Genomic DNA, 55481 nt, shown 5'->3' with positions numbered 1-55481 from the left:
GTGTTCTGCGCCTCAGCGGCGCGGCGGCAGAGCGGTTGGTGACTGCGCTGTGCGCCCGGCTTGACGCCAATGCCACGCTCCCCCTCGCCCGGCACTTTAGTGTCGGTCCGGCCGACGGGTTCTCCAGCATCTGGGGCGAGGCGATGCACGGGGACACCCCGCTTGTCCGGATACGCCAGCCGGACCCGGAGGAGCGGCTGGTGCTGGATACATTGCGCAGGCCGCACAGCCTGGAACAGCTGACAGCGGCGCTGTCGGATGCTTTTCCGGAACACACGGTATCACATGCCGTCCGTCGATTGCGGGACGATGGCGTTGTGGTGCCGGCCCTGCGCCCCATTCCAACAGATCTGGATCTGACCGACTGGACAATCAGCACGCTTGACATGCATGCGCCCTCGGACCCGCTCGCGGCCAACATGCGCGCGATTGCGACGGCACTGGCCCGGATCAAGACGCCCGATGACGCCACGCTGCCCTCCGTCCTGCACATGGTTGAGGCGCTGCTGCCCGGCACTCCCGGCCCAAAGCCGCCCGTCACCTTTGATACAGCCCGGATTGGGCCGCTGCCGCAGGTCGCGCCAAAGGTTCTGCGGGATGTGCAAGCCTGCGTGGACACCATCCTGCACAATTTTGTCGGCCCCAACCCGGTCCACGCACATCTGCACCAGGCCATGCTCGCCCGATTTGACGAAGGGCGCCATTCCCTGCGCCGGATCATGGCCGCCCACTTTCCCAATGAACGCACGTTTGGTCAGGTTCAAACAGGGACGGGTGCAGATCGGTTTGTCGCGCGGCAGGCAGCAGAAAACCCCGGACAACCCATTGATCTCTCACCCTTCTGCCAAGGGCTGCCAAAGACGGACATGCCCGCGGGGGCTGACGGGGCCGCCTTGTTTCTCGCCGCGCAGTCGGTCGGCAAAGACGACATACCTCTGGCCGAGTTGCTGGGGCTCCGCCTGGGGTCGGCCGATGATTACGTGGCGCGGCTGACGGGTCCCCACGGCGCCCTCAACACCCTGATTGTGGGCGACAAGGTCGAAGGCAACGGCGATGATCTCACCGTTGACCTGCTCTACGAGCCATCGCAGTCCGCCCGCGACATCGTGCTGCGCCCGCGCGGGGCCGAGGCGTTCTTGTGCCTGAACGGCAGCGGCGCGCTCGACCGTCCCGGCGCCATTGCCATCGACGACATCGCGGTGATCGTGACCGAGGCCGCGATGTGGGCGGTCCATATGCCGACAAAACGGCGCATACGCTTCCGTCTTGCCACTGCACATGACTGGATGCACCCGCTGCAACCCCGCTACTACCGGCTGCTGGGGGCACTTGCCGCACCGCTCAGCCCGCGCTTGCCCTGTCTGCCGCAGGACGAAACCCGGCTTCACCACCCCGAACTGCGCCTGGGTCGGGTGATTGTCACACCCGAACGGTGGTGGCCATCCCCGGCGGAACGGCAACACCTGGCCAGCCTTGGGCGCGACACGCGTTTGACCTGTGTGCAGCGCATGACATCCGCGCGGGCCCTGCCCCGCCATGTCTTTGTCGGACGCGGCGACAGGCGCGTGCCGATGGACCTGGAATGCGACGGCGACATGGCCGCCCTCGCGGCCGAACTCGCCCAAACCGGCACCATCATCGAACGGCGCTATCCCGCGCTCGGCACGCTGTCCATGCCAGACGGCCATACCGTAACCGGCGCAGAGGTCATGGTGAGGTTCAGCGCAAGCCACACACCCGCCCCGGCAGCCAAAGCGGCACTGACAGAACCGCTGGACCCGACATACGAACCCGTTCTGGGCTCCATCCTCAGCCTCAAGATCTACGGGCGGCAGGATCGCCTGCTGGCCCTGCTCCTCGACGTGCTGGCGCCCACCCTCGCGCAACTGGAGACACGGGCGCTTCTCGCCCAGTGGTTCTTCATCCGCTATGCCGACCCCGACACACATTTCCGGCTGCGCCTCTTTGCGTCGCAGGCCGGGCAGGCAAACGATCTCTTGCGGCTCGTGGGTGCGGTCCTCGACCGGCTCATGCGCGACGATCAGATCGACCGTTGGACCGTCGATCCATACCGCCGGGAATGGGCACGCTATGGCGGACAGGCGGCCATGCCCCATGCCGAGACGCTCTTTTGCGCCGACAGCCAGCACGCCGTGAGGACAATCCGTGCGCTGGTGGCACAAGGGGGCTACACCCCCGACGCCGTGCGGCCCGCCGCGGTCGCCCTGCTCTTGGCCTGGCATCACGCCCTGGGGCTGGACAAGGCCGCCTCCCAAACCCTGCTCAAGCGCATGTGCGACCGTCTGCGCACCGCGACCGGGGCAGCGCGTGGCGCGCACCGGGCCGAAACCTCCGCCGTCATTGCCGCGCTGCGGTCAGGCGACATGGCGGGCGGCGCAACATTGGACGCCGGTGCCGCACGCCGCCTGGCCCATCTGGCGCAGACGGCGGACTTCACCACCACGATCCACGATATCGCCACATCGCTCATCCACATGTCGCTGAACCGGCTGCTGCCCAGCTGGTCGCGCGAGGAAGAGCACAGGATCTATCTGGCCGCCCACACCGCGCTTCACGCCTGCCCACAGCTCTGGGACCAGGTGGCACCGTCCGATCACAGCGGATCAAGGGCCCTGGCCGGATGAACCAAACCGCCACATATCCGCGCGCCATGCAGGTGCCAGCGGACCATGGGCTGCAGGTGGTCCAGGCCAGCGGGCAGCAGGCAGACATGCCAGATGCGGTACAGCTGTGGGCAGAGGAAAACGGCTTTACACTCGCCGCGCTTGACCGCTGTCTGCAATCGCCGCCCTTGCGGGCCTGTGCGCAAGCGGGCGTTGTCGCACCGCCAGCCATGGCGCTGGATCTGTCCATGGGTGACGCACAAAAGCGCGTCGCACGCGCGCTGCACGCTCTGCTGCCCGACGCGAGCGACCAGATCACCCGGTTGCACGGACCCAACGGATACCGGCTGTTCATCGAACCGGGCGTGCCTGCGCTGACGCTGCATGACGCACGGCCGGTGATCACGCTGCCGTCCCTCGACACCGTTGGCGACCTGATCCTGCTCGCGCATGAGGTTGGCCACGCCCTGCAATTGGCCCTGACGCCCGCGGCACCGCCGCCCGTGCTGCGCGAACTTGCGGCCTTCGTGGCCGAGCATGCCCTGACCCGTGACATTGCCGGATCTGAACCGGACCTTGCGACCGCGCTGTCCGACATCATGGCATCGGACGACACGCATTACTGCGCAGAGGGACGCACCGCCCTGTCCCGCGCGCTCTATTGCGGTGCCGCCCGCTACGATTACGGCTGGAACTACCCCCTGCCGCGCCTCGTCGCCGGGCGCGATGCCACACGCGCACAGGCCGAAGCGGTGTTTCGCGCCGACCGCAATGCGGTGGCACAGCTCTTTGACAGCGCCGGACTGTCCCTATGGTGAACAACTTCCCGCCCCTGTCGGCGCAGCAAAAGCACCAGCTGCCCCGGGACCCGGTTCTGTTCGCGGGCATCGACGCGGCGTTGCGGATGGCAGACGACGCCCCGGGCGCCATCGGCGACACCCACGCCTGCCTGACGGATCGCATCGCGCGCGGTTGCGCACTGCTGCTCCTGGACGCATCTGACCGCCCGTTCGCCTCGGTCTGCTGGACCCGCCGCGCGGGCCTTGGCCTGATCCTGTCCATCGTGGCCCCGTTCGGGGACCGCGCGCAGATCGTGGCGGCGGCGCGTGCTCACCTCGCCCCCGCCTCGGAACCGGGGTTTGTCTTTTGCCCGGGCAGCGCGACGGAGCTTCAGCAGTTATGGTGACCACAGATGTCTATCGCGCCATCGGCGTCGCTGAGCGGCTTTTGGCCCAGTCGGACTATCACCGCGTGCTGCCGCTTGCCAGCTACATGGAAGTCGAGATCATTCCCCCCGTGATGGCCGGTCAGTTCAAGATCTACAACGATGAGGACGGGATGCCCGAAGGCATGGTCACCTGGGCCTGGATCAACGAAACGGTCGAGGCCGGGCTGCATCAAACGGGCCGGTCCCTGCGCGCGGATGAGTGGCAGTCCGGCGACCGGCTGTTCTTCAATGACTGGCTTTCGCCGGAAACGGGCATGCGGCGCATGTTGCGGGACATGACCACACACCGGTTTCCCGATCACGTGGCCAGCGCCATCCGGCACAATCCCGACGGGACGGTACGGAAAATCAACCGCTTCATCGGCCGCAACGTCCCGCGCACCAGGCGTCGCGCCCCGGTTCGGAACGCAGCGAAAACCGCGCCGCGCCCGCAACCGCGGGCCGCGCCGCCAAAACCCAACATCGTGGCCCACGCGCTTGCCCAGCACCTGTGCGACCGGGCGGGTCCGCACCGGACCACGCCCTGCCGTCTGCGCCTTGCTGTCGAAGGCGCGGCACCGCTCGATCTGGTCTGGGCACAGGCGCTGACAATCGCCCATGACGCAGGCACGTCCCAGGCCGTGCTGTCCCTGCCTGCCCCTACCGCACTGCACCTCGCCCAATCCAAGGACGGCGTGGACGCGTGGAGCTTGGACAGCCTCTGCGCAACGTGCGACATCGCGGGCGATCGCGGCCTCGGGTTGCGGCTGCTCGACACGCTGTCGGCCCCCGACGCGCAGGCGGCGCGCGTCTTTGCAGCGCAACACAGCAACACCAGCCCGCCGCCGGACCCGATCATTCTGCCAGGGGCCCCGCACCAAACCCATATCCTGCACGCCCTGGCCGCTGGCCGGACGATCATCCAGGGCACCCCCACCACAGCCCCCGAAATCCTGACGCGCCTCTGGCCGGACGCTCTGGGCGACACCCGCATCCGGGTGCCGGGCGCCGCCTCGATCACAACCCTTGGTGCCGCCTGCGCGGCGCTGCGCTGCGGCACCGATCCCACGATGCTGAGCTTTGGACTGCCAGGCCGCCTGGCACGGGCACACCCGATGCCGGTGTTCGATCTGTCCCGCGCGCTGTCCCCGCGGGTGGTGCTGGCGCGCGACGGCACCGTGCATGGCCCGCAAAAAAGGGCACGGCACAGCCTCATCCACGTGCTGACGGGCGCCGTCGACCTCAGCCTCGCCGCCCCAGGCACACCCAGCACGGCCCCGATCCAAAGCGGCGGTCAGGCACTGAACACCCCGCTGCCCACACCCGGCCACGCGGGCGCACGCGTCACCGCCGGTCAAACCGCACTCATCCCCGCCGGAACCTACGCCCAGGCCACGCTTCACCACGGGCCCGTGGCATTGATCACAACCGATTTGCACAAGCTCTAATCCGCAGACGTTATCGCGCCCACACGCGCACAGGAGACAGGCTCATGCCGACAGACCCATCCCCACAGGCCGTCACACCGGCCCCCACCGTGGTCGCGCGCGGCACCGTCACCGATGCCGAGGCAAAACCCTTCCTCAGACGGTGCTTTGCCGCCGCCTACCCGGCCTTCGCAACGCCGGACATGCTGGCCCATGTCGAGGATGTGCAGACAACCGACATCCTCGCCAACGAGGTCGAGGACCGGATTCTGATCGCCGCCCGGCAAGAAGGGCGGCTCGTCGGCCTGGGCGTCGGGGTACTGCGGCACCGCACGCTTTACGCCTGGGGGCTTTACGTCGATCCCGCCCTGCACCGAAGCGGGCTGGGAACGCGGATCATGGCCGCGCTCTGCGCCGATCTGGCCGATGACATCATGGTCGAGGTGCAGGTCTACAGCGAAAGCAACGATGCGCGCGCCTTTTACACCGCGCTGGGTTTCCAGACGACCGATCACACGCAAGCGGAACTCTTTCCGGGGCACATCTGCACGCTGGCCATCCTGTCTGCCGAACGCAGCGCGCTGCGGATCTGACGCCGCGCACCCATGACGACACCCCCCGCACAGGCAGATGAACGGCGCGAGATCAGGATCGGCTGGTTCACACCGACGCTGGGCAAACACCTGCATCTTTATGTGGAACTGGTGATCCTGGCGATCTGCGTGCGGCTTGTCACGCTGGTCGAACCGTTCATCTTCCAGGTGGTCATCGACCGGATCCTGCCCTTCCAACGCGAGGCATCGCTGACGGTCGTCGCAATCGTCTTTCTGGCCGCCGCCGCCTTCCAGATCCTGTTCGAGGTGCTGGCCACGATCCTGGGCACCCTCGCGGCCATGCGTATCCTCAAGGAACTGGCGCACAAGCTCTACCACCACCTCTTCAGCCTGCCCTTTGCGTTCTTCCGCAAATGGCAGGTCGGCGAAACCATCGCCCGCACGCAAGAGATCAACACGATCCAGAACTTCCTGCTGGATTCCACCACATCACTGTTTCTCGATGTGCTGTTCATCTTCATCTACATCTTCGTGCTCTTCAGCCTGTCGCCCACGCTGACCATGGTCATCCTGCTGGCCCTCCCGGTGCAGATCGCGATCTACGCGATCTTTGGGCCGCTCCTGCGGCGGCGCTTGCGGGTGCAGTTCGACATGTCCGCACGCCACCAGTCGCGGCTGGTCGAAAGCCTGTCGGGCATCGCCGCATTCAAGGCGCTGGGCGCCGAACGCCACCTCACGGCAGAACTGGACCGCACGCTGGCGCACAAGCTGGCCGCCGCGTTCCGAGTGCAGATGCTCAGCCTCGCCAACGGCAAGATGCTGGTGGGGATCGAAAAGCTGATCACCATCCTGATTATCTACCTCGGCGCCGGGCTGGTGTTCGAGGGCGAGATGACGCTGGGCGAACTGGTGGCCTTTCACCTCTTGGCCGCGCGCGTGACCGGCCCGATTGAAAACTTTTCGGCCTTCTGGGAAGCCTGGCAAAACCTGCGCGTGTCGCGCTTGCGCCTCGGCGATATCGTCAATCAGGACACCGAACCCTTCGACCAGAACCCGGCCCTGCCCGCCGGGATCACACCCTCACTGCACTTCGACGACGTGCACTTTGCCTATGGCGACGGCGCGCCGGTGCTGGACGGGTTTTCGCTGGCGGTGGCACCCGGCTCCTTCGCGCTGATCACCGGCCCGTCCGGCAGCGGCAAAAGCACCTTTGGCCGCCTTGCCGCTGGGCTGGAAAAACCGACCGCGGGAACGATCCGGCTGGGTGGGCACGACATCGCCGACTTTGATCCCCATGATGTGCGCAAGCATGTCGCCTATGTGCCGCAGGAATCCTACCTGTTCTCGGGCACCTTGCGCGACAACCTTGTCATTTCGAACCCGGACGCCAGCGATGCCGCACTTTGGGAGGCGCTGGAGCGGGCCGATGCGGGCTTTGTGCGGCACCTGGCGGGGGGGCTCGACACCCCTGTCGAAGAGGGCGGCAAATCACTCTCGGGCGGGCAACGACAGCGCCTGACGCTGGCCCGCGCCTTTGTTGCCAATCCGAACGTGCTGATCCTGGACGAACCGACCAGCGCGCTTGATGACGTCGCACGCCGCAACGTGATTGCGGGGCTGAATGCGATGGCGGGCGACACCACGATCATCGTGATCACCCACGCGCCGGACACGTTCGACAGGGCCGATGCGGTCATCACCTTCGGCGACGCCGCATGACCGACCTGCCCCGCCCCATCCCGGACCGCTCGCCGACCCTGCAACTGACGGTCCTGGCCATGGTGTCACTGTTCGTGGCCTGTGTCGTCGGCGCCTATGTCTTTCGGGTCGAGGTCGTGGCCACGGGTGAAGGCCGCATTGTCCCCGCCACCCGCGTCCAGATCGTGCAGCCCGAATTCACCGGCATCATCGAGGCGCTGCTCGTGCGCAACGGCCAAACCGTGGCGCAGGGCGACCCGCTCGTGCGTTTCGACGCCACCGAGGCGCAGGCCCAGTTAAGCGGGCTGACCGCGCGCAAGGACCAGCTGGTGGTCGAGGCGGTCCGCCTCAACGCGCTGCTCGCGCTGTTCGAGATGCTGGGGACACACGCACAGGACATGACCGCACTGCGCGACCAGGCTCTGGCGACGTTCGATGGCGCTCCGGACGCACGGGACAACCCGCTCGCGGCGGTCGAGCGGCAGTTGCTGCGGGCCGAATTGGACCAGCTGACCAACGCAGAGGCCGAACATGCCGCCCGGATCGCCGCCTTTGACGCCGATCTCGAGGTGCTCGCGGCGCAGCTGGAAGGCGTTCGGGAGCGCATCGACATCCAGGAGCAACGCATGGTCGCCACCCAAGAGCTGGTGGACCGCGAGGCGGCCTCCCGCGCGCGGCTTCTGGACACCGAAGAGGATCTGGGCAGCCTGCGCAATGCGCAGGTGGTCCTGCAAAGGCAGCGCGCGGCAGCCATGCGCAACGCGCGCGTCGCGCAGCAGAGCTATCAAAGCGCCAACGCCACCCGCACCGCCGACATTGCAACCCGGCTGTCGGCCATCGCGGTCGAGACGGCAACCCTGGACGAAGACCTGCGCGCCGCGCGGCGCCGCGTGTCCACGACCACCCTGACCGCGCCCACCGACGGCATCGTCGACCGGCTCGAGGTCCACACCATCGGCGGCGTGGTCGAGGGCGGCGCGCCCCTGATGCGGATCGTCCCGACCGGCTCCGCGCTCGAAATCCAGGCGCGGTTTTCAAACCGCGACGTAGGGTTCATGGCTGTGGGCCAGCAGGCAAACATCCGGCTGCACCCGTATCCGTCCGAACGCTTCGGCGTGCTGGTGGGCACAGTCAGCGACATTTCCGCGGATTCGATCGAGTTTGCCACGGACGAATGGGGCTATCAGGCCATCATCGTGCCCGCCACACCCGACCTGATCCACGCCGGGCGCAGCTACGCCCTGCGTCCCGGCATGACCGCCTCCATCGACGTGACCACCAACGACAGACGCATCCTCAGCTATTTCTTCGCCCCGATCATCGCCACGCTGCAAGGTGCGCTGCGCGAGCGTTAACCCTCCCGGCTGGCCTTGATCAGCGCCTTGTAGGCCGCGCGCAGCCGCCGAAACACCGGCCCCGCCACACCGCCGCCAATCACCCGCCCGTCAATCTCGAACACCGGCGTCTGCGCCCCAAAGGTGCCGGTCAGAAACGCCTCGTCCGCCGCGTAGGTGTCGACCAGCGAAAAATTCCGCTCGAACACCGGGATCCCCTCGGCCCGGCACAGATCAATCACCTTCTGACGGGTGATCCCGTTCATGCAATAATCCCCGGTCGAGGTCCAAACCGCCCCCTTCTTCACCACAAAGAAGTTGCAGGCATTGGTCGTGTTCACAAATCCGAACGGGTCCAGCATCAGCGCCTCGTCCGCCCCGGCGCGCACGGCATGGTTCAGCGCGATGATGCAGTTCAGCTTGGAATGCGAGTTCAGCTTGGCATCCTGCGTCAGCGGGAGGCCGCGATGATGCGGCACCGTGTGCAACCTGATCCCACGCGCGACCACGCTGTCATCCGGTTTCGAATGCTCGGCAATGATGACGATGGTGGACCCCCACAGGCTCAGATGCGGGTGCTGGAACGGCTTGGCCTTGCGCCCCCGCGTCACCATCAGACGCACATGAACATCCGTTTCCATCCCATTGGCCTGCAACGTTTTCCACACCGCCGCCTTCAGCCCGTCGCGGTCCAGACCGATCTCAATCTCGGTATAGACCGCCGCCTCAAACAGCCGATCCAGATGGTCGTCAAAAAACGGGATATGCCCGTCATAAAGGCGCAAGCCCTCCCAGATCCCATCGCCCAGCATGAACCCGCTGTCATAGACCGATACGACCGCCTGCGCGCGCGGCACGATCTGGCCGTCCACATAGATCAGAATGTCCTCATTACGGTCGTCGGCCGCAGCATCATGGGTGGACACAGGGTGTTCGGTCATCAGGCGCTCCTTTGCGCACCGTGATGCCACCCCGCCGCAGACCCGCGCAAGGGGCGACAACCGCTTTGCACACCCCGGCACATCCGGCGTACACCTTGCGCCAACACCACCAACGGAGCGCGCAAAAATGATCACACGCGACGGCACAGTCGACGACGTCCCGCAAATGAGCGCATTCCTCAAGGACCTCACAGCCGCCGGAAAACGCATCAGCCCCGATGACCCGGATTTCGTGCGCGAAAACTACATTCTGGGCACGGACAAGATCCGCCTGACCGTCGCCGACGACAACGGCACGATCCTCGGCTTTCAATCCCTGAAACGGGCACAGCCCGGCAACACATGGGGGGTGGCGCCCGGTTGGGGCATCATCGGCACCCATATCCGCCCCTCGGCCGCCCGGCGCGGCGTCGGGCGCGCGCTCTTCGACGTCACACTTGAGGGCGCGCGCGCCGCGGGGCTCACGTCCATCGACGCCTCCATCGGCGCCACGAACCCCGAAGGACAGGCCTATTACGACGCGATGGGCTTTCGCACCTACCGCACGCCCGACGGCTTGGTCTGCAAACGTTACGACCTCTAGGCGCAGACCCGTTTGCACGGTCCCACGACCTGCGCCATGGTGCCCGCATGACCCAGACCTATACGATCAGGACCGACCGCCTGACAGCCACGTTCGACCCCGATGGCGCGCGCATGCGCAGCCTGTACCTTGATGGCGGGCCAAACCTGATCCTCGACGTGGATGATGCGGTCAGTGCCGCCCTGCGCGACGCCTATGGCGGCACCATCGTCGGACCGCTGGCCAACCGGGTGCGCGGCGGCAGGGTGCCTGTGGGTGACACGGTCCACCAGATGCGCTGCAACGAAAACGGGATCACGGCGCTGCACAGCGGACCCGACGGGTTGGACCGCGCGCAGTGGCGTGTCACTGGTCAGCACCCCGCCCGCCTGTGCCTGCAACACAGTTTGCCGCACGGCCATGGCGGCCTACCCGGCAACCGTGTGATCGACCTCGACTACGCCGTCGAGGACACGACGCTCACCACCAACATCCGGATGCGCACAGACGCGCCGACCCCGGCGTCGATCGCGCACCACCCCTATTGGCGCGTCGGCCCGGATCACCGTTTGCACATCCACGCCGATCACTACCTGCCCACCGATGACGCAAACCTGCCCACGGGCACCATCGCCCCGGTCGCGGACACCCCCTTCGACCACTGCACACCGCGCGCCATTGATCCGGGCACCGATCACAATTTCTGCGTGGCAGAGACAACGTCACCAAGCCCGCGGCCCATGGCGGTCTTGCACACCAACGGCCACATATTGCGCATCGCCAGCACCGAACCGGGGCTACAGGCCTATTCCGGCGCTTTCCTTCCCACGATCCCGCAGGCCCATATCGCGCCGCTGTCGGGCATCGCGCTGGAACCGCAGGGCTGGCCTGACGCGGTCAACCACCCGCATTTCCCCAGTGTGATTGTGACGCCCGATCACCCTTACGTGCAGATCACGACATATACGCTGCAATCTGCCACATAATTGCCACATTTCAGCCACGCCCTCGGCACAGACCCGTGCTGGGGTAATGGTGCCGCACCCCGACGCGGCCAATGTCAAATCGTAAGAGGTAACGAAATGTCGAGCACACCACGCCCCTCGGCGCCGCAACAACCGCCGCAACCGCAGCCCAGGAAAGAGGCCAAACCGGCCCCGATCATCACGGATTACGCCAGCATCTAAGCCCGCGTGACAGCACCAATTCGGCTGGATATGGTCGGCGCATGAGCGACCCGGTCTCCTCCATCCGCAACCTTGGCCCGGCCATGGATGCCGCCTGTGCCAAGGCTGGCATTCCAGACGCCGACACATTGCGCAGCCTCGGTGCGGACGAGGCCTACGCCCGCCTCCTGCGCTCCGGCATGCGCCCCCATTTCATCGGCTACTACGTGCTGGTCATGGGCCTTCAGGGGCGCCCCTGGAATGACTGCAAGGGCGAAGAGAAAAAGGCCCTGCGCAAGCGCTTCGATACGATCAAGGCGCAGGCCTTCGACAAGGACCTCAGCGCCTTCGAACGCACCCTGAACGAGATTGGCGTGATCGCCAAACCCTGATCCTTCGGGAACCTTTTCCGTCAAAGTCCCGTTCTTTCTGCAACTGCACCGCAACCGAAGGAACAAGAAAATGGACCTCATCCGCATCATCCTCGCCGTCATTCTGCCCCCGCTGGGCGTGTTCCTGCAGGTGGGCATCGGCAAACATTTCTGGATCAACATCCTGCTGACCCTGCTGGGCTACATCCCCGGCATCGTCCACGCCGTCTGGGTCATCGCCCGCACGCCCGAACATGCCTGATTGCACCGATCAGATTGAGCATCTCGACCGCATCGCCCGGACCATGGACCGGGCGGTGCGGTTGCCCATTGTCGGGGTCCATGTCGGCTGGGACAGCATCCTTGGCCTGATCCCCGGCATCGGCGACGCGCTGACCCTTGGCCCCGCAGGCTATATCGTGGTGCAGGCGCACAGGATGGGCACGCCCGGTGCCCTGAAGGCGCGGATGCTGGGCAACATCGGCATCGACGCCCTGATCGGGTCGATCCCGCTGGTCGGTGACCTCTTCGACATCGGCTGGAAGGCGAACACGCGCAACGTGGCGTTGCTGCGCAAGCATTTCGAGAGCGAGCAGGACGATGCACCGAACGGTGCAGTCACATCCTCTTAACGCTGCGCCTGCACTGTCTACACTCTACCGCATCTCGTATCGGCTGTTCTGAAACGACATAGGCCGGTGCACCGGGTGTGCACGCCCTGTGTACGGAGTGTGCACGCAAGTCACACCATGAAATAAACGTTAAAACCATTTCAAATCATTATGTTACGAAGCGCACCTCACGCAACGCGACACCAAAACCAAACCCCGTTGCCCGCACGCTCCGTTAACCACTCATAAACCAATAAAAAACCGGCGCACCCATGGGCACGCCGGTGTCTGTCATTTGCACGGAAAGTGCCGCAGGCTTAGCCCACCAGCTCCAGCCCCGAGAAGAAGTAAGCGATCTCAACCGCAGCCGTCTCCGGCGCGTCCGAACCGTGGACCGAATTCTCGCCCACGCTCTCCGCAAATTCGGCGCGGATCGTGCCGGGGGCGGCATCAGCCGGGTTGGTCGCACCCATCACTTCACGGTTCTTGGCAATGGCGCCCTCGCCTTCCAGAACCTGCGCCACGATCGGGGCCGACGCCATGAATTCGCACAGCTCGTCATAGAACGGACGCTCGGCATGCACGGCATAGAACACACCCGCTTGCGCCTTGGTCAGGTGGATGCGCTTTTGCGCAACGATGCGCAGGCCCGCCTCTTCGAACTTGGCGTTGATCGCGCCCGTCAGGTTGCGGCGTGTTGCATCGGGTTTGATGATGGAAAAGGTGCGCTCAAGGGCCATGGTATTCTCCTGTCGACAGCGCCCGGGACCGTCCCGTACGCGAAAATCTGCGCCCCCGTATCATGGGGTTTTCGGCTTGGAAAGCCCTGTCTCGCCCTGCTCCCACCGGGCTGCGGCAAGGGCTGCGCCAAGGGCCAGAACCAAGGTCACCAGCATGAGCATCAGAAGCCCTTCGGGTGTCGCCCGCCCGCCCAGCACAGCCGTTGTGAGCCAGCTCAGACCAGCGCCCAGACCCAGGCCCACCGCCCCGCTGACCCCCGACGCACTGCCCGCCAGATCCGGCCGCACCGACAGCGCGCCCGCATTGGCATTGGCCAGCGACAACCCATTGCCGATGCCGATGGTCACCGTACTCAGAAACAGCGGCCAGACCAGCGCGCCGCCGCCGGAATAGTAGGTCAAGGCCGCACCCAGCCCCGCAATCGGCACCATCCGCCCCAGCAGGATCAGGCGCATCGGCCCCACCCGCTCCACCAGCCGCGCGGACACCCCGGCCCCGACCAGAAAGCCTGCCGTGGTGGACCCAAGCCCGATCCCGATCTGCGCCGGGCTCAGCCCGAACACCCCCGCCGCGACGAAAGGCGCCCCGGTCAGGAACATGTAAAACGTCCCAACCCCAAGGGCTTGGAGGCCGACATAGGCCCAGAAGAGGCGCGATTGCAGCAGTGCGGCAAACTGCAACCGCTGGCCCTGCCGGGTGCCATGCGTCTCGCCCAGATCCCGCAGGCACCACAACAGCAACCCCGCGCCAAGAGCCGCATAAACCACGAACACCGACCGCCAGCCAAACGCCGTCTCAAGCAGCCCACCGACCATCGGCGCAAGCATTGGCGCCACCGCCATGGCCGACGCAATCAGCGACAGTTTGGCCGCCGCCACCCGCCCCTGATACATATCCCGCACCACGGCGGAGGCGAGGATGCCCCCGCCCACCGCAACCGCCTGCCCCGTCCGCGCAATCAGAAACAGCGTGATGTCCTGCGCCAGCAGACACAGCACCGACGCCAGCCCATAGACGACCAGAAGCCCCAGGATCACAGGCCGCCGCCCCACCCGGTCCGACAGCGGCCCGATCAGCACCTGCAACACGGCAGCCGCCAGCATGTAAAGCGAGATCGACCGCCCCATAACGGCTTCGGACACGCCAAAGGCTTCGCGCATCGCGGGCAGCGCAGGCAGGAACATGTTCAGCGTCAGCACACTCAGCGCTGTCAGCAAAACGAGGGTCACAAGATGGGGCGGGGCCTTGGTCATCCGCAGGGGCTAGCACGGGCAGCAACCCTCTGCTAGAGCGCGCCCATGCTGCGCATTTCTGACATCACCTACGCCATCGCGGGTCGCCCTCTGTTCGAAGGGGCGAGCGCCGTCATTCCCGAAGGCCACAAGGTCGGCCTCGTGGGCCGCAACGGCACGGGCAAGACCACGCTCTTTCGCTTGATCTATGGCGAACTGGCCCTGGAATCAGGCGACATCTCCCTGCCCTCCGGCGCGCGGATCGGCGGCGTGGCGCAAGAGGTTCCGGCCTCCGACACGTCCCTGCTCGACACGGTTCTGGCGGCGGACACCGAACGCGCAGAATTGCTTGCGGATCAAAGCCAGGACCCCGAACGCATTGCCGAAATCCAGACCCGCCTGGCCGATATCGACGCCTGGTCGGCCGAGGCGCGGGCCGCCACGATCCTCAAGGGCCTCGGGTTCGACGACGCCGACCAGCTCAAACCCTGCGCCGACTTCTCGGGCGGCTGGCGCATGCGCGTGGCCCTTGCCGCCGTGCTCTTTGCCCAGCCCGACCTGCTGCTGCTCGATGAGCCCACCAACTACCTCGACCTCGAAGGGGCGCTCTGGCTCGAATCCTACCTCGCAAAATACCCCCACACGGTCGTCATCATCAGCCACGACCGCGGCCTGTTGAACCGGGCGGTCGGCGCGATCCTGCACCTCGAAGACCGCAAGCTGACCTATTACCAGGGGCCCTACGACCAGTTCGCGCGCCAACGCGCCGAAAAGCTGGCCGTCGCCGCCGCCCAGGCCAAAAAGCAAGAGGCGCGCCGCGCCCACCTGCAATCCTATGTGGACCGCTTCCGCTACAAGGCGGACAAGGCGCGCCAGGCGCAATCCCGGCTCAAGGCGCTGTCGAAAATGCAGCCCATCACGACCCCGCAAGAGGCGGGGCTGAAACGGTTCGACTTTCCCAACCCCGAAGAACTGTCGCCGCCCATCATCCACCTCGACGGCTCCAGCACCGGCTATGGCGACACGACCGTGCTGTCCAAACTGAACCTGCGCATCGACCAGGACGACCGCATCGCGCTGCTGGGCAAGAACGGCCAGGGCAAGTCCACTCTGTCGAAGCTGCTGTCGGACCGCTTGCCCTCGATGACAGGCAAGATGACCAAATCCTCCAAGCTGCGCATCGGCTACTTCGCCCAGCACCAGGTGGATGAACTGCACGTGGACGAAACCCCGCTCGACCACCTGCGCCGCGAACGGCCCGGCGAAAGCCCCGCCAAATGGCGCGCGCGGCTGTCGGGCTTCGGGCTCATGGCGGACCAGGCGGACACGGTCGTGGGCAAACTCTCCGGCGGGCAAAAAGCGCGCCTGTCGCTCTTGCTGGCCACACTCGACGCCCCGCATATGCTGATCCTGGACGAGCCCACCAACCACCTCGATATTGAGTCCCGCGAGGCGCTTGTCGAAGCGCTCACCAACTACACCGGCGCCGTGATCCTTGTCAGCCACGACATGCACCTCCTGGAACTGGTGGCCGACCGGCTGTGGCTGGTGTCGCACGGCACGGTCAAGCCGTTCGAAGACGATCTCGAAGCCTACCGCAAACAGCTCCTGAGCGACGGCAAGCCGCCGAAGACCCGAAAACCCGATGCGCCCAAAGCAAAAAAACCCAGCCGCGATGCGATCCTGGCCTTGCGCTCCGAAGTGCGCAAGTCCGAGGCACGCGTGGAAAAGCTGAACCAGATGCGCGACAAGCTGGCGGGCAAACTCGCCGACCCCATGCTTTACGAAGATGAAAACATCTCGGAAATGGAGGTTTGGCAACGCAAATACGCCGAGGTCATGGACGCACTGGACCGGGCCGAAAGCCTCTGGATGCAAGACCTCGAAAAACTGGAAACCGCCGAACGGGCCTGACCTTCTTCTCTTTGGGAAATACGGCGGGGAGTTTGAGGGGTGGAACCCCTCATTCAAAAAGGAAATCGAACGCGCCAAGGGCGCTCAATATGGCAACAGAATGATCGACACCGCCTTCCTCATCACCGCCTTCGTGACCATGTTCGTGGTGATCGACCCCATTGGCCTCGCCCCCCTGTTCGTGGCTCTGACCCAAGGCGTACCCGAACGCCAGCGTCGGGCCATCGCGCTGCGGGCCTGCGCCATCGGCATGATGATCCTCATCGTCTTTGCACTCTTTGGCGAAGCGGTGCTGGGCTTCATCGGCATCTCCATGCCCGCCTTCCGCGTCGCAGGTGGTGTGCTCTTGTTCCTGACGGCGCTCGACATGCTCTTCGAGCGGCGCACCAAGCGGCGCGAAGATCGGTCCGAGGACACCGACCAGGACGACCCGTCCGTGTTTCCACTGGCCATCCCGCTCATCGCCGGACCGGGCGCCATCGCATCCGTCATCCTGCTCACGGGCCAGAAACCGGGGGTCGAGGGGCTGGCTCTCGTCCTCGCCATCACTGCCCTCGTGCTGGGGGTCTGCCTGATCCTGTTCCTCGCCTCAAGCCTGCTGGAACGCGCCTTGGGCAAGACCGGGATCACCGTCGTAACCCGCCTTCTCGGCATGCTGCTTGCGGCCCTGTCGGTACAGTTCGTTCTGGACGGTTTGCGCAATTTCGGACTGATGCCGGGCTGAAACCCATACGCAACCGACCTATATACACCTCATGAGCGGCGACAGCATTGCACAACTGATCTATCTGGGCACCTTTGCCCTGGTCCTCGGGGGCGGGTTTCTCCTGTCCACCAAGCTCAGGCTCAGCCAGACATTGCAGATGGCAGCCATCTGGGCGCTGATCTTCATCGGGGCCATCGGCGTCGTGGGGCTCTGGGGCGACATTCAGGACGATCTGCTGGCAAACCAGACCCGCTTTGACGACAGCGGCACCATCACCATCCCGCGCAGCTTTGACGGCCATTATTACCTGACGCTCGATATCAACGGGCAGCCCACCGATTTCATCGTGGACACGGGTGCGACAGACATCGTGCTGAACCGCGCCGATGCCGAAGCCGCTGGGCTGGACCCGGCCAACCTGACCTTCCTGGGCCGCGCCGCGACGGCGAACGGCGAGGTGCGCACCGCGCCCGTCCGTCTCGACACGGTCGCCATCGGCCCACACGAGGACACCAACGTGCCCGCCGTCGTGAACAACGGCGAGTTGGGCCAGTCCCTGCTGGGTATGGGCTATCTGCAACGCTGGGGCCGGATCGAAATCGCGGGCGGAGAGATGACACTCAGCCGCTAGGTCTCGGCCTTCTTCTCCCAGCGCCCGCTTTCCTCGGACCAGTATTGCGCCGAGGCACCCGCATCCTTCAGCGCCTTCCACTGCGCCCGCGCGACGTTCAAAGCGTCCGGGTCATTGCCGTCAAACAGCACGCAGACGCGGTCAAGCGCCGCCACCTCCTCCGCCGTGACCTCAGCCCCGTCGATGGTCATCACGCAGGTGGCATTGTTGGCCGCAGGCCCTGTCGTCAGCAAAACAGGCTGGTCCGCATCATGCGGACCACCCGCCATGCCGTGGGGCAAGAACCCCTCGTCCGCTCCAAGCCACAGCTTCTCATCCAGCCAGCCCAGACGACCCGCATCGGGGCCACGCACCGCCACACGCCAACCCGCTTGCAGCGCCTTGCCCAACAGCATGGTCAGCGTGTCCTCAAGCGGGCGACGCGTCAGGTGGTAGAAATAGGCAGCGCCCATGTCACTCCGTCTCGTATCCGTCAGCCACAAGGCGGTTGAGCGCCATCACGCCCCAGCCGGTGGCGCCCGCAGGGGCCAGCGCCGTGGCCGATTTGACCGACGCGACACCCGCGATATCCAGGTGGATCCAAGGCGTCTCGGGCTTCACAAAGCGTTGCAGGAACTGCGCCGCAGTCACCGACCCGGCAGGCCGACCGCCGATGTTCTTCATATCCGCGATCCGCGACTTCAGCAGATCGTCATAGGCCTGGCCCAGCGGCATCCGCCACGCGCCTTCGTTCTCCTTGGCGGCGGCCTTCAGGAACGCGTTGCAGAAGTCATCATTGTTGGAAAAGACACCCGCGTTCTCGTGGCCCAGACCGATGATGATTGCGCCCGTCAGCGTGGCCAAATCGACCATGCCCGCCGGTTCAAACCGGTCCTGCGCATACCACATCACGTCACACAGAACGAGCCGTCCCTCGGCGTCGGTGTTGATGATCTCGACCGTGTCACCCTTCATCGACGTGACGACATCGCCGGGCCGGGTCGCGTTGCCCGAGGGCATGTTTTCGACCAGACCGACCAGGCCCACGACATTCGCCTTGGCCTTGCGCTTGGCCAGTGCGCGCATCGTGCCTGCGACCACACCCGCACCGCCCATGTCCATGGTCATGTCTTCCATGCCTGCCGCCGGTTTTAGGCTGATGCCGCCAGTGTCGAACACCACGCCCTTGCCCACCAGCGCCAGCGGAGCCGCATCTTTCTCGCCCCCCTTCCACTGCATGACGACCACCTTGGAGGGGCTGTCAGATCCCTGCCCCACGGATAGAAGCGTGCGCATGCCCAGCTTTTCCAGCTCAGCCTCGTCCAGCACCTCGACCTCCAGCCCCAGTTCCGTCATCGCGACCAGCCGGTCGGCGAACTCGGTCGTGGTCAGCACGTTGGCCGGTTCATTGGTCAGATCGCGCGTCATGAACGCGCCCTCCGCTATGGCCATCAACGGTGCGGCGGCGGCTTCGGCCTCCTCCGGTTTCGAGCACATGATCGTGACGCCGGTGTCGCTGTCAGTGGCGTCGGTCTTGTGGGCGGAAAACTCATAGTCCCGCATGGCAACGCCAAAGGCGATCTCGGCCACGCGGCGCGCGCCGTCTGCGGCCAGCAGCACCGCCTTGCCGCCCCGCGCCTTGCCCAACGCAGCGCCCGCCTTGCGTGCCTCTTCAACCGAGTGGTTGCGCGGCAGGCAGATCACGTCGAGCGCTTCGACCGCCATGCCCACGGGCCAGGCAAAGGTTGTCACCTGCCCCGGCTTCACCTTCTCGAATGCGGCGCTGTCGACAAAGCGCTGCACCGCACCCTTGGTCAGCCGGTTTGCGCGACGCGCACTTTGCTCCAGCTTGCCCTCGGGCGTGACAATGACCGCGACGCGGCCCTCGTGCCCGGCAATGGCGTCAAGGTCGGTGGCTGTGAAGGTGACGGGGGTCAGGTCGGTCATTGGGTGCTCCGATTATGTCTTTGCACAAGTGGTAACGCGGCGCCGTCGGACTGACCAGCACCGTCAGGTCAGTTTTGGAGTTTTCCCCGCCGGTCCATTGGGGTAAGTTCACAGCACACGCTGCCGCGTTTAAAAAGACGAACACACCACAACCGGGGGGGGCATTGGTCCGATTTGACCGCTATATGTTGTCACAGCTCATGTGGCTCTTTGGCTTCTTCGCCCTCGTTCTGGTGTCCGTTTTCTGGATCAATCGCGCCGTGCAATTGTTCGACCGGTTGATCGGAGACGGCCAGACGGCACTGGTGTTTCTGGAGTTTTCTGCTCTGGGTCTGCCCCGTCTGATCACAACCGTTCTGCCCATCGCGACCTTCGCCGCCGCGGTCTATGTCACCAACCGGCTGAACAACGAAAGCGAGCTGACGGTGATGATGTCGACCGGCACGTCGCCCTGGCGGCTGGCGCGGCCCGTGGCGGTGTTCGGACTGATCTCTGCCCTGATGATGTCGGTGCTCAGCCATATCCTGGTGCCTGCGGCCAGTGAACAGCTGACCCAGCGCGAGGCTGAGATTTCGCGCAACGTCACATCGCGCCTGTTGACCGAGGGCACGTTCCTGAGCCCTACACCCGGCGTCACCTTCTACACCCGCGCCATCGACGAAGACGGCGTGCTGCAGGACGTGTTCCTCGCGGACCGCCGCACCCCGAACGAGCGGGTCATCTACACAGCCGCCGAAGCCTATCTTGTGCGCAACGCCGACGGCACGGCGCTGATCATGGTCGATGGGCTGGCGCAGCGGCTGGCCACGACCGACAACCGCCTGTCCACCGCCAAGTTTCAGGATTTTTCCTTCGACATCTCACCGCTGATGAATGGCGAGGATCAGATCGCACCCTCGCTGCCGTTCCTGCGCACGCACGCGCTGCTGCAGGGCTGGGACGACATCGCACGCGCGCTCGGGACAACGCCGGGCGCCGTTGCGGAAGAGGTTCACAGCCGTTTTGCCCGGGCGGCCTTCTGCCTTGTCACCGCCCTGATCGGCTTCGCCACCTTGCTGGTGGGCGGCTATTCCCGGTTCGGGGCCTGGCGCGAGGTCGTGATCGCGTTCCTGTTGCTCATCGCCTTGGACGGTATGCGCAGCGCCTTGTCCCCGCCCGTGCTGGCTGATGCGCGCATGTGGCCCATCCTTTACACGCCCTCGGTCCTTGGATTGGGTCTGACGGCGGGCCTTTTGTGGTTTGCCTCGGGCGGCAGCGCCCGATTGCGCCGTCTACGGGGGCGCACGGCATGATTCTGCACATGTATTTCGCCCGCCGGTTCGCGCTCGCCCTTCTGAGTATTGCGGCGGTGCTGACCGCACTCGTCGGCCTCGTCGATCTGATCGACCAGACGCGGAAATTTGCGCAATTCGGGGTGGGCTTCGCTCAGCGGATCGGGTTGACGCTGCTGAATGTGCCCGAAACGCTGAACCAGATCCTTCCCCTTATCATGATCCTGGCCACCGTCGCGCTCTTCGTGTCGCTGGCCCGGTCGTCAGAATTGGTGGTGACGCGAGCGGCAGGGCGCTCGGCCCTGCGGGCACTTGTGGGGCCCGTCGTCGTGTCGATCATCATCGGCATTCTGGCCACGACCACCCTTGGCCCCATGGTCGCCGCGACATCCAAGCGTTACGCCACCCTGGCCGAGACCTATCGCTCGGGCGGCGTGTCGGCGCTGTCCATCTCGGAAGAAGGGTTGTGGCTGCGCCAGGGCAGCGACACCGGACAAACGGTGATACGTGCGGCCCGGTCCAACGCGGATGCCTCCGTGCTTTATGGCGTGACCTTTGTCGCCTATGCGCCCAATGGCGGCCCCGTCCGCAGGATCGAGGCGGCAAGTGCCGCACTGCGCGACGGCGCCTGGTCGCTGCGCATGGCCAAGGCGTGGCCGCTGACCGTCGGGATCAACCCCGAGGCCAACGCGGTCGAGCACGAAATCCTTGAAATCCCCTCGACCCTGACGCTGGACAGCATTCGCGAACGTCTGGGCACACCGGCGGGCGTGTCGATCTGGGACATGCCCGAGTTCATCGAACAGTTGGAACAGGCCGGGTTTTCCGCCCGCAAGCACGTCGTCTGGATGCAGACGGAACTGGCGCGCCCGATCTTTCTGATGGGCATGGTTCTTGTTGCCGCGGCCTTCACGATGCGCCATACCCGGTTCGGGGGGACCGGCACGGCAGTGCTGGCTGCGGTGTTGCTGGGGTTTGGTTTGTACTTCATCCGAAGCTTTGCACAGATACTGGGCGAAAACGGCCAGATACCCGTGCTGCTGGCAGCATGGGCACCGCCCGTGGCGTCGATCCTGCTGGCCCTCGGGCTGCTCTTGCGGGCAGAGGACGGCTAGGGTGCGGCGCATCTTCCGACATATCACGGCGGCCTGCCTGCTGCTGACGGCAGTGACCGGCCACGCTATCGCGCAGACGCAACCGGATGCACCAGCGACCGAAGCACCAGCGGCCGTCTTGGTGGCAGACGACATCGAGGTGACCCGCGACCGCCGCCTGATCGCCCGCGGCAATGTCGAGGCATTCCAGGGCACCACACGGCTCAGCGCGCAGGCCATCGAATACAACCCCGACACCGGTGCGCTGACCATAACTGGCCCCATCGTGATCGAAGACGGCGAGAGTGTCCTGATCCTCGCCAGCCAGGCCGAACTGAGCGAAGACCTCGAAAACGGCCTTCTGACCGGCGCGCGCCTTGTGCTGAATGACCAGTTGCAGCTTGCGTCGGTGCAGATGAACCGCGTCGGCGGGCGCTACACTCAGCTTTACAAGACTGCCGTCACATCCTGCCGCATCTGCGAGGACGATCCCCGGCCCCCGCTGTGGCAGATCCGGGCCAAGCGCGTTGTCCACGACCAGGAGGAGCGCCAGCTGTATTTCGACGGCATGCAATTGCGGGTGCTGAACACACCCATCTTCTACCTGCCACGGCTGCGCTTGCCCGACCCGACCCTTGAACGGGCGACCGGTGTCTTGCTGCCGCAGATCCGTTTCAATTCCCGCCTCGGGACCGGGCTGGCCGTGCCCTATTTCTTCAAGCTGGGCGATCACCGCGACCTCACGCTGACGCCGTATTTTTCAAGCGGCACGCGCACGCTCGAATTCCGCTATCGCCAGGCGTTTCGGCGCGGACGGATCATCGTGCAGGGCGCCTATTCCGATGACGATCTGCAACCGGATGACGCACGAGGTTACCTGTTTGCGGCGGGCGAATTCGCCCTGCGCCGCGACTTTGTCCTCGAGTTTGATATCGAATCCGTCTCGGACGACGCCTATCTCAACGACTACGGCCTGTTCGGCAAAGACCGGCTGGACAGCACGATCCAGCTGTCCCGCGCGCGGCGTGACGAGTTTATCCGCCTGTCTTACATCAACTTCAAATCGCTGCGGGATGGCGACGATGATGCCCTTTTGCCGTCGGATGTGGTTGATGCGCTCTATGAACGACGGTTTCACCCGGGCCGGATTGGCGGCGAAGTGCGTCTCGCGGCCGAAGCCCACGCCCACGAACGCCCCTCGGACGTGGATTTCGACTCGGATGGCGACGGGTTTGTGGATGGCACGGACGTGTTGCGCTTCAGCTTTGACGCGGAGTGGCTGCGGACGATGCAGTTCGGCGGCCTGCAAATGCAATCGACCCTCGGGCTGGCCGCCGATGTCATTCGGGTCAGCGATGACGCCACCTTTGGCAGCGGCGACAGCGGCCTTGCGCCCAAGGCCGGGATCACCCTGCGCTACCCTCTGGTCCGGCGCGGGAACAACGGCGTGCGTCAGTTTTTCGAACCCATCGCGCAGCTGTCCTGGATTGGCGGCGACGGCCTGCACGTGCCCAATGACGAAAGCACGCGCGTCGAATTCGACGAGGGCAACCTGCTGTCGCTCAGCCGCTTTCCGTCCGAAGACCGGCGCGAACGTGGTTGGGCGCTGGCCTATGGCGGCACCTGGGCGCGGCTGGACCCGGACGGCTGGTCGGCCAGCCTGACGCTGGCGCAGATACTTCGCGAGGAAGAGCAAGCCGACTTCAATGAAACGTCCGGCCTCTCTGGCACCACCTCGGATTTCCTGCTTGCGGGCAAGCTCGAATTTGACGGCGGACTGGCGCTTTATGGCCGCACGCTTTTCAACGAAAGTTTTGATGTGTCCAAGGCCGAAGTGCGCGGGGCCTGGACACGCGACAGGCTGCGCTTGGGCGGCAGCTATGTCTGGATATCCGAAGATCCCGATATCGACCTGGAATCAAATATCGGCGAAGTCACATTCGACGGCGGCTACAAGATTGACCGCTTCTGGACCGCCAACGCCACCTGGCGATACGATCTGGAAACCGGTCGCGCCGCTACGGCGGGCGCCGGGGTGGCCTATACCAACGAATGCGTCACCGTGGGCCTGTCGGTCAATCGCACCTTCGCGGACTCGACAACCCTTGAGCCCTCGACCAGTCTAGGGTTAACAGTGTCCCTGCGGGGGTTCTCGGTCAACACCGGGGAGCGCGTGGAAACACGATCATGCGGAAAGCAGGCGAGATGAGCGGTAAGAAATTTCGGCAAGCGTTGATTGCAACATGCGCGCTGGTCCTGTCGACGATGCAGGCACCGGCCCAGGGTCTGTTCGACCCGGTCGCACAGGTCGACCAGCGCACGATCACCGAATTCGAGGTGCAGCAACGCCAGCGCTTTCTGCGCCTGCTCGGCGCCAGCGGCAGCGGCCGCACCGAAGTGATCGAAGAATTGATCCGCGACCGCCTGCGCGAGGCAGAAACCCGCGCGGTGGGCATTGTGCTGGGCCCCGACGAGTTGGCCGCTGGCCTGGCGGAATTTGCCGCCCGCGCCGATCTGACCACCGAAGAGTTTGTACAAGGGCTGAGCAGCGAGGGCGTCGCCGAAGAGACCTTCCGCGACTTTGTGAACGTGCAGCTTGTCTGGCGCGACTACATTCGCGCCCGCTTTGGCAACCGTGTGAATGTCGGCGACCGCGAGATTGACCGCGCCGTCCAGTCCGCCCGCGGCAATTCCGGCATCGAAGTGCTGGTGTCCGAGATCATCATTCCGGCCCCGCCGCAAGAGGCGGAACGGGTGCTGGAGCAGGCCGAAATCATCGCTCAGGCAACGACAGAGGCCGAATTCTCGAGCTTTGCGCGCCGCTTTTCGGCGACCGCATCGCGCGACGCCGGGGGCCGCCTGCCCTGGACCCCGATCTCTGAATTGCCGCCTGTTCTGCGCCCGCTGCTGCTGGCGCTTGGTCCGGGCGATGTGACAGCGCCCTTGCAGATCCCCAACGCCGTCGCCCTGTTCCAGCTGCGCGACATCCGCGAGACCGAGGCCCCGCAGCGGTCGTTCTCGGCCATCGAGTACGCGGCGTACTATATCAACGGTGGGCGCACGCCCGAAGCGCTGTCGCGCGCCCAGTCGATTGCCGCCCGGGTGGACCGCTGCGATGACCTCTATGGCGTCGCGCAAGGTCAGCCTGACAACGTGCTCGACCGTGGCAGCCTGCCGCCCGAGGAGATCCCCGACGACATCGCCATCGAACTGTCCAAGCTGGACCCCGGCGAAGTGTCGACCGCGCTGACCCGCGCCGGTGGGAGCACGCTGGTGTTCCTGATGCTGTGTGGCCGCACACCCGCGCTCGAGGAAGATCAGGAGATCGACCGGGCCGCGGTCGCCTCCCAGCTGCGCAACCAGCGCCTGAACGCGTTTTCCGAGACACTGCTGGCGGATCTGCGGGCTGACGCCGACGTGCGCATCTTCGAATGACGGCACGGCCTGTCGCCATCTGCTGTGGCGAACCGGCGGGCATCGGCCCGGAGATTGCAGCCAAGGCCTGGGCCGCCCTGCGCCACGACGTCCCCATGGTGTGGCTGGGTGATCCGACGCACCTGCCTGCGGACACGCCTTGGACTGAAATCACCGATTGCAAGGATGTAGACGCGACTGACGCCCTGCCCGTCCTGCGCCACGACTTCCCCGCTCCGGTCACGTCTGGCAAGCCGACGTTTGAGAACGCGCAGGGCGTCATCGACGTCATCGCGCGCGGCGTCGGATTGGTGACGGACGGGGACGCGGCGGCGCTGTGCACCGCGCCCATCCACAAGAAGGTCCTGATGGACGGCGCGGGTTTTGCCTATCCCGGACACACCGAATACCTTGAGGCGCTCACCGGCGCGCCCCGCGCCGTCATGATGCTGGCCTCTGACGCGCTGCGGGTTGTGCCGACGACCATCCACATCGCGCTTGCGGATGTCCCGGACGCCCTCACGCCGGACCTGCTGCGCGAGACGATCCAGATCACGGCACAGGCCTTGCGCGACCAGTTCCACCTGCCCGCCCCCCGCATCGCCGTCGCGGGGCTGAACCCGCATGCGGGCGAAGGCGGTGCCATGGGGCGGCAGGAGCAGGACTGGATCACGGATCTGGTTGCCGACATGGCAGAGGGCGGTCTGGACGTCTCCGGCCCCTGGCCTGCCGATACGATGTTCCACGCCGCTGCGCGCAGCCGCTATGACGTGGCGATCTGCATGTATCACGACCAGGCGCTGATCCCGATCAAGACGCTGGATTTCGACCGCGGCGTGAATGTCACCCTCGGCCTGCCGATCATCCGCACCTCGCCCGATCACGGCACCGCATTCGACATCGCCGGGCGCGGCATCGCCAACCCCACCAGCATGATCGAAGCCATTCGCCTCGCCCACAAGATGGCGCAGGGCGCATGAGCGCCATCGACGACCTGCCCCCGCTGCGCGAGGTGATCGCCACCCACGGGCTGAGCGCGCGCAAGGCGCTGGGGCAGAACTTCCTGCTCGACCTGAACCTGACGGCCAAGATCGCGCGGCAGGCTGGTGATCTGAGCGGCTCCGATGTGCTTGAGATTGGCCCCGGCCCCGGCGGGCTGACGCGTGGGCTTCTGTCCGAAGGCGCGCGCAAAGTGCTCGCCATCGAAAAGGATGCCCGCTGCCTGCCCGCCCTGGCCGAGATTGCCGACCGCTATCCGGGCCGCCTGCAGGTGATTGAGGGCGACGCGCTCGAGATTGATCCGCTGGCGCACCTGACACCGCCCATCCGCGTCGCGGCCAACCTGCCCTACAACGTGGGCACGGAATTGCTGGTGCGCTGGCTCACGCCGCCCGTCTGGCCGCCCTTCTGGCAATCGCTGACGCTTATGTTCCAGCGCGAGGTGGCCGAACGGATCGTGGCGCAGCCGGGCTCAAAGACCTATGGCCGCCTCGCCGTTCTGGCGCAGTGGCGCGCGGATGCCCGGATCGTGCTGTCACTGCCACCGGACGCTTTCACGCCGCCGCCAAAAGTGTCGAGCGCGGTTGTCCATCTGAACGCTCTGCCGGAGCCCAAGTTCGACGCCGATGCCGCCGTGCTCAGCCGCGTGGTCGCCGCCGCATTCAATCAACGTCGCAAGATGCTGCGCGCCGCGCTCAAGGGCACAGCCCCAGACATCGAAGACCGTCTGATGGCCGCAGGGATCAAGCCGACCGACCGGGCCGAACAGCTGCCGCTTGAGGCCTTCTGCGCCCTCGCCCGCGAAGTCGCCAAGGGCTGAAACGACAACGGGCGCGCCAATGGCACGCCCGTCTTGCGTTCAGAATAAGTGCTTACTCAGCAGCTTCCGGCGCGGGTCCGTCCGCGTCAGATTGCGGCTGCGCATCGGCCTGCTCTGCTGCAGGCTCGGCCTTGGGCTTGCGGGACCGGCTGCGGGTCGATTTCGGCTTGGGCTTGGGTTGGCTTTCCGGCGTTTCCACCAGGCCGCTGTCACCCTCGCTGTCGACCACATCCGGTTGCGGCGCCTCGGCCGGATCGGCGCTGGTGTTGGCATCCTGCTCCTGACGGGCGGCACGCTCGCGGTCGCGCTCGGCCTGGCGCTCGCGGTTCTGGCGCTCCTGCTCTTCCCGGCGGGAATCAATCTCGCGCTGTGCTTCGGCCAGCATGCGCAGGTAATGCTCTGCGTGCTGCTGAAAGTTCTCGGTCGCGACCCGGTCGCCGGACAATTGCGAGTCGCGAGCCAGTTGGTTGTACTTGTCGATAATCTGCTGCGGCGTGCCGCGCACCTTGCCCTCGGGGCCGGAACTATCGAACACGCGGTTGACGACGTTACCGCCGCCACCACCCGAATTGCGGTTGCGGTTGCTCTTGGACCGGGACCGTGATCTCGAAGACTTCATGGATGTGTTCAGCTCTCTGGCATAATACTTTTGGATCGCCTGTGCCGCATCATCGTGGTTGCGTGTCACAGTCTCTTGGCGATCTTGTGGATGGGACGCTGCTGCACCACCGAAGCTGCGCGATCTACGTCTGGAACCGAATATGCACGCTCAGGCCCGGACGACAAGGGTTAAAGGGGCAATTTAGACACTTTTTGACCCGGTCACGCCGGATTCCGCGCAAGAAGGACACGGTCGCGTCCATCAAGATCTGGCAGAACGTCTATGATGCCCCACCCCCCGTTCTCGAAAATGGTGCGCACGTCGGCGCCCTGCTGCCATCCGATCTCGCACAGGACCCGGCCTTGCGCAGTCAGATAGCTGCCCGCCTGATCGGCAATGGTGCGATAGGCGGTCAAGCCATCGCCCTCGTCCGTCAGGGCCATGCGGGGTTCGTGGTCGCGCAATTCCGGGTCGACCTCTTCCATTTCAAAGGCCGACAGATAGGGCGGGTTCGCCACGATCAGGTCGAACCGGCCCTCGACCGGATCGAACCAATCCCCCTGCCGGATCGCGGCCCGCGCGGTCACACCATGCAGCACCGCATTGGCCGAGGCTTGCAAACAGGCCGCCTCCGACAGATCGACACCCACGCCATGCGCCTCGGTCCGCTCTGCGAGAAGGGTCACCAGCAAACACCCGGACCCGGTGCCCAGATCCAGAACGCGCGCAAAGTCTTCGCTCAGCGCCGCCTCGACCAGTGTTTCGGTTTCGGGCCGCGGGTCCAGCACGTCGGCGCTCACCTTGAAGGCACGCCCATAAAATTCGCGCTGCCCGATCAGGTGGCTTACGGGCACGCGCACGGCGCGCAGGGCGATCAGGTGGTCGTAGCGGTCGGCGATATCGGGTGCGATGTCTTCGGGCGCGATCAGTGTCACGCGTGCGGCATCCACCTGCGCCGCATGCGCCAGCAGGACGCGCGCGTCGCGGGCCGGGTCCGGCACACCGGCGGCCCGCAGCCGCGCGGTGGCGGCAACCATGGCTTCGGCAGCGGTGGTCACGTGCCCATCTCGGCCATCAGCCGGGCCTGTGCATCTGCAGTCAACGCGTCGATCACCTCGTCCAGATCGCCCTGCATCACCTGATCCAGCTTATAAAGCGTCAGGTTGATCCGGTGATCGGTCATGCGGCCCTGCGGGAAATTGTAGGTGCGGATCCGCTCTGACCGGTCGCCCGATCCCACCTGTGCGGCCCGATCGGCAGAGCGTTCACTGTCCACACGGCTACGTTCCAGATCGTATAGACGCGCGCGCAGCACCTGCATCGCAATCTCGCGGTTGCGGTGCTGCGACTTCTCGCTGCTGGTCACCACGATGCCGGTGGGCAGGTGGGTGATGCGCACGGCACTATCTGTTGTGTTGACATGCTGGCCGCCCGCACCGGACGCACGCATCGTGTCGATGCGGATGTCCTGTTGCGCTACGTCGATATCGACATCCTCCGCTTCGGGCAGCACGGCCACCGTCGCAGCAGAGGTGTGGATGCGCCCGCCGCTTTCGGTGGTGGGCACCCTCTGCACGCGGTGCACCCCGCTTTCGAACTTCATCCGGGCAAAGACATTTTCGCCGGTGATATGGGCAACCACTTCCTTGATCCCGCCCAGCTCGGTGGCTTGCTCTTCGACAATATCGAGCTTCCAGCCGCGCGCTTCGGCATAGCGGTGATACATCCGCAATAGATCACCGGCGAACAGCGCCGCCTCATCACCCCCGGTGCCCGGCCGGATCTCCAGCATCGCGGGCTTGGCATCCGCCGCATCCTTGGGCAACAGAGCGATCTGGAGCGCCGCCTCCGCTTCGGGCAGCGCGGCCTTGAGGCGCGGCAGCTCTTCTTCGGCCAGTTCCGCCATGTCCGGATCGGCCAGCATCACCTGAGCCTCCTCCATGTCGGCGACGATCTGCTGATAAGCGCTGATCTGGTCCACGACCGGTTTAAGGTCGGAATATTCCTTGGCCAAGGCCGCAATGTCACCCGACCCATCGGCCATGGCAGCCTCAAGATACTGAAAGCGTTGTGTGATCTGAACAAGGCGGTCTTCGGGGATCATAACGCCGGTTTGATCCAAGCCAGGGTATTGGTCAAGGGGCGGACTGTGCTATACTCGCCTGCATGATGCGCAAAACGTTGATATTCCTGTTGATGGCCAGCCCTGCACTGGCGGATGTGACATCACCCTCGGGCAAGACGGTCGAATGCTACTGCACGGACAAGACCGGCAGCCGCATTGAACTGGGCCAGACAATCTGCATGCAGGTGGATGGCCGCATGTTCATGGCACAGTGCCAGATGTCGCTGAACTCGCCAATGTGGCGCCAGGTCGAGGAAGGGTGCCTTAGCTCATCCCTCTCCGGCGGCGACCAGCAACCGCTCAAGTCGCTCGCGGTTGACGCCCAGATCTGACCGGCCAAAGCGCAGGCGGGCATGCATCCTCAGCAGACCGTCGGTGTATTCGACCGTGGTGTAGTCGGGAAATCCGATCCATTTGCTGCGCGTCTGATAGGTGATGCGCCCCTCCTCCACCGACCCGGCAATGGCCTGGGTGCGCGGAAGTTCGCGCGCGGCTGCATCCACCCGCGCGAGAGCACCGGCATCGGCCTCGATCACCCGGATGGCACCGCCCGCCATGTCCCGGCTCTCTGTCTCGGCAATCGGCACGTGCCATTGCGACGCATCCGTCGGTGAAAACCGAACGAAGGCCACCAATCCGATGGCCAAAACAACAACGGCAGCAGCTAGATACATCGCAATCTTCATCCTGCTCTCTTCACTTGGCCAATTAAACTCCCGCCGGAGGCCCGCACCGATTCAGCGATAGGCAACGCCCGGAAGGACGCATAACAGCTCATAGAGAATGTTCGCACCCGTCAGCGCCGTTGTCCCCGATGTATCGTATGGGGGCGAGACTTCAACCAGGTCGCAGCCCACAATGTTGAGACCACGCAGCGCGCGGATCAATTGCAGCGCCTGCGGCGTCGTCAGACCACCAATCTCCGGCGTGCCGGTGCCGGGGGCAAAGGCCGGATCAAGGCTGTCGATATCATAGCTCACATATGTTGGCGCATCGCCGATATCGCGCCTGATCTCCGCCCCGAGCTGGCTGAGGTCGCGCCCCCACAGTTCGGACGACAGGAAGTGCTGAAACCCCCAGCCCTGCGCATCCGTAAAGTCCTCAGCCGAATATCCCGTACCGCGCAGTCCGATCTGGTACACCTTCGACGGCTGGATCAGCCCCTCGTCATATGCGCGCCGAAAGACCGTGCCATGGGTTTCCTTTTCGCCAAACATCTCGTCATTGACGTCGGCATGGGCGTCCACATGAACCAGCGCGACGGGCCCGTGCCGCTTGGCCATGGCGCGCAGGATCGGCAGGGTGATGGAATGATCGCCTCCGATGGCCAAAGGGATCGCATCGAAGTCAAGGATCGCATCGTAACTCTCTGCAATAATGCGCAAACTGTCGGCGAGCGAGAACGTATTGATCGCCAGATCGCCAATGTCTGCAACCTGCAAGCTGTCGAACGGCGCCGCCCCAGTTTGCAAATTATAAGGCCGGATCATCGCGCTTTCGCTGCGCACTTGTTTTGGCCCGAACCGCGTGCCCGACCGCCAAGAGGTGCCGATGTCCATCGGCACTCCCAACACGGCAGCGTCCAGCTTGTGCAACTCGTCCGAAAACGGCAGGCGCATGAAGGTGTTGGGCCCCGAGAACCGGGCCAGATCATTGCCGCTGATCGGCTGGTTCCTAGGCGCCACCGCGCATCCTCCATCCCAGAAGCTGGCAGATTTCCGTGGCCACATGCGCGCCCGCAATTGCCGTTGCGCCGCTCGTGTCAAAAGGCGGCGACACCTCGACCACATCACCGCCCTGAATGTTGATCCCTGCAAGCCCCCGCAAGAGCGCCGCTGCCTGCGCGGAGCTTAAACCACCCCAGACCGGCGTACCGGTGCCAGGGGCAAAGGCAGGGTCGAGCCCATCAATGTCGAAACTCAAATAGACGGGCCGGTCGCCCACGATCTCGCGCGCTCGCGCAGCCGCAGCCTCCGGCCCGATCCGATGAAACTCCGGAGCGTCGATGATGTTGACGCCCAGCGTGTCCTCGTTCGTCGTGCGGATCCCGATCTGAACGGACGTCGTAGGGTCCACGATCCCCGACTTAACCGCCTTGTAAAACATGGTGCCATGATCAGCGCGGGCCATGTCGTCATCCGCCCAGGTGTCGGTATGCGCATCGACCTGGATCAGCGACATCGGCCCGTATTTCTCGGCATAGGCCTTGAGTGTCGGGAACGAAATGTAGTGATCCCCGCCCAGCACGACACTCGCGGCACCGGCGTTCAAGATGCCGCGAATATGGGTCGTCAGCGCATCCGGAAAAGACGGAATGTCGGCATAATCAAACGCCACATCACCATAATCCACAATCACCCGCTCGCTCAGCACATCAAAGGGCCAGCCATAGGGCGCATCCGGCGCTTGCAGGCTTGACGCCTCGCGAATCGCACGCGGCCCCAAACGCGTGCCGGGCCGGTTCGTCACCGCCTGATCGAACGGCACGCCCGTCACGGCAATATCCACGCCGGTAAGGTCCTTGGTGTACCGCCGCCTCAAAAACGAGGTCGCTCCACCAAAGGTCAATTCGAACGACGGCCCCCGCGGATCCTCGCGGGTAAACGCATGGTCCATCTGCGTTTTTGCATCTTCAAGCGCCATGCTGCTCTTTCATATTGCGAGGTAAACTCCGGGGTGAGGTGCGCAAGCGCCGAAGGGGCAGCGCCCCTTACCGCACCGGCTGCGCCGTCTCGACCAGCCGGGCAAAGAAGGACGCGCCAATCGGCGCGATCTCATCGTTGAAATTGTATTTCGGGTGATGCACCCCCGCACCATCCCCCTGCCCCAACATGAGATACGCCCCCGGTCGCGCCTCCAGCATGTAGGAGAAATCCTCGGCACCCATAACCGGCTCCACATCCTGTTCGACACCGGCCTCGCCCGCAACCTCTGCCGCGACCCGGGCTGCGAAACCAGCCTTATCCGTATCGTTCACCGTGGGCGGATAACCGAATTCGAACGCCAACTTTGCCTCGCAGCCGTAGGCGGCGGCGGTCCCGGCCACGACCTCCTCCATCCGGCGCACGACCATCGCCTGTACATCCTTGGAAAAGGTGCGCACCGTGCCATTGATATAGGCGCTTTCCGGGATCACGTTGTCCGTCGTGCCGGTGTGAATCTGCGTGGTCGAGATCACCAGCTGGTCCAATGGCTTGTGATTGCGGCTCACTATGGTCTGAAACGCATTCACGATGGCGCAGGTCGCGACCACCGGATCCACGCAATCATGGGGCCGCGCCGCATGCCCGCCCTTGCCCGTAACGTGAATATGAAACGTATCCGCCGCCGCCATAATGGGCCCGCCGCGGGTGTGAAACTTGCCGAAATCCTTGCCCGGCGCGTTGTGGATGGCATAGACCTCGCCGATGCCGAACCGGTCCATGATGCCCTCCTGAACCATGACCTCGCCGCCGCCGCCGTCCTCCTCGGCCGGCTGAAAGATCAGCGCGACGCGGCCCGAGAAATTGCGCGTCTCCGCCAGGTACTTGGCCGCCCCGAGTAACATCGCCGTATGCCCGTCATGGCCGCAGGCGTGCATCTTGCCCGGATGGGTCGAGGCGTAGGCGACACCCGTCTCCTCCTCGATCGGCAGCGCATCGAAGTCCGCGCGCAAGCCAATGGTCGGCCCCTCGCCCTGCCCGTTGATGATGGCGACGATGCCGGTCTGTGCAATGCCGCCATGCACCTCGTCCACGCCAATCTCCGCCAACCGTTCCTGAATGAAGGCCGACGTTTTCGGACAGTCAAAGGCCAGTTCCGGGATCGAATGCAGATGCTGACGCCACGCGGCCATGTCAGGGGCAAGATCGCCGATGCGGTTGATGATGGGCATGGGTGGACTCCGGGCGCTGGGATACGTCACATGTCAGCAAACCTGAAACCGGCGGGGGCTGCAATGGGCGACGACCTGATCCATGACCAAAACGCAGGCATAGACCGCCTGCTGGAAATCATGCGCCGCCTGCGCGACCCCGATACGGGCTGCCCCTGGGACGTCGAACAAACGTTCCAGACCATCGCCCCCTACACGATCGAGGAGGCATACGAAGTCGCCGACGCCATCGAACGGCAGGACTGGGCCGAACTTGAGGGCGAATTGGGCGATCTGCTTCTGCAATCGGTCTACCACACCGCCATCGGGGAAGAGGCCGGGCATTTCAGCTTTCAATCGGTCGTCACCAACATCTCGAACAAGATGGTGGACCGGCACCCGCATGTCTTTGGCGACGCATCCCGCGACAAGAGCGCCGAACAACAGACCCGCGATTGGGAAGCGATCAAGGCGGCGGAGCGTGCAGGCAAGGCACAGAAGGGCGCGCTGGACGGCGTGGCCATGAACCTGCCTGCACTTCTGCGCGCTGTGAAGCTGCAAAAACGCGCCGCACGTGTGGGCTTTGACTGGCCCGAAACGGCGCAGGTGATCGACAAGATCACCGAAGAAGCCGCCGAACTTGTCGAGGCACGCGATACGATGGGGCACGACGAGATGGTGGACGAAATGGGCGATCTCCTCTTTGTCGTTGCCAACCTCGCCCGCCATCTGGGCGTCGAACCCGAGGAGGCGCTGCGGCGCACCAACGCCAAGTTCACCCGCCGGTTCAATGCGGTGGAACAGATGTTGGCCAAGAACGGCAAGCGGCCCGAGGACAGTACTTTGGAAGAGATGGACGCCCTGTGGGATGCGGTGAAGGCCCAGGAAAAAGCTAACCCAAAATGATGTTCGGCATCCATTCGATCTGCTTCAGGTCCGACGCGTAACGCGCTGCCAAATCCGCCTTTTCCGCATCGGAAAACTGCGCGACGCCGCGAAGTTCACGGTCGTCCGCATATGCATCAATCACCTGGGTCCACTCTGCACGCGAGAGTGTCTTTTCAGCGCGGTAATGCTCTTGCAAAACCATCAGGGCTGCGTCGGTGGCGCTTCGGTTCACGACGCGCACCGGCTCGACCAACCCATCTGCGGGCAGGTCCGGCACCAGTCTGCGCAACAGGTCCACATTGGTGCCACGGGATGCGTATGGAACCACGGTCATCACGTCCGGCCTCAGCGTCTCATACATACCTTTCACCAAATCCGGCCACCCCCGGTCGATGTTCAGATAGCTGTCACGGACCTCAGAAAAATCCGGCATCGCGTTGTCTTCGGCCCGTTTTCGAAAGGCCGACACGAACAGCTGGTCATAGGGCCTCACGACAAGCAGCAGATGCGCCACCGGTCCCGTCCACGCCGCGCGCAACGCGGCACAGCGGTCTTCGGCAAAGGGATAGAACTGCCCCTGCATAAAATTGAACATGCGTCCGGTGATGTTTTCCTCGGACAGGATGACGGGGCGCCCATCACGGTAGCCATCCAACGTATTTGACGCCTTTGCTGCGGCGGCATCCGCGTCAAACCGGGTGCCCGAAGGCAGCCTCAGCGCCAGCTCACCGGATGGAATCCCGTCACGTCCGGGATAGGCAGTTGTCCAACCCTTCTTGTGCAAGACCTGCCGGTTTTCGTGAAGGCACAACTGGAACGAAGACGTTCCCGTGCGATGTGCACCAGCGTGGATGTAGATCGGGGCATCAGCCATGGTTTTGGGCCTTAACGCAGCCTATCCGCCCCGTGCAAGGATTTGCGTATCTGCGCGCGCGGCTTCTGGACAAGGGGTGCCAAAGCGGCCACGGTGCGCCAAAACCGAAGCGGAGGCGGCATGGCAGCGCGCAAGATCATCATCGACACTGATCCCGGACAGGACGACGCCGTCGCGATCCTGCTGGCGCTGGCCAGTCCAGAGGATGTCGACGTGCTGGGCATCACCGCCGTTGCGGGAAACGTGCCGCTCGACCTGACCGCCAAAAATGCGCGCATTGTCTGTGAGTTGGCAGGCCAACCTGATATGCCCGTCTTTGCCGGATGTGACCGCCCGCTGGGCCGCGATCTGGTCACGGCAGAGCATGTGCACGGCAAGACCGGCCTTGACGGTCCCGACCTTCCGGACCCGACCATGCCGCTGCAAGACCAGCACGCCGTCGATTTCATAATCGACACGCTGCGCAGCCATGACCCCGGCACCGTCACGCTGTGCCCGCTCGGCCCGCTGACAAACATTGCGACGGCCTTCCAGAACGCCCCCGATATCGTGGACCGCGTGCAAGAGATCGTGCTGATGGGCGGCGCCTATTTCGAGGTGGGCAACATCACTCCAACGGCAGAGTTCAACATCTACGTCGATCCGGAAGCCGCTGATATCGTGTTCAAAAGCGGAGTTCCACTTGTGGTCATGCCGCTGGACGTCACGCACAAGGCGCTCGTCACAAAACCACGCAACGACGCGTTCCGCGCCCTTGGCACGCGAGCGGGCACCGCCGTGGCCGAAATGACGGATTTCTTCGAACGCTTCGACAAGGAGAAGTACGGCTCCGCCGGCGCGCCGCTGCACGACCCCTGCGTGACCGCCTACCTGATCCGGCCAGACCTCTTTTCAGGTCGGCACGTGAATGTGGCAATCGAAACGACCTCGGAGCTGACCATGGGCATGACCGTCGCTGACTGGTGGGGCGTCACAGACCGTCCCGCAAACGCGCTGTTCATCGGGGATCTCGACGCCGACGGCTTCTTCGACCTGCTCACAGAACGGCTGGCCCGCCTGTGAGCGCTGCCCTCACCCTTGCCACGCCCGAGCATTTCGAACGTCTCGACGCCCTTGTCGCGGCCTTTCATGCCGAGGAAGGAATCGCACTCCCCGACGAGGCACGCGCTGCCGGACTCAGACCGCTGCTCGACGGCATCCCGCACGGCGCCGCCTACCTTATCGGCCCGCCACGGGCGCCCATCGGCTACATCGTCGTCACCTTCGGCTGGTCCATAGAGTTTGGCGGCATGGACGGGTTCGTGGACGAACTGTTCATCCGCCCCGGCGTGCGCGGCCGCGGCATCGCGACCGAGGTTCTATTGGCCCTGCCCCGCGCCCTGGGCGAGGCTGGCGTCAAGGCGCTGCACCTTGAGGTCAGTCATGAAAACACCGTCGCACAGCGGCTTTACGCCCGCGCGGGGTTCAAGTTGCGCGACGGCTACGCGCTGATGACCCGGCACCTGTAACGCGCGCCGTTACAGCGACCGCACCACGATGATCATCAACAGCGTATACAGCGCAATGCCCCCGCCAATCAGCCACACCGCATAATTGCGGGCCAGCGACGCGCGCGCCAGTTGCGACGCCTGGTACACGAGGTCCGGCCACGTGTAGCTGACAAAGTCGCCTTGCGTGAACACCGCCTTGATCCGCCCGTCCTGATCGACCACGGGCAGGCGACGGAAACGATCATTCGACATGATCCGCAGCCAGTCGACCACATCATCCGTTTCGTGTGCCACACGCGGCTCATGCGTCATGATATCGGTCAGCTTGGTGGTCTTGGCATCCAAACCGGCATGCACCAGCTTGCGCATCACATCCCGCTCGGTCATCACGCCGACAACCTTGTCGTCCGGATCGACGATGATCACAGACCCGAAGTTCTTCTTGCACATGGCATCGACCGCGTCAGCGACAGATGCGTCAGGCGAAAAGGTCAACGGCTTGGGTTTATTTGCATATTCCGGTCTGTCGCGCAGTTGCATTCCGACCCGATTTGAGGTGGCCATCGCATATCTCCCGAATGAGTGTGGTGCGAGTAACCATAGCCCGCCTGCGCCAATCTCAACCTTTCCGTAGTATCTGGCCGCGCACCGACCTATATCCGGCGCATGAGCCTGCACATCCCCTTCGACAATACCTACGCCGCTTTGCCGGGCGCTTTTTACACCCGGCTGAACCCCACGCCCGTGGCCAAATCGGACCGGCTGGCGTGGAATACAGCATTGGCGCATGAGCTTGGGATCGAAGGCGCCGACGACACTGTCTTTGCGGGCACAACCGTGCCGGAGGGCGCGGCCCCTCTCGCCCAGCTTTACGCGGGCCACCAGTTCGGCAGCTACAACCCACAGCTTGGCGACGGGCGTGCCATCCTTCTGGGCGAGGTGATTGACCGGCATGGCCAGCGCCGCGACATCCAACTGAAGGGGTCCGGCCCCACGCCGTATTCCCGCATGGGCGACGGGCGCGCGTGGCTCGGGCCCGTTCTACGCGAATACGTGGTGAGCGAGGCGATGCACGCGCTTGGAATCCCGACCACACGCGCCCTTGCCGCCGTCGCCACGGGCGAGCCTGTCTACCGCGAACAAGGCGCACTGCCGGGTGCCGTGCTCACTCGGGTCGCGTCCAGCCACCTGCGCGTCGGCACCTTCCAGATTTTTGCCCATCGCGGGCATATCGACGAGCTACGAACGCTCACCGACTACGCCATCACGCGTCACCACCCCGACGTGGGCGGCCCAATGGGACTGCTCAAGGCGGTCTGCGCAGCCCAGTCTGAACTGGTCGCCGCATGGATGTCCGTAGGCTTTATCCACGGCGTGATGAACACCGACAATTGCACGATCTCGGGCGAAACCATCGACTACGGCCCTTGCGCCTTCATGGACGCCTATCACGAGGGGCGCGTGTTCTCCTCCATCGACCAGATGGGGCGCTATGCCTTTGGCAACCAGCCACGCATTGCCGTCTGGAACATGGCGCAGTTGGCCACGGCCCTCATCCAACTGTTCGAAGACAAGGAAAGGGCGGTCGAGGACGCAACCGCCATTGTCCACGCCATGCCCGGCCAGCTTCAGGCGGAATGGCTGAAACGCTTTGCCGCCAAGGTCGGATTGTCCGACCCGACACCAGAAGATCAGACACTGATCGAGGATCTGCTTGCACTCATGCAAACGGACGGGGCCGACTTCACCAACACCTTCGGCACGCTGCACACGGATCACGCGCGCGATCAGTTCACCGACCGCGACGCCTTTGACGCCTGGGCGAAACGGTGGAAAACGCGCGCACCTGACACCGATCTGATGCAACGCAGCAATCCGCAGATCATCCCACGCAACCACCGGATCGAAGCCATGATCGAGGCCGCTGTTGCGGGCGACATGGCCCCCTTCGAGCGGCTGATGGCCGCGCTCGCCACGCCATACGAACTGCCCGCGGGCTACGACGACCTGCGCCGCCCACCCACACAGGACGAAATCGTCCCGGCCACCTTCTGCGGGACCTAGCGGGCGGGGGACACCCCCGCCTTACTTGCGATTGATCAGCACCAGCCCCACGGCAACCAGCCCAAGCGCGAGCCAGATTGTGGCCGAGATGTCTTCGCCCAAAATCACCCAGCCCAGCACGACCGCAAAGACCGGTGACAAAAAGCTGAAGGAAGCAACACCCGAGGCCGGATAAATCTTCATCAGATAGAACCAGAACAGGAAGCCAAAGCTGGCGATGAACACGATCTGGTAGGCCAGACCGATGACGTGAATGACCTCAAGATTGCGCAGCAGCGGGCCAAAATATGGCGCCAGCAGGATCAGCACAGGGGCCGAGATCAGCAATTGCCAGAACAGTTGCTGCTCTGCCGGGATGCGCGACAGTGGCGTGACGCGCACGCACAGCGCAATGCCCGCCCAGCACAGCGCCGCCCCCAGCGCAAACAGGTCCCCCAACAGATTGCCCTGCGCGGCATCGCGGTCCAGCAGGGCCAGAACCACCCCGCCCATGGCAAAGCCAAGGCCGACCATCCGCACACCGGTCAGCCGCTCCCCCGGCAGCAGCACATGCGCGCCAAGGGCCAGCCACACCGGCATCGAATAGAACAGGATCGACGTGCGCGCGACACTGGTCAGGTCGAGGGCGAGGAACAGGCAAATGAATTCAACGGCAAAGAGCAGCCCTGCGATGATCCCGCCCACGCGCCCTTCGGCAGGCAGGCGCAGCGAAATGCCCCGCGCCCACATCCACAGCGCCAGCAAAACCAGCGCCCCCAGCGACCGAAGGCCCGCCATGAACACCGGTTGAAAGCCCACATTCGCCACCTTTATCACCACCTGATTGAACCCGAGGTTCAGCGAAAACAGCGTCAGCGCAACGGCACCGGTCAGGTCGATATGCGACTTGCGGGTCATCGGCGCAGAACGACCCCTTAGCCGGTCAATGTCAATTGTGCGCGAACATTCCCCACCGTTTGGCGCGCGATCTGTGCCAAGCTGACAGCCAACGAATCCCCGGGAGAGATGGAGGAGACACCATGAGCTTGATGAAAACACTGGCCAAAGTGGCCATCGGCGTGGCCGTGGCCAAGGGCGCCAGCGCGATGATGAAAAACCGCGGCGGGACCGCCACTGCCGGCGGCGGCCTGGGTGGTCTGCTCGGCGGCTTGTCCGGCGGTCAGGCGCAAGGCGGCGCAGGTCTGCAGGATATGCTGGGCGGTCTCATGGGCGGCGCCCAAGGCGGAGGCTCTGCCAGCCAGATGGGCGGGCTGGGCGGTCTGCTCGAAGGGTTGGGCGGCGCGGGCGGCTCAGGTCAGGGCTTGCAAGGGATGCTGGGCGGTCTGGCCGGTGGCGCAGGCGCCGCAGGCCTGTTGGGTGCCTTGGGTGGCGCCATGGGCGCACGTCCGGCTGATAACGGCGCCAGTTTCGGCCAGGTCCTGAACTCGAACTTCGATCAAACCCCCGAAGAGCCCATCGAACCCACCGCCGACCAAGAAGCCGCCGCAGCCCTGATGCTGCGCGCGATGATCCAGGCCGCCAAGTCAGACGGCCAACTGGATGATGCCGAACAGGAAAAGCTGATGGGCCAACTTGGCGGCGATATCGACGCGCAAGAGGCGGCCTTTCTCAAGACCGAGATGCAGCGCCCCGTGGACGCACAGGCGCTGGCCCACGACGTGCCGCAGGGAATGGGTCCACAGGTCTACGCCATGTCCGTCCTCGCCATCGACCTCGACAGCCAGGCCGAGGCGCAATACCTGCACAAGCTGGCCCACGCGCTGGACATGGATGCCGCCAACGTCAATGACATTCACGCGCAACTGGGCGTCCCGTTGCTCTACACCTGACCGGCGCGGGCCGCGTTACGCGCTTGGCCCCTTCGGCTTCGGTTTGCGCCTCCGCCGGTTCGACGGCTTTGATGTGCCCGGCGCACCGGGGCGTCCGCCGCCGGGCTTAGCACCCGGACGGCCACGTCCCCGCCCACCCGCAGGTTTGGCATTCGGGTCCGGCACCGGCTCCCACGCGCGACCTGACAGGACAGGGATCGACAGCTTCATCACCTTCTGGATGTCCTTGAGGTAATCCATCTCCTCCGGCGCACAGAACGCCACGGCAGAGCCATCCTTGCCCGCCCGCGCCGTCCGCCCAATGCGGTGCACATAGGCTTCGGGCACATTCGGCAGTTCGTAGTTATAGACGAACTTCACATCTGGAATATCCAGCCCTCGCGCCGCCACATCGGTGGCCACCAAAACCCGTATCTCACGTGCCTTGAAGGCGGCCAGCGCACGCTCCCGCTGGCCCTGCCGCTTGTCGCCGTGAATGGCCGCGACCGCAAAGCCCTTCCGCTCCAGCGCACGCGCCAGCCGATCCGCACCATGCTTGGTGCGGGTAAAGACCAGCGCCCTGTTCTCACGGTGCTTGTCCAAGAGTTCGATCAGCAGCGCCGACTTCTCGGCCTTGGCGATAAAGTGCACCCCTTGGGTCACCTTGTCCGCCGCCTTGCCGGGCGGATTCACCTCGATCCGGATCGGTTCTTGCAAATAGGACTGCGCGATCTCGTTCATCTGCTTGGGCATTGTGGCGGAAAACAGCATTGTCTGCCGGTCCTCACCCATCAACTCGGAAATCTTGCGCAAGGCATGGACAAAACCCAGATCCAGCATCTGGTCCGCCTCATCCAGCACCAGAAACCCGGTGTCGGCCAGCCTGATGGCCCTCCGCTCCACCAGATCCAGCAAACGGCCCGGCGTTGCCACCAGAATATCGGCACCCTTCGCCAAACGCTGGATCTGCGGGTTGATGCTCACACCGCCCACAACGATCTGCACGCGCATGCTGGTCAACTCGCGCAGCACCGCGGCGATCTGCCCCGCCAGCTCGCGCGTGGGGGCAAGGATCAGGCCGCGGGCCGTCTTGGGCGCCGGTTTGCCGCCCTCCTCCATCAGCCGCGCAATCAGTGGAATGCCAAAGGCCGCCGTCTTGCCCGTGCCGGTCTGGGCCAGCCCCATCACGTCGCGCCCATTCAGCGCATGCGGTATCGCCTGCGCCTGGATCGGGGTCGGCTGGGTCAAACCCATCTCTGCGACGCGGCGCGCCAACGCGTCGGGCAGGTTCATCATATCAAAATCGCTCATGGTTCCCAGTGAACCCATCGCCCCCCAGCGTCAACCGCAATTGCCCCTGCCGCAACCTTTCGGTACACCCGCGCCCATGACCGCCAAACGCGCAACTCTTACCGACCGCAGCGAAGCCAAGGGGCTGCGCATGACCCACCCCCGCCGGGTGATCGCGCAGGTGCTTGAGGCGTCCGAAGACCACCCGGATGTCGAAGAGCTTTACAACCGCGCCAGTGCCGTCGATTCGGGCATCTCCATCGCCACGGTCTACCGCACGGTCAAACTCTTCGAAGAGGCTGGGCTGCTCGACAAGCTGGAGTTTGGCGACGGACGCGCCAGGTACGAAGATGCCGAACGCGAACATCACGACCACCTGATCGACATGAACTCGGGCGAGGTGATCGAGTTCGTCGATGAAGAGATCGAAGCGCTTCAGGAAAAAATCGCCGAAAAGCTGGGCTATGAACTGCGCGGGCATCGGCTGGAACTCTATGGTGTGCCGCGCAAGCGGTGACCGACAGAAAGGGGCCACATGGCCGACCGTGACCGCCCGCTGCTTGCCGTGCTGATTGACGCCGACAACGTGCCTGCCAAATTCGCCGACGCCGTGCTGCGCGAGGTGACCTCAATCGGTGAGCCGGCCCTGCGCCGCGTCTATGGCGACTGGTCCTCGGGCCGGCTCAAGGCGTGGTCGGACCGTATCCTTGAACTGGGCCTCGTCGCGCATCAGGATACGTCGAACACCACAGGCAAGAACGCCAGCGATATCGGCCTTGTGATCGACGCGATGGATATCCTGCACGGCCGCCGCTTTGACGGGTTCGTCATCGTATCATCGGACAGCGATTTCACGGCCCTTGCCAACCGCTTGCGCGAGGATGGTCTGATGGTCATCGGCATTGGCGAAGCCAAGGCGCCCGAAGCGCTGCGCAATGTCTGCAACCGCTTTATCCTGATCGAAAACCTGGTCACCGACGCCGCCCCGGCCAAGGGACGCGCCGCGATCAAGGACGCGCTGCCGCTCATCGAATCTGCGATGGACAAGATCGACCAGGATGACGATTGGTACGCGCTGGGCCAGATCGGTCAGGCGATCCAGAACGCCCACCCCGATTTCGACACGCGCACCTACGGGCACCGCAAGCTGTCTGCACTGGTGCAGGCGCTCAAAGGGGTCGAGACGCGCAAACAGGGCAACCAGCTGATGATGCGGCTCAAGCGGACGGGCTGATTTCATGGACAATCTGCGCGGCGCGGCCATCATGGTGCTGGCGATGCTTGGCTTCGCCATCGAGGATGCAGTCATCAAGTTCCTCGCAGGGGCTTTGCCTGTCGGACAGGTGGTCGGATTTCTCGGGATTGGCGGCACGCTGGTCTTCGCCTTGATCGCGCGTGCGCAGGGACAACGCTTGTGGGACCCTGCCTTTCTCTCGCCCGCCATACTCATCCGCAACCTGGCCGAAGTGATCGGGCTGATCGGTTTCGTCAGTGCCCTCGCGCTGATCCCGCTGTCGACCGCCTCGGCCATCCTCCAAGCCGCGCCCCTGCTGGTGACACTCGGCGCCGCCCTCTTCCTGGGCGAGGATGTGGGCTGGCGTCGGTGGGCTGCCATTTTTGTCGGCTTCGTCGGAGTGATGCTGATCATCAAACCCGGCACGGCGGCGTTCGACTGGAAACTGCTCTTTGCCGTGATGGGCGTTCTGGGCCTCGCTGCCCGTGATCTGGCCACCCGGAGGGTCCAGGCTCAGGTCAGTTCGGTCCAACTCAGCTTTCTGGCCTTTCTTGTCGCCATACCGGGTGCTGTGATCCTGCTCTATATGGGCGGTGACCAGATCGTCACACCCACTCAAACACAGCTGGGCCTGTTGTTTGCATCGGTCGCCATCGGCTGCCTTGCCTATTTCGGGATCACAGTCGCGATGCGCGTGGGTGAGATCAGCTTCGTCACCCCGTTCCGCTACTCGCGCATGGTCTTTGCCCTGATCCTCGGCATGCTCGTGTTCAACGAACGACCCGATGCGCTGACCCTGTTTGGGGCCGCCATCATCATTCTGTCCGGGCTCTACACGCTTTGGCGCGAGCAGATCAGGAAATCACCGGATACAGCGTAAAACCCCTTGTTGGTAGCGCAATGACCGCGCTAGACGCTGCGTAACTTTTCACGACAGGAGCCCTCCCATGAGCACCATCATCGACATCCACGCCCGCGAAATCCTCGACAGCCGCGGCAACCCGACGGTCGAGGTCGATGTGACCCTCGAAGACGGCACCATGGGCCGCGCCGCCGTGCCCTCGGGCGCATCCACCGGCGCGTATGAGGCCGTGGAAAAGCGCGACGGTGACAAGGCGCGCTACAAAGGCAAGGGCGTGCTTGAGGCCGTGATGGCGGTGAACGGAGAGATTGCCGAGGCCCTGGTGGGCATCGACGCCACCGAACAGGTCGAACTGGACCGCGCCATGATCGAACTGGACGGCACCGACAACAAGGGCCGTTTGGGCGCCAACGCCATCCTAGGCGTGTCTCTCGCCGCCGCCAAGGCCGCCGCAGACTGGACCTCGCAACCGCTCTACCGCTACGTAGGCGGCACCTCCGCCCGCATCCTGCCCGTCCCGATGATGAACATCATCAACGGCGGCGAACATGCCGACAATCCAATCGACATCCAGGAATTCATGATCATGCCGGTGGCTGCGGACAACATCCGCGAAGCCGTGCGCATGGGGTCCGAAGTGTTCCACACGCTGAAAAAAGAGTTGTCGGATGCGGGCCTCTCCACAGGCATCGGCGACGAGGGCGGCTTTGCGCCCAACATCAACTCCACCCGCGATGCACTTGATTTCATTTTGAAATCCATCGAAAAGGCAGGCTACACGCCCGGCGACGACATCCACCTGGCCCTTGATTGCGCTGCCACGGAATACTTCAAAGACGGCAAGTATGTCCTTGCAGGCGAGGACAAAACGCTCTCGTCCGAAGAAAACGCCGCCTATCTCGAAGCGCTCGTGAACGACTACCCCATCATCTCGATCGAGGACGGCATGGGCGAGGACGACTGGGACGGCTGGAAAGCCCTGACTGACGCTATCGGCGACAAGGTGCAGCTTGTCGGCGACGATCTGTTCGTCACCAACCCCGTCCGTCTGGCCGAAGGCATCGAACGCGGTTGCGCCAACTCCATGCTGGTAAAAGTCAACCAGATCGGCAGCTTGACAGAAACACTTCAAGCCGTCGATATGGCCCACCGCGCCCGCTACACTAATGTTATGTCCCACCGCTCGGGCGAGACGGAGGACGCGACCATCGCCGACCTCGCCGTCGCCACAAACTGCGGCCAGATCAAGACCGGTTCGCTTGCTCGTTCCGACCGGTTGGCCAAGTACAACCAGCTGATCCGGATCGAAGAGATGCTGGGCGAAACCGCAGAATACGCAGGCCGCTCGATCCTCAAGTGACGGGCGAATTTGTCAAAGCCGTGGGCGGCAAAGTCGCCCACGTCACCGCGTCCAGCAACCTGCCCTCGATCCACGCGCACGGCCTTTTGCCCGCAAACACTCTCGCGGCACAGGAAGGCATCGACCACACGGAACTCGCCCTGCGCGACCACCGGATGCAGGTCGGCGCCGCCAGACTCAACCACCAAAAACCCATCCTTCATGGCCTCAAAGCCGCCCACCGCATACTGGATGGCCACACACCCGCAAGCTGGGCCCACCACCTCGACACCCGTGTCTTCCTATGGCCCGAACGCAAGGGCCGCGCCTTTGCCGCATCCATCCAACGCGATCTCGACATCACGATCCTCTGGCTCGACACCGCCAAATTGGCCACGGCACTGCGCGATCACATCGACCTCAGCCCCATCAACTCCGGCAACTTCACCCAAGGCGGCGCGCATGCGCGCCGGGGCGACTGGCTCTATGTCCCCCTCAGCGCAGGCCTCGACACCTTCCGCCAGAACCGCTGCAAACGCGGGCTGAAAACCACACCGGACACGGTCACCGAAATCTCCCTCCGCTGCCCCATTGCACCCGACCTGCTGGCCGACCTACTGATAAGGCATGACTGACCTCACCATCCGCCCTGCCACCCCCGCCGACATGGACGACATCGCCCGGCTCTGCTGGGCCTACCGCGACCTCCTGCTGACACGCGAGGCGGGCCTGCCGCCGCTAACGGCGACTTTCTACCCCACCGACACCTACCAAGCGCTGATCAACGACCTGCCCCGCATCCACGCCCGGCCAACGGGCGACATCCTGCTGGCCGAGATCGACAACACCGCAGTTGGCTGCGCCATGTACTACCCCATCCACCTGGACGACGTGACCGAGTTGAAACGCGTCTATGTCGACCCATCCGCCCGCGGTCTTGGGGCCGGGCGTCAATTGATCGAACACGCTATGACCTGCGCGCGCGCCGACGGGTACAGCCGCATGGTGCTCGACACGATGGCACCGCTGACCGAAGCCATCGCGCTCTACCACCGGCTAGGCTTTCAGCCCTGCGCGCCTTATTACGAAGAGCCGGTTCCACCGCATTTCCTGCCCCACCTACGCTGTTTTGAGCACCCGCTATGACCCCTGACGACATCATCGCCCACCTGAACCTCGCCCCCCATCCCGAAGGCGGTCACTACCGCCAGACCTGGGTCGCGGAAAACGATGGCCGCCCCACCGGCACCTGCATCTACTTCCTGCTGAAAGCGGGCGAAGCCAGCCACTGGCACAAGGTCGACGCCACCGAAGTCTGGCTCTACCACGCAGGCGCACCCCTGATCCTGTCGATAAACGCCAGCGATAACGGCCCGGCTAAGGATCATATCCTAACCCCAGACCTCACCAAAGGCGCGCCCCAAATCATCGTCCCCGAACACCACTGGCAAGCCGCCCGCAGCACCGGCGATTACACACTGGTCAGCTGCACCGTCTCCCCAGGCTTCCAGTTCGACGGCTTCACGCTCGCCCCACCTGGTTTCGACATCCCTAGGGGTAACTGACGGTTCCGCCACCCACGGCGGCCCGCACGCCGGTCGTCCCCGGACAAGACGTCGGCAAGCCCCGCGCCACCCGCACCGCGAGGTATGCAAAGGCCTGCGCCTCCAGCATATCACCATCCAGACCCACATCCTCAACCGGGCGCACAGGACAGTCCAGCGACACCTCCAGCATCTTCATCAGCACCGGATTGTGCCGCCCGCCCCCCGTGACAAGCACCCGGGACGGCATCCGCGGACAATGCTGCATCGCCTCCGCCACACCGGCGGCACACATGGCCGTCAGGGTGGCCGCCGCATCCGCATCGCTGAGTTCACTGACCAAACCGATCATCTCGGCAAAATCATTCCGGTCCAATGACTTGGGCGGCATCCGGGCAAAGAACGGCTCTGCCAGAAACAACTCCAACGCCCCCGTCTCGACCGTCCCCGACGCCGCAATGCGACCGCCCTCATCGAACGGCACACCCAAACGCGCCTGCACCAGATCGTTCACAGGCGCATTGGCAGGCCCGGTGTCAAAGGCCAAAAGCGCCCCCTCCTCCTCGGGCCGCGCCGCCGCCGGATCAACCCACGTCAAATTCCCGACGCCGCCCAGGTTCAGAAACGCGACCGGCCCATCCGCCTCGATCCACTTGGCACAGGCAAAATGGAAAAACGGGGCGAGCGGCGCGCCCTCGCCGCCCAACTCCACATCTGCCGTTCGAAAGTCCCACACAACCGGGCGGCCAAGCGCATGGGCCAGCGCGGCGCCGTCGCCCAATTGCAACGTCCCTTGCAGGCGCGGCGCATGGGCCACGGTCTGCCCGTGAAACCCAACCAGGTCGACATCCTCAAAACGCGACAGCAACGCCTCATGCGCACGCATGACCACATCCGTCGCAGGCGCCAACACCGGGCCATGCCAAGCCCCAAGTGCTGCGCGCAAGATCTTACGCTCGTCGCATGTGTACTCCCGATAATCCTGCGGGCCGAAGCCGTGAATGACCACCCCATCCGTCTGCAACACCGCCGCATCCACACCGTCCAGTGACGTGCCCGACATCGCCCCAAGGGCCGTGATCACCGCCCCTTTTTCCCTGACCTTATCCATGGTCTTTTCCTTTGCCCGTCCCCCGCTTATAGACTGCGGCAGCGCTGATCCAAGGACAAGCCAAATGACCTACACGCCCCGTTCCGATTTCCTGCACGTGATGCAAAGCCGCGGCTTTCTTGCCGATTGCACAGACCTGCAATCGCTGGATGAGTTGCTGCTGACACCGGGGCAGTCGGCCTATATCGGCTTTGACGCGACGGCCAAGTCGCTGCATGTGGGTTCGCTCATCCAGATCATGATGCTGCGCTGGTTCCAGAAAACCGGGCACAAGCCGATCACCCTCATGGGCGGCGGCACGACGAAGGTGGGCGATCCGTCCTTCCGTGCCGATGAACGGCCCCTGCTGGACGCGGCAGCGATTGACGCCAATATCGCCGGCATCAAACAGGTCTTCTCGGCCTATATCGACTACGATGCCGGGGCGCAGATGCTGAACAATGCCGAATGGCTCGACGATCTGAATTACCTTGATTTCCTGCGCGACATCGGGCGGCATTTCTCGATCAACCGGATGCTTTCGTTTGAATCCGTCAAATCCCGCCTCGACCGCGAACAGTCGCTGTCATTCCTCGAATTCAACTACATGATCCTGCAAGCCTACGATTTCATGGAGTTGAACCGCCGCTATGGCTGCATCCTGCAAATGGGCGGCAGCGACCAGTGGGGCAACATCGTGAATGGCATCGACCTGACCCGTCGCGTGATTCAGTCCGAGGTGTTCGGCCTCACCTCACCGCTTTTGGAAACGTCCGATGGCAAGAAGATGGGCAAGTCCCAATCCGGCGCGGTGTGGCTGAATGCGGAGATGCTCAGCGCTTACGAGTTCTGGCAGTTCTGGCGCAACACCACCGACGCCGACGTGGGCCGCTTCCTCAAGCTCTATACCGAGTTGCCCTTGGATGAATGCGACCGACTGGGTGCCCTTGAGGGATCCGAGATCAACGAGGCCAAAGCCCGCCTCGCGACAGAAATCACCACGCTCCTGCACGGCGCCGACGCCGCAGCGGCAGCGGCTGACACGGCGCGCGAAGTCTTTGAAAAAGGCGGCGTGGGTGATGACCTCCCCACCCTGACCCTCTCGGCCTCGGATGTGGGCGACGGCATCTCCATCGTGCAGCTGATCGTCAAATCCGGCCTCGCCGGATCGGGGAAAGAGGCCAAGCGCCTCATCGCCGAAGGTGGCGCGAAGATGAACGATGCGCCCCTGACCGAAGCAGGGACAATGATCGACGCGTTAACCCTTTCCGAGCCGATCAAGCTCTCTGCAGGCAAAAAGCGGCACGCACTGGTCCAAATCGGTTAATTTTGAACCGTACGGTCAATTCTGTCCCCGCGGGGACAGATCACCCCATCCGCATCAAAACCGCCCGCGCGGCCCGCAACCCCGGATCCGCACCACCGCGGCCCAGCAGGTCCATCGTCAGCTCCATCGCGTCCCTCTGCGCGGACGGATCGGCCAGCAGCCCTTCCATGGCGGCGACCACGTTGTCGACGGTAAAATCCTTGCCCACCACCTCGGGCACCACGCGCGTCTCGGAAACGTGGTTGATCAGGCTGCCCGTATCGGTCGTCACCATCCGACTGATGATCGCGCGGCTCAGCCAGTGCAGATCATAGGCGCTGACCATCGGCGTCCCCGCCGCCGCGAGTTCCAGTGACACGGTGCCGGAGGTCGCAAGCGCCACATCCGCAGCGCCAAACGCAATCCGCTTTTCGCTGGCCGCGGCGTCAGGATCCTGACCGGTCGGGTCCAGCACAAGAGGACTGACCGGCCACTTCGCGACCGCCTCGCGCACCAGCGGCGCCACCGCACCAGCGGCCGGCAGAACCATCTTCATGTTCGGCCGTTTCCGAGCCAGCCAGCCCAGAGCCACACCGAACGTCGGCGCCATCCGCTTGATTTCTCCCCGCCGGGATCCCGGCAGGACAAGGAGCAGCGGATCGGCATCCCGCAGCCCGTGGCGCGCGCGAAACGCGGCCGTCTCTGCCACGCTGGCGCGGGGAACGGTTGCGGCAGGGTGGCCGACAAAATCGCACGCCATGCCTTCGGCTTCCATATACGGTGGCTCGAATGGGAAAAGGGCGAGGACGTGGTCGACCATCGCCGCCATCTTCTTGGCGCGGCCCGGGCGCCAGGCCCAGACCGTGGGGGCCACGTAGTGCACGGTTCGAATTTCGGACCCCGCCTTGACCAGCTTGGCGACACGCAGCGAGAAATCTGGGCTGTCGATGGTGATCAGGACGTCGGGTTTCTGGTCGATGATGGCCCGGACCGTCTCGGCGATGCGGCGTTTGAGGTGGCGGTACTTCGGCAGCACCTCGGCAATGCCCATGACACTGAGTTCGGACATGTCGAAGCGGCTGACAAGGCCTTGGGCCTGCATGAGTGGGCCGCCGATGCCGTCGAAAGTGACCTCTTGCGCCTCCTGTTTCAGTCCGGCCATCAGCGCACCGCCCAGAGCATCGCCCGATGGCTCGCCCGCGATGACAAAGACCTTCAGCGCACCCACAGAAACAGCCCCGCCTCATCGAGCACGCGCACGACCTCGTCCCGGCCGAGAACCATCACGCCGTCCGCCTCAAGGACAAGGCCGTCGAGACGTGCCGCAACAGCCGCACGCGCCGTGTCAGGGCCGATGGTCGGCAGATCAATGCGGCGATCCTGTCCAGGTTTCGGCGCCTTGAAAAAGATCCCGCCACCGGGCTGGGCCCGCGCCTCGGCCACGGGGCCGGAAAGCCAGTCGGCGGCGTCATCCAGCATGTCCCCCACGAAATCCATGGCCGCGGCAAATGGATCATCGCCCGGCGGCGGCATCGGCTTCACCGGGCGCTCCAGCAGCCCGCGCAGCATCGCGTCGGTGCCGCGTGCATCCTCGCGCGCAATGACCTGACCGGACCGGATCACGCAGGACTGGCCCTCGTCCACCCTGCCCTGCTCGATGGACACCTCTTCGGCGGCCTGGACCTGCAGGTCGATGTCGTCAGGCACCCGCACCTGCGTCAGCACGCCGGACGGGGGCAGCAGGTCCGGCACCAGTTCATGCGCGCCGCGCACCGTCATGTCGCGCGTCTCAAACAGGCCGAGCACCGCGCGCAAGGCCGCATCTTCGCCCGCCTTCACCGCCTTGGCGATGGTGGGCACGAGAGGCATCGTGCGGGCGTCGAGGCGCAAAGGATTGAAGCCGGGGCGCTGGATCGCGCCGCACAGGCACACATCCGTCACACCGCGCTGCTTGAGCGTATGGAGCAGCGTGCCGATGGTTTCGATCCGGAACCAATGATCCACCTGAAGTCCATCGGGTGCGTATCCTTCGAGCGCGCATACAAGGGGCGGTGACGATTGCGCGCCCGCCACCACCGCGGGCAGCGCGCCCGTTCCCGTGACCAGCGCCAGCATCAACGCGGCGTCAGGAACGACCGGTCGCTGTCGCCCATCACAAACGCCACGATCTCGCGCACATATTCGCTGTCGGTTTCCTTGCCCAACCGCTCGGCCCGGTCGTGAAAGGTGCCCTCGCCCTGCGCCAGCATCTGGAACGCGGCCCGCAACGCGGTGATGTCGCTGCGCGCCACGCCCTTGCGCTTGAGGCCCACCAGGTTCAGCCCATCAAGGTCGCCGCGCGGTGCCTGTACGAGCCCGTATGGAATCACATCGTTGGTCACCATCGTCACGGCGCCGATGATGGCCCCCTTGCCGATGCGCACGAACTGATGGATGCCAGACAAACCGCCGACGATCACGTCATCCTCGAGAATGCAGTGACCCGCGACGGCAGCAGAGTTCACAACAATGACCCGGTCGCCCACATGGGCGTCATGGGCAATGTGGCAGCCCGCCATGAACAGGCCGTCATCGCCGATGCGGGTGACGCCGCCACCGCCCTCGGTGCCGCTGTTCATCGTGACATGCTCGCGGATGCGGTTGCGCTTGCCGATGATAAGGCGGCTTGCCTCGCCCTTGAATTTCAGGTCCTGCGGCACTTCGCCGATGACGGCAAAGGGAAAGATCGTTGTGCCCTCGCCCACTTCGGTCTGGCCGGTGACGACCACATGACTTTTCAGCGTGACGTCCGGGCCAATCACCACATCGGAGCCGACAACGCAAAACGGCCCAACCGTTGCCGTGGGGTCGATCCGGGCCCCCGGTTCGACAACGGCAGAAGGGTGCACGCCTGCGCCACTCATGCTTTGGGAATGTCCATCATGGCCGTAAACTCGACCTCGCACGCCATTTCGCCTTCGACCTCTGCGATGCCGGCAAATTTCCAGACCTTGGCGCCGGGCTTGCCGCGGGTCGTTGTGAGCTTCAACTCTAGCACATCACCCGGCACGACCATACGGCGGAATTTGCACTTGTCGATGGACATGAAATAGACCAGCAGCTCCTTGTCCGCGAGGTCGAGCGCGACACCGACCATCACGGCCGCCGTTTGTGCCATCGCTTCGACAATGGTCACGCCGGGCATGATCGGGTGGCCGGGGAAGTGACCCTGAAAATGGGGTTCGTTCATCGTCACATTCTTGATGCCCGTCGCGCTGGCGTGGCCGTCGATATCGACGACCTTGTCCACCAGCAGGAACGGGTATCGGTGCGGGATGATCCGCTGGATCAGGCCGATATCAGCGGTTTTCAGTTCGGAAGTCATGTCGTGCTCGGCCCTTTTGTCTTGTTTCCGTTTTTGCCTAGCAAGAGCGGCGCAGGCCCGCAAGCGCGCCTATTGCTGTTCGCTGCCGTCGCCCAATGACTCGTCCATCCGGGAGATTGCAAGGTCGGTGATGTCGATGGCATTTGCGCTGACAAAGACGCTCCGCTGCTCGAGGATCACGGCCGCGCCTGTGTCGCGCATGATCTCTTCCAACACTGGCGCAGCAGAGATCAGGAACCGGTCCCGGTTTTCTTCGAGCAGGTCGGCAATGGCCCGGCTGCGGGCGTCGCGGTCGCGGCGAATGGCTTCGACGCGGGCGTCGAACGCGTCAGCCAAGGCCCGAAACGCGTCGGGCGCCATATCCGCGCGCTGGTCTGTCAGCGCGCGCTCTTCGGCCTCGAGTTCAGTTTCGATGCGGCGGTTGTCTTCGGCCAGTTCGGATGTCCGTGCCTCGATCTCGTTCAGCACGCGCTGGCCAAAGGCGCTGTCACGGTAAAGCCGCTCACTGTCGATGGTCAGGATCGGGCTGCGCACATCTTGCGCGGGAGATGACGCGGCCCAGGACAGGGCCACGACAAGAATTGCAAGGGCGCGCGCCAGTCGGCCCATCCGATCAGAATGTGGTCGAGATGGTCAAGTCAAAGGACTGTTCGCGGTCGAATTCCTCTTTCTTCAGGGCGTTCGAGAAGTTCAGGCGCAGCGGACCGATGGCTGTATCCCACAGGATCGAGAAGCCGATCACGTGGCGGAACGACCCACCCTCGCCCACGACGTTGCCGCCGGACAGATCGACCGAGTCAAGATCCCACAAGTTGCCGACATCGTAGAACAGACCGCCGCGAATCCCGAGCTCCTCCGGCAGGCCAAGCGGGAACTCTGCTTCGAACCGGGCCGCGACAAAGATGTTACCGCCAAGTGGGTCGGGATCGTCCCCCGGCACATTCAGGTCACGCGGGCCGATGCCGCCCGGTTCAAACCCACGAATGATGTTTGGCCCCAGCACGAAGCGATCCACTGTCCGGTTGGTCCCGCCATTCCACGCGAGATACCCGGCTTCGAAAGAGGCGCGCAGTGTGACCTCTTCGTTGAAGGCAAGGCGTTGACCGACGACGCGGCCACGGGTCCGGATGAATTCGGCATCACCGCCAAGCCCCGAAAAGTCCTGCGAGAACTCCACAAGCACACCCGCGTTGGGGTTCAGCCCACCCTCGCGCGTGTCGTAGGTGTAGGTGTATCCGATCGAGGAGGCCACCTGTTCACCGACATCAATTTCGCGCTGCACGATCGCGCCGTTGACGACCGTTTCGCGTGCCAGTTGTTCATTCGCAAGATACGAGTAGTTCAATTGCAGCCGCCCGCGTTCGCTGATCGGGAATGTCAGGCTGGGCCGGAACACGAGGGATTCCGTGTCGTAGTTGGCAAAGCTCGAGTCCGTCTCGCTGTATTGCAGGTTCAGGCCGAATGCGACGTCGCGCCCCAGGAAAGCAGGTTCGATAAATGTGATGCCGTACTGCTCTGATTCCTCTGCCGTGGAGAAGTTGAACCCGAGGGTCTGGCCGCGCCCCAAGAAGTTGCGTTCGGTGAAGCTGACCAGCAGACCGAACCCGTCATCCTGCGAGAACGCACCACCGAAGTTCAGGGAGCCTGTGGGCTGCTCTTCCACATCGACGTCGATCACGACCTGGCCCGGCGTGGAGCCTTCGCGTGCGTTGACGTCGGCGACGCCAAAGTAGTTCAGCGCCCGGATGCGTTCGGCCGCATCGCGGATTTCGCGCGGGTTGAACGGGTCGCCCTCGGCAATCCGGAACTGGCGGCGGATCACACGGTCAAGCGTGGTCGTGTTGCCTTCGATGTCGATGCGTTCGACGAAGACGCGTGGCCCGCGTGAGATCACAAACTCGACGTCGAGGGTCAGGTCGCGATCATTGCGGATCACGCGCGGCTCAACCCGCAGGAAGTCGACGCCTTCGCGCTGGCCCTGACGTTCAAGCCGGGTGATTTCGTTCTCGACCAGCGTCGGGGAGTAGATGACGCCGGGGCGTACCCGGATCAGATCCTGGTAGGCGTCGCCGTCGACCTCGGGCAATTCGCTGACCACCGAGATCTCGCCAAAGGAAAATTGCTGCCCCTCCTGTACGTTGAACGTCAGGAAAAAGCCGTCGCGTTCTTCGGTCAGTTGGGCGTTTGAGCTGACGATCCGGAAATCGACATAGCCGCGCGAGCTGTAGAAGTCGCTCAAGACTTGTTTGTCGAATTCAATCCGGTCTTCGACCAGCGTGTCGCTCTGGATCAGCAGCCGGAACAGGCCCGCCTGCTTGGTGTCCAGAACGCGGCGCAGGCGACGGTCCGAATAGACGCGGTTGCCCACGAAGCTGACGCGCTCGACCTCGACGACGTCGCCCTCGAAAATCTCGAACACCAGATCGACGCGGTTATCGGTGCGGCGGATGATCCGGGGCGTCACACGGGCGGCCACGCGGCCCTGCGTGCTGTAGGCTTCGGCGAT

58 protein-coding genes (2 of these 58 only partly in view) are annotated in these 55481 nt (G+C 64.3%); 35 read left to right on the top strand and 23 right to left on the bottom strand.

Annotation, left to right across the window (positions count from 1 at the left end):
• The 7 genes in view from BWR18_RS06480 to BWR18_RS06450 are tightly spaced (at most 44 nt apart) and all read left to right on the top strand, a layout consistent with a single transcriptional unit that may run on beyond the window.
• On the top strand, positions 1-2645 hold the 3' portion of the coding sequence (locus tag BWR18_RS06480) for a lantibiotic dehydratase (RefSeq protein WP_083957653.1). The gene continues 352 nt to the left of window position 1, outside the view; the window shows 2645 of its 2997 coding nt (coding positions 353-2997); the start codon falls outside the window, past its left edge; the stop codon is at positions 2643-2645.
• Positions 2642-3442 carry a hypothetical protein gene (locus tag BWR18_RS06475; protein WP_076627220.1) on the top strand — a complete coding sequence of 267 codons (801 nt, stop codon included), beginning with the start codon at positions 2642-2644 and terminating at the stop codon, positions 3440-3442. Before BWR18_RS06480 ends, BWR18_RS06475 begins: the two co-directional genes overlap by 4 nt.
• Complete coding sequence (locus BWR18_RS06470; RefSeq protein WP_076627219.1) at positions 3436-3810, top strand: hypothetical protein; 375 nt, start codon at positions 3436-3438, stop codon at positions 3808-3810. Before BWR18_RS06475 ends, BWR18_RS06470 begins: the two co-directional genes overlap by 7 nt.
• A complete protein-coding gene (locus tag BWR18_RS06465; RefSeq protein ID WP_076627218.1) occupies positions 3804-5279 on the top strand; it encodes a toxin-activating lysine-acyltransferase in 1476 nt (491 codons plus the stop codon). Before BWR18_RS06470 ends, BWR18_RS06465 begins: the two co-directional genes overlap by 7 nt.
• A gap of 44 nt (positions 5280-5323) precedes the next feature.
• A complete protein-coding gene (locus BWR18_RS06460) occupies positions 5324-5851 on the top strand; it encodes a GNAT family N-acetyltransferase (protein WP_076627217.1) in 528 nt (175 codons plus the stop codon).
• Positions 5852-5863: 12 nt separating this feature from the next.
• A complete protein-coding gene (locus tag BWR18_RS06455; protein WP_076627216.1) occupies positions 5864-7531 on the top strand; it encodes a peptidase domain-containing ABC transporter in 1668 nt (555 codons plus the stop codon).
• On the top strand, positions 7528-8865 hold the full coding sequence (locus BWR18_RS06450) for an HlyD family type I secretion periplasmic adaptor subunit (protein WP_076627215.1): 1338 nt from the start codon (positions 7528-7530) through the stop codon (positions 8863-8865). The genes BWR18_RS06455 and BWR18_RS06450 overlap by 4 nt, the downstream gene beginning before the upstream one ends.
• Here the strand turns inward: BWR18_RS06450 and BWR18_RS06445 are convergent.
• Positions 8862-9785 (bottom strand): aminotransferase class IV, encoded by a 924-nt coding sequence (locus BWR18_RS06445; RefSeq protein ID WP_076630166.1) that lies wholly within the window; start codon positions 9783-9785, stop codon positions 8862-8864. The genes BWR18_RS06450 and BWR18_RS06445 overlap by 4 nt on opposite strands.
• A gap of 127 nt (positions 9786-9912) precedes the next feature.
• Between BWR18_RS06445 and BWR18_RS06440 the strand changes: the two genes are divergently transcribed.
• The 5 genes from BWR18_RS06440 (at position 9913) to BWR18_RS06420 (ending at position 12516) form a co-directional block, all read left to right on the top strand.
• Positions 9913-10368, top strand: coding sequence for a GNAT family N-acetyltransferase (locus tag BWR18_RS06440; protein WP_076627214.1), 456 nt, complete (start codon positions 9913-9915; stop codon positions 10366-10368).
• Between the two features lie 47 nt (positions 10369-10415).
• Positions 10416-11333, top strand: a complete 918-nt coding sequence (locus BWR18_RS06435; RefSeq protein ID WP_076627213.1) for a hypothetical protein — start codon at positions 10416-10418, stop codon at positions 11331-11333.
• 242 nt (positions 11334-11575) lie between these two features.
• Entirely contained in the window at positions 11576-11905 is a 330-nt protein-coding gene (locus BWR18_RS06430; RefSeq protein ID WP_076627212.1) for a TfoX/Sxy family protein, read from the top strand.
• Between the two features lie 70 nt (positions 11906-11975).
• Positions 11976-12146, top strand: a complete 171-nt coding sequence (locus BWR18_RS06425; RefSeq protein ID WP_076627211.1) for a YqaE/Pmp3 family membrane protein — start codon at positions 11976-11978, stop codon at positions 12144-12146.
• Entirely contained in the window at positions 12139-12516 is a 378-nt protein-coding gene (locus BWR18_RS06420) for a DUF4112 domain-containing protein (protein ID WP_076627210.1), read from the top strand. Before BWR18_RS06425 ends, BWR18_RS06420 begins: the two co-directional genes overlap by 8 nt.
• 296 nt (positions 12517-12812) lie before the next feature.
• On the opposite strand, the gene ndk is transcribed toward BWR18_RS06420, so the two are convergent.
• Positions 12813-13235, bottom strand: coding sequence for a nucleoside-diphosphate kinase (gene ndk / locus BWR18_RS06415; RefSeq protein WP_058240757.1), 423 nt, complete (start codon positions 13233-13235; stop codon positions 12813-12815).
• Positions 13236-13295: 60 nt separating this feature from the next.
• Positions 13296-14489 (bottom strand): multidrug effflux MFS transporter, encoded by a 1194-nt coding sequence (locus BWR18_RS06410; RefSeq protein WP_076627209.1) that lies wholly within the window; start codon positions 14487-14489, stop codon positions 13296-13298.
• A 45-nt stretch (positions 14490-14534) separates the two neighbouring features.
• Between BWR18_RS06410 and BWR18_RS06405 the strand changes: the two genes are divergently transcribed.
• From BWR18_RS06405 to BWR18_RS06395, 3 genes are all read left to right on the top strand, one after another.
• Positions 14535-16382, top strand: a complete 1848-nt coding sequence (locus BWR18_RS06405; RefSeq protein WP_076627208.1) for an ABC-F family ATP-binding cassette domain-containing protein — start codon at positions 14535-14537, stop codon at positions 16380-16382.
• A gap of 100 nt (positions 16383-16482) precedes the next feature.
• Entirely contained in the window at positions 16483-17106 is a 624-nt protein-coding gene (locus BWR18_RS06400) for a MarC family protein (protein WP_076627207.1), read from the top strand.
• A 31-nt stretch (positions 17107-17137) separates the two neighbouring features.
• Positions 17138-17719 carry a retropepsin-like aspartic protease family protein gene (locus BWR18_RS06395; protein ID WP_076627206.1) on the top strand — a complete coding sequence of 194 codons (582 nt, stop codon included), beginning with the start codon at positions 17138-17140 and terminating at the stop codon, positions 17717-17719.
• Here BWR18_RS06395 and BWR18_RS06390 read toward each other — a convergent pair.
• Together BWR18_RS06390 and BWR18_RS06385 are read right to left on the bottom strand one after the other, a co-directional pair.
• Positions 17716-18171, bottom strand: a complete 456-nt coding sequence (locus BWR18_RS06390; protein ID WP_076627205.1) for a DNA polymerase III subunit chi — start codon at positions 18169-18171, stop codon at positions 17716-17718. The genes BWR18_RS06395 and BWR18_RS06390 overlap by 4 nt on opposite strands.
• Position 18172: 1 nt before the next feature.
• The gene (locus tag BWR18_RS06385; RefSeq protein ID WP_076627204.1) at positions 18173-19645 is read right to left on the bottom strand and encodes a leucyl aminopeptidase; all 1473 of its coding nucleotides are present in this window, start codon (positions 19643-19645) and stop codon (positions 18173-18175) included.
• Positions 19646-19809: 164 nt separating this feature from the next.
• On the opposite strand from BWR18_RS06385, the gene lptF reads away from it, so the two are divergent.
• The 6 genes from lptF to rsmA are packed head-to-tail and all read left to right on the top strand — an operon-like array spanning position 19810 to position 27243.
• Positions 19810-20937: an LPS export ABC transporter permease LptF gene (gene lptF / locus BWR18_RS06380; protein ID WP_076627203.1), complete on the top strand. Its 1128-nt coding sequence runs from the start codon at positions 19810-19812 to the stop codon at positions 20935-20937.
• Entirely contained in the window at positions 20934-22031 is a 1098-nt protein-coding gene (lptG, locus tag BWR18_RS06375) for an LPS export ABC transporter permease LptG (RefSeq protein WP_076627202.1), read from the top strand. The genes lptF and lptG overlap by 4 nt, the downstream gene beginning before the upstream one ends.
• Before the next feature lies 1 nt (position 22032).
• Complete coding sequence (locus BWR18_RS06370; protein WP_083957652.1) at positions 22033-24219, top strand: LPS-assembly protein LptD; 2187 nt, start codon at positions 22033-22035, stop codon at positions 24217-24219.
• Positions 24216-25445: a peptidylprolyl isomerase gene (locus BWR18_RS06365; protein WP_076627201.1), complete on the top strand. Its 1230-nt coding sequence runs from the start codon at positions 24216-24218 to the stop codon at positions 25443-25445. Before BWR18_RS06370 ends, BWR18_RS06365 begins: the two co-directional genes overlap by 4 nt.
• Positions 25442-26404, top strand: a complete 963-nt coding sequence (gene pdxA / locus BWR18_RS06360; RefSeq protein WP_076627200.1) for a 4-hydroxythreonine-4-phosphate dehydrogenase PdxA — start codon at positions 25442-25444, stop codon at positions 26402-26404. The genes BWR18_RS06365 and pdxA overlap by 4 nt, the downstream gene beginning before the upstream one ends.
• The gene (rsmA, locus tag BWR18_RS06355; RefSeq protein ID WP_076627199.1) at positions 26401-27243 is read left to right on the top strand and encodes a 16S rRNA (adenine(1518)-N(6)/adenine(1519)-N(6))-dimethyltransferase RsmA; all 843 of its coding nucleotides are present in this window, start codon (positions 26401-26403) and stop codon (positions 27241-27243) included. Before pdxA ends, rsmA begins: the two co-directional genes overlap by 4 nt.
• Positions 27244-27295: 52 nt before the next feature.
• Here rsmA and BWR18_RS06350 read toward each other — a convergent pair whose 3' ends face one another.
• From BWR18_RS06350 to prfA, 3 genes are all read right to left on the bottom strand, one after another.
• Positions 27296-27862 (bottom strand): DUF4167 domain-containing protein, encoded by a 567-nt coding sequence (locus tag BWR18_RS06350; protein WP_076630164.1) that lies wholly within the window; start codon positions 27860-27862, stop codon positions 27296-27298.
• Between the two features lie 203 nt (positions 27863-28065).
• Positions 28066-28881, bottom strand: a complete 816-nt coding sequence (prmC, locus tag BWR18_RS06345) for a peptide chain release factor N(5)-glutamine methyltransferase (RefSeq protein ID WP_076630163.1) — start codon at positions 28879-28881, stop codon at positions 28066-28068.
• A gap of 17 nt (positions 28882-28898) precedes the next feature.
• Positions 28899-29948: a peptide chain release factor 1 gene (prfA, locus tag BWR18_RS06340; RefSeq protein ID WP_076627198.1), complete on the bottom strand. Its 1050-nt coding sequence runs from the start codon at positions 29946-29948 to the stop codon at positions 28899-28901.
• Between the two features lie 62 nt (positions 29949-30010).
• Between prfA and BWR18_RS06335 the strand changes: the two genes are divergently transcribed.
• Positions 30011-30301, top strand: coding sequence for a hypothetical protein (locus BWR18_RS06335; protein WP_076627197.1), 291 nt, complete (start codon positions 30011-30013; stop codon positions 30299-30301).
• Here BWR18_RS06335 and BWR18_RS06330 read toward each other — a convergent pair.
• The 4 genes from BWR18_RS06330 to BWR18_RS06315 form a co-directional block, all read right to left on the bottom strand.
• Positions 30239-30655 (bottom strand): DUF1499 domain-containing protein, encoded by a 417-nt coding sequence (locus tag BWR18_RS06330; RefSeq protein ID WP_076627196.1) that lies wholly within the window; start codon positions 30653-30655, stop codon positions 30239-30241. The genes BWR18_RS06335 and BWR18_RS06330 overlap by 63 nt on opposite strands.
• Positions 30656-30706: 51 nt before the next feature.
• The gene (gene speB, locus BWR18_RS06325; RefSeq protein ID WP_076627195.1) at positions 30707-31654 is read right to left on the bottom strand and encodes an agmatinase; all 948 of its coding nucleotides are present in this window, start codon (positions 31652-31654) and stop codon (positions 30707-30709) included.
• Entirely contained in the window at positions 31644-32612 is a 969-nt protein-coding gene (gene speB, locus BWR18_RS06320; protein ID WP_076627194.1) for an agmatinase, read from the bottom strand. Before speB (BWR18_RS06320) ends, speB (BWR18_RS06325) begins: the two co-directional genes overlap by 11 nt.
• 67 nt (positions 32613-32679) lie before the next feature.
• Positions 32680-33843 (bottom strand): M20 aminoacylase family protein, encoded by a 1164-nt coding sequence (locus BWR18_RS06315; RefSeq protein ID WP_076627193.1) that lies wholly within the window; start codon positions 33841-33843, stop codon positions 32680-32682.
• 30 nt (positions 33844-33873) lie between these two features.
• On the opposite strand from BWR18_RS06315, the gene mazG reads away from it, so the two are divergent.
• Positions 33874-34728: a nucleoside triphosphate pyrophosphohydrolase gene (mazG, locus tag BWR18_RS06310; protein ID WP_438873643.1), complete on the top strand. Its 855-nt coding sequence runs from the start codon at positions 33874-33876 to the stop codon at positions 34726-34728.
• Here mazG and BWR18_RS06305 read toward each other — a convergent pair.
• Positions 34715-35584 (bottom strand): hypothetical protein, encoded by an 870-nt coding sequence (locus BWR18_RS06305; protein ID WP_076627191.1) that lies wholly within the window; start codon positions 35582-35584, stop codon positions 34715-34717. The two genes, mazG and BWR18_RS06305, sit on opposite strands and share 14 nt — an antisense overlap.
• 120 nt (positions 35585-35704) lie before the next feature.
• Between BWR18_RS06305 and BWR18_RS06300 the strand changes: the two genes are divergently transcribed.
• Together BWR18_RS06300 and BWR18_RS06295 are read left to right on the top strand one after the other, a co-directional pair.
• Entirely contained in the window at positions 35705-36646 is a 942-nt protein-coding gene (locus BWR18_RS06300) for a nucleoside hydrolase (protein WP_076630162.1), read from the top strand.
• A complete protein-coding gene (locus tag BWR18_RS06295; protein WP_076627190.1) occupies positions 36643-37092 on the top strand; it encodes a GNAT family N-acetyltransferase in 450 nt (149 codons plus the stop codon). The genes BWR18_RS06300 and BWR18_RS06295 overlap by 4 nt, the downstream gene beginning before the upstream one ends.
• Before the next feature lie 9 nt (positions 37093-37101).
• Here BWR18_RS06295 and BWR18_RS06290 read toward each other — a convergent pair whose 3' ends face one another.
• Positions 37102-37638, bottom strand: a complete 537-nt coding sequence (locus BWR18_RS06290; protein ID WP_076627189.1) for a CBS domain-containing protein — start codon at positions 37636-37638, stop codon at positions 37102-37104.
• A gap of 102 nt (positions 37639-37740) precedes the next feature.
• Here BWR18_RS06290 and BWR18_RS06285 point away from each other — a divergent pair, with 102 nt between their 5' ends.
• A complete protein-coding gene (locus BWR18_RS06285; RefSeq protein ID WP_076627188.1) occupies positions 37741-39138 on the top strand; it encodes a protein adenylyltransferase SelO in 1398 nt (465 codons plus the stop codon).
• Positions 39139-39159: 21 nt separating this feature from the next.
• Here the strand turns inward: BWR18_RS06285 and BWR18_RS06280 are convergent, their stop codons facing one another.
• Entirely contained in the window at positions 39160-40035 is an 876-nt protein-coding gene (locus tag BWR18_RS06280; RefSeq protein WP_076627187.1) for a DMT family transporter, read from the bottom strand.
• Between the two features lie 122 nt (positions 40036-40157).
• On the opposite strand from BWR18_RS06280, the gene BWR18_RS06275 reads away from it, so the two are divergent.
• The gene (locus BWR18_RS06275; RefSeq protein WP_076627186.1) at positions 40158-40967 is read left to right on the top strand and encodes a DUF533 domain-containing protein; all 810 of its coding nucleotides are present in this window, start codon (positions 40158-40160) and stop codon (positions 40965-40967) included.
• A gap of 15 nt (positions 40968-40982) precedes the next feature.
• Here the strand turns inward: BWR18_RS06275 and BWR18_RS06270 are convergent, their stop codons facing one another.
• Positions 40983-42257 (bottom strand): DEAD/DEAH box helicase, encoded by a 1275-nt coding sequence (locus tag BWR18_RS06270; protein ID WP_076630161.1) that lies wholly within the window; start codon positions 42255-42257, stop codon positions 40983-40985.
• Positions 42258-42333: 76 nt separating this feature from the next.
• Here BWR18_RS06270 and BWR18_RS06265 point away from each other — a divergent pair, with 76 nt between their 5' ends.
• The 7 genes from BWR18_RS06265 to BWR18_RS06235 all read left to right on the top strand — a co-directional run bounded on the left by BWR18_RS06265 (position 42334) and on the right by BWR18_RS06235 (position 47236).
• Complete coding sequence (locus BWR18_RS06265) at positions 42334-42753, top strand: Fur family transcriptional regulator (protein ID WP_076627185.1); 420 nt, start codon at positions 42334-42336, stop codon at positions 42751-42753.
• An 18-nt stretch (positions 42754-42771) separates the two neighbouring features.
• A complete protein-coding gene (locus BWR18_RS06260) occupies positions 42772-43470 on the top strand; it encodes an NYN domain-containing protein (protein ID WP_076627184.1) in 699 nt (232 codons plus the stop codon).
• A 4-nt stretch (positions 43471-43474) separates the two neighbouring features.
• Positions 43475-44350: a DMT family transporter gene (locus tag BWR18_RS06255; protein WP_076627183.1), complete on the top strand. Its 876-nt coding sequence runs from the start codon at positions 43475-43477 to the stop codon at positions 44348-44350.
• Between the two features lie 67 nt (positions 44351-44417).
• Positions 44418-45692, top strand: a complete 1275-nt coding sequence (gene eno, locus BWR18_RS06250) for a phosphopyruvate hydratase (protein WP_076627182.1) — start codon at positions 44418-44420, stop codon at positions 45690-45692.
• 20 nt (positions 45693-45712) lie between these two features.
• Positions 45713-46306, top strand: coding sequence for a DUF4433 domain-containing protein (locus BWR18_RS06245; RefSeq protein WP_254684940.1), 594 nt, complete (start codon positions 45713-45715; stop codon positions 46304-46306).
• The gene (locus BWR18_RS06240) at positions 46299-46817 is read left to right on the top strand and encodes a GNAT family N-acetyltransferase (RefSeq protein ID WP_076627180.1); all 519 of its coding nucleotides are present in this window, start codon (positions 46299-46301) and stop codon (positions 46815-46817) included. The genes BWR18_RS06245 and BWR18_RS06240 overlap by 8 nt, the downstream gene beginning before the upstream one ends.
• Complete coding sequence (locus BWR18_RS06235) at positions 46814-47236, top strand: cupin domain-containing protein (protein ID WP_076627179.1); 423 nt, start codon at positions 46814-46816, stop codon at positions 47234-47236. The genes BWR18_RS06240 and BWR18_RS06235 overlap by 4 nt, the downstream gene beginning before the upstream one ends.
• Here BWR18_RS06235 and BWR18_RS06230 read toward each other — a convergent pair.
• Complete coding sequence (locus BWR18_RS06230) at positions 47223-48326, bottom strand: anhydro-N-acetylmuramic acid kinase (RefSeq protein WP_076627178.1); 1104 nt, start codon at positions 48324-48326, stop codon at positions 47223-47225. The two genes, BWR18_RS06235 and BWR18_RS06230, sit on opposite strands and share 14 nt — an antisense overlap.
• A 64-nt stretch (positions 48327-48390) precedes the next feature.
• Between BWR18_RS06230 and tyrS the strand changes: the two genes are divergently transcribed.
• Positions 48391-49632 carry a tyrosine--tRNA ligase gene (tyrS, locus tag BWR18_RS06225; protein ID WP_076627177.1) on the top strand — a complete coding sequence of 414 codons (1242 nt, stop codon included), beginning with the start codon at positions 48391-48393 and terminating at the stop codon, positions 49630-49632.
• Between the two features lie 40 nt (positions 49633-49672).
• Here tyrS and lpxB read toward each other — a convergent pair whose 3' ends face one another.
• From lpxB to bamA, 6 genes are all read right to left on the bottom strand, one after another.
• The gene (gene lpxB, locus BWR18_RS06220) at positions 49673-50830 is read right to left on the bottom strand and encodes a lipid-A-disaccharide synthase (RefSeq protein ID WP_083957827.1); all 1158 of its coding nucleotides are present in this window, start codon (positions 50828-50830) and stop codon (positions 49673-49675) included.
• The gene (locus BWR18_RS06215; protein WP_076627175.1) at positions 50827-51726 is read right to left on the bottom strand and encodes an LpxI family protein; all 900 of its coding nucleotides are present in this window, start codon (positions 51724-51726) and stop codon (positions 50827-50829) included. The genes lpxB and BWR18_RS06215 overlap by 4 nt, the downstream gene beginning before the upstream one ends.
• Entirely contained in the window at positions 51726-52514 is a 789-nt protein-coding gene (gene lpxA, locus BWR18_RS06210) for an acyl-ACP--UDP-N-acetylglucosamine O-acyltransferase (RefSeq protein WP_076627174.1), read from the bottom strand. The genes BWR18_RS06215 and lpxA overlap by 1 nt, the downstream gene beginning before the upstream one ends.
• Complete coding sequence (gene fabZ / locus BWR18_RS06205) at positions 52511-52975, bottom strand: 3-hydroxyacyl-ACP dehydratase FabZ (RefSeq protein WP_076627173.1); 465 nt, start codon at positions 52973-52975, stop codon at positions 52511-52513. The genes lpxA and fabZ overlap by 4 nt, the downstream gene beginning before the upstream one ends.
• A 69-nt stretch (positions 52976-53044) precedes the next feature.
• Entirely contained in the window at positions 53045-53584 is a 540-nt protein-coding gene (locus BWR18_RS06200; protein WP_254684939.1) for an OmpH family outer membrane protein, read from the bottom strand.
• A 4-nt stretch (positions 53585-53588) separates the two neighbouring features.
• Positions 53589-55481: the 3' portion of an outer membrane protein assembly factor BamA gene (bamA, locus tag BWR18_RS06195; protein ID WP_076627172.1), read on the bottom strand. The gene runs 354 nt beyond the window's last position; the window shows 1893 of its 2247 coding nt (coding positions 355-2247); its start codon lies off the right edge, out of view; its stop codon occupies positions 53589-53591.

Origin of the sequence: Tateyamaria omphalii (genome assembly GCF_001969365.1) — a bacterium.
In the GTDB taxonomy this organism is placed as follows: domain Bacteria; phylum Pseudomonadota; class Alphaproteobacteria; order Rhodobacterales; family Rhodobacteraceae; genus Tateyamaria; species Tateyamaria omphalii_A.
The sequence above is the reverse complement of the archived record's forward strand: the minus strand, read 5'-3'. Positions and strand labels throughout refer to the sequence as shown.

Excerpts from the sequence above, each read along its gene's own strand:
- mazG (WP_438873643.1), top strand. The coding sequence starts at position 33,874 with ATGTCAGCAAACCTGAAACCGGCGGGGGCTGCAATGGGCGACGACCTG.
- BWR18_RS06305 (WP_076627191.1), bottom strand. The coding sequence starts at position 35,584 with ATGGCTGATGCCCCGATCTACATCCACGCTGGTGCACATCGCACGGGA.
- BWR18_RS06460 (WP_076627217.1), top strand. The coding sequence starts at position 5,324 with ATGCCGACAGACCCATCCCCACAGGCCGTCACACCGGCCCCCACCGTG.
- BWR18_RS06280 (WP_076627187.1), bottom strand. The coding sequence starts at position 40,035 with ATGACCCGCAAGTCGCATATCGACCTGACCGGTGCCGTTGCGCTGACG.
- prfA (WP_076627198.1), bottom strand. The coding sequence starts at position 29,948 with ATGATCCCCGAAGACCGCCTTGTTCAGATCACACAACGCTTTCAGTAT.
- BWR18_RS06400 (WP_076627207.1), top strand. The coding sequence starts at position 16,483 with ATGATCGACACCGCCTTCCTCATCACCGCCTTCGTGACCATGTTCGTG.
- speB (WP_076627194.1), bottom strand. The coding sequence starts at position 32,612 with ATGGCGCTTGAAGATGCAAAAACGCAGATGGACCATGCGTTTACCCGC.
- BWR18_RS06260 (WP_076627184.1), top strand. The coding sequence starts at position 42,772 with ATGGCCGACCGTGACCGCCCGCTGCTTGCCGTGCTGATTGACGCCGAC.
- BWR18_RS06270 (WP_076630161.1), bottom strand. The coding sequence starts at position 42,257 with ATGAGCGATTTTGATATGATGAACCTGCCCGACGCGTTGGCGCGCCGC.
- eno (WP_076627182.1), top strand. The coding sequence starts at position 44,418 with ATGAGCACCATCATCGACATCCACGCCCGCGAAATCCTCGACAGCCGC.
- BWR18_RS06365 (WP_076627201.1), top strand. The coding sequence starts at position 24,216 with ATGAGCGGTAAGAAATTTCGGCAAGCGTTGATTGCAACATGCGCGCTG.
- BWR18_RS06440 (WP_076627214.1), top strand. The coding sequence starts at position 9,913 with ATGATCACACGCGACGGCACAGTCGACGACGTCCCGCAAATGAGCGCA.
- lptG (WP_076627202.1), top strand. The coding sequence starts at position 20,934 with ATGATTCTGCACATGTATTTCGCCCGCCGGTTCGCGCTCGCCCTTCTG.
- BWR18_RS06350 (WP_076630164.1), bottom strand. The coding sequence starts at position 27,862 with ATGAAGTCTTCGAGATCACGGTCCCGGTCCAAGAGCAACCGCAACCGC.
- BWR18_RS06290 (WP_076627189.1), bottom strand. The coding sequence starts at position 37,638 with ATGGCCACCTCAAATCGGGTCGGAATGCAACTGCGCGACAGACCGGAA.
- BWR18_RS06255 (WP_076627183.1), top strand. The coding sequence starts at position 43,475 with ATGGACAATCTGCGCGGCGCGGCCATCATGGTGCTGGCGATGCTTGGC.
- BWR18_RS06285 (WP_076627188.1), top strand. The coding sequence starts at position 37,741 with ATGAGCCTGCACATCCCCTTCGACAATACCTACGCCGCTTTGCCGGGC.
- BWR18_RS06410 (WP_076627209.1), bottom strand. The coding sequence starts at position 14,489 with ATGACCAAGGCCCCGCCCCATCTTGTGACCCTCGTTTTGCTGACAGCG.
- BWR18_RS06230 (WP_076627178.1), bottom strand. The coding sequence starts at position 48,326 with ATGGATAAGGTCAGGGAAAAAGGGGCGGTGATCACGGCCCTTGGGGCG.
- BWR18_RS06465 (WP_076627218.1), top strand. The coding sequence starts at position 3,804 with ATGGTGACCACAGATGTCTATCGCGCCATCGGCGTCGCTGAGCGGCTT.
- BWR18_RS06425 (WP_076627211.1), top strand. The coding sequence starts at position 11,976 with ATGGACCTCATCCGCATCATCCTCGCCGTCATTCTGCCCCCGCTGGGC.
- BWR18_RS06200 (WP_254684939.1), bottom strand. The coding sequence starts at position 53,584 with ATGGGCCGACTGGCGCGCGCCCTTGCAATTCTTGTCGTGGCCCTGTCC.
- rsmA (WP_076627199.1), top strand. The coding sequence starts at position 26,401 with ATGAGCGCCATCGACGACCTGCCCCCGCTGCGCGAGGTGATCGCCACC.
- BWR18_RS06235 (WP_076627179.1), top strand. The coding sequence starts at position 46,814 with ATGACCCCTGACGACATCATCGCCCACCTGAACCTCGCCCCCCATCCC.
- tyrS (WP_076627177.1), top strand. The coding sequence starts at position 48,391 with ATGACCTACACGCCCCGTTCCGATTTCCTGCACGTGATGCAAAGCCGC.
- fabZ (WP_076627173.1), bottom strand. The coding sequence starts at position 52,975 with ATGACTTCCGAACTGAAAACCGCTGATATCGGCCTGATCCAGCGGATC.
- BWR18_RS06390 (WP_076627205.1), bottom strand. The coding sequence starts at position 18,171 with ATGGGCGCTGCCTATTTCTACCACCTGACGCGTCGCCCGCTTGAGGAC.
- BWR18_RS06395 (WP_076627206.1), top strand. The coding sequence starts at position 17,138 with ATGAGCGGCGACAGCATTGCACAACTGATCTATCTGGGCACCTTTGCC.
- BWR18_RS06450 (WP_076627215.1), top strand. The coding sequence starts at position 7,528 with ATGACCGACCTGCCCCGCCCCATCCCGGACCGCTCGCCGACCCTGCAA.
- BWR18_RS06430 (WP_076627212.1), top strand. The coding sequence starts at position 11,576 with ATGAGCGACCCGGTCTCCTCCATCCGCAACCTTGGCCCGGCCATGGAT.
- BWR18_RS06275 (WP_076627186.1), top strand. The coding sequence starts at position 40,158 with ATGAGCTTGATGAAAACACTGGCCAAAGTGGCCATCGGCGTGGCCGTG.
- BWR18_RS06330 (WP_076627196.1), bottom strand. The coding sequence starts at position 30,655 with ATGAAGATTGCGATGTATCTAGCTGCTGCCGTTGTTGTTTTGGCCATC.
- BWR18_RS06265 (WP_076627185.1), top strand. The coding sequence starts at position 42,334 with ATGACCGCCAAACGCGCAACTCTTACCGACCGCAGCGAAGCCAAGGGG.
- BWR18_RS06315 (WP_076627193.1), bottom strand. The coding sequence starts at position 33,843 with ATGCCCATCATCAACCGCATCGGCGATCTTGCCCCTGACATGGCCGCG.
- BWR18_RS06300 (WP_076630162.1), top strand. The coding sequence starts at position 35,705 with ATGGCAGCGCGCAAGATCATCATCGACACTGATCCCGGACAGGACGAC.
- BWR18_RS06435 (WP_076627213.1), top strand. The coding sequence starts at position 10,416 with ATGACCCAGACCTATACGATCAGGACCGACCGCCTGACAGCCACGTTC.
- BWR18_RS06420 (WP_076627210.1), top strand. The coding sequence starts at position 12,139 with ATGCCTGATTGCACCGATCAGATTGAGCATCTCGACCGCATCGCCCGG.
- prmC (WP_076630163.1), bottom strand. The coding sequence starts at position 28,881 with ATGGTTGCCGCCACCGCGCGGCTGCGGGCCGCCGGTGTGCCGGACCCG.
- BWR18_RS06240 (WP_076627180.1), top strand. The coding sequence starts at position 46,299 with ATGACTGACCTCACCATCCGCCCTGCCACCCCCGCCGACATGGACGAC.
- ndk (WP_058240757.1), bottom strand. The coding sequence starts at position 13,235 with ATGGCCCTTGAGCGCACCTTTTCCATCATCAAACCCGATGCAACACGC.
- BWR18_RS06405 (WP_076627208.1), top strand. The coding sequence starts at position 14,535 with ATGCTGCGCATTTCTGACATCACCTACGCCATCGCGGGTCGCCCTCTG.
- pdxA (WP_076627200.1), top strand. The coding sequence starts at position 25,442 with ATGACGGCACGGCCTGTCGCCATCTGCTGTGGCGAACCGGCGGGCATC.
- BWR18_RS06385 (WP_076627204.1), bottom strand. The coding sequence starts at position 19,645 with ATGACCGACCTGACCCCCGTCACCTTCACAGCCACCGACCTTGACGCC.
- BWR18_RS06335 (WP_076627197.1), top strand. The coding sequence starts at position 30,011 with ATGATGCGCAAAACGTTGATATTCCTGTTGATGGCCAGCCCTGCACTG.
- BWR18_RS06215 (WP_076627175.1), bottom strand. The coding sequence starts at position 51,726 with ATGCTGGCGCTGGTCACGGGAACGGGCGCGCTGCCCGCGGTGGTGGCG.
- BWR18_RS06455 (WP_076627216.1), top strand. The coding sequence starts at position 5,864 with ATGACGACACCCCCCGCACAGGCAGATGAACGGCGCGAGATCAGGATC.
- BWR18_RS06475 (WP_076627220.1), top strand. The coding sequence starts at position 2,642 with ATGAACCAAACCGCCACATATCCGCGCGCCATGCAGGTGCCAGCGGAC.
- BWR18_RS06470 (WP_076627219.1), top strand. The coding sequence starts at position 3,436 with ATGGTGAACAACTTCCCGCCCCTGTCGGCGCAGCAAAAGCACCAGCTG.
- BWR18_RS06445 (WP_076630166.1), bottom strand. The coding sequence starts at position 9,785 with ATGACCGAACACCCTGTGTCCACCCATGATGCTGCGGCCGACGACCGT.
- lpxA (WP_076627174.1), bottom strand. The coding sequence starts at position 52,514 with ATGAGTGGCGCAGGCGTGCACCCTTCTGCCGTTGTCGAACCGGGGGCC.